This window comes from Pseudomonas soli (assembly GCF_900110655.1).
GTDB lineage: Bacteria > Pseudomonadota > Gammaproteobacteria > Pseudomonadales > Pseudomonadaceae > Aquipseudomonas > Aquipseudomonas soli.
In genome coordinates, this window is the sequence record NZ_FOEQ01000004.1 from 1 (window position 1) to 57671 (window position 57671).

General features: G+C 67.3%; 42 protein-coding genes (1 of these 42 running past the window's edge). 21 read left to right on the forward strand and 21 right to left on the reverse strand.

Annotated features, from left to right (window positions below; all coding sequences use genetic code 11):
- Nucleotides 1–579: 579 nt before the first annotated feature.
- Nucleotides 580–1449: a LysR substrate-binding domain-containing protein gene (locus tag BMY03_RS11090; RefSeq protein WP_094011063.1), complete on the reverse strand. Its 870-nt coding sequence runs from the start codon at nt 1447–1449 to the stop codon at nt 580–582.
- 246 nt (nt 1450–1695) lie between these two features.
- Between BMY03_RS11090 and BMY03_RS11095 the strand changes: the two genes are divergently transcribed.
- The 5 genes from BMY03_RS11095 to BMY03_RS11115 all read left to right on the forward strand — a co-directional run bounded on the left by BMY03_RS11095 (nt 1696) and on the right by BMY03_RS11115 (nt 7757).
- Nucleotides 1696–3012: an MFS transporter gene (locus BMY03_RS11095; RefSeq protein ID WP_094011064.1), complete on the forward strand. Its 1317-nt coding sequence runs from the start codon at nt 1696–1698 to the stop codon at nt 3010–3012.
- Nucleotides 3013–3026: 14 nt separating this feature from the next.
- Complete coding sequence (locus tag BMY03_RS11100) at nt 3027–4418, forward strand: FAD-dependent oxidoreductase (RefSeq protein WP_094011065.1); 1392 nt, start codon at nt 3027–3029, stop codon at nt 4416–4418.
- Nucleotides 4419–4523: 105 nt separating this feature from the next.
- Nucleotides 4524–5234 (forward strand): YebC/PmpR family DNA-binding transcriptional regulator, encoded by a 711-nt coding sequence (locus BMY03_RS11105; protein ID WP_023631852.1) that lies wholly within the window; start codon nt 4524–4526, stop codon nt 5232–5234.
- A gap of 86 nt (nt 5235–5320) precedes the next feature.
- Nucleotides 5321–6265, forward strand: coding sequence for a LysR family transcriptional regulator (locus BMY03_RS11110; RefSeq protein ID WP_094011066.1), 945 nt, complete (start codon nt 5321–5323; stop codon nt 6263–6265).
- Between the two features lie 79 nt (nt 6266–6344).
- Nucleotides 6345–7757, forward strand: a complete 1413-nt coding sequence (locus BMY03_RS11115) for a DOPA decarboxylase (protein WP_094011067.1) — start codon at nt 6345–6347, stop codon at nt 7755–7757.
- Between the two features lie 34 nt (nt 7758–7791).
- Here BMY03_RS11115 and BMY03_RS11120 read toward each other — a convergent pair whose 3' ends face one another.
- The 7 genes from BMY03_RS11120 to BMY03_RS11150 all read right to left on the reverse strand — a co-directional run bounded on the left by BMY03_RS11120 (nt 7792) and on the right by BMY03_RS11150 (nt 14737).
- Complete coding sequence (locus BMY03_RS11120) at nt 7792–8706, reverse strand: pyridoxal-phosphate dependent enzyme (protein ID WP_094011068.1); 915 nt, start codon at nt 8704–8706, stop codon at nt 7792–7794.
- A 14-nt stretch (nt 8707–8720) separates the two neighbouring features.
- Nucleotides 8721–9416, reverse strand: a complete 696-nt coding sequence (locus BMY03_RS11125) for a helix-turn-helix transcriptional regulator (protein WP_413697897.1) — start codon at nt 9414–9416, stop codon at nt 8721–8723.
- Nucleotides 9417–9554: 138 nt separating this feature from the next.
- Nucleotides 9555–11258, reverse strand: coding sequence for an amidase (locus tag BMY03_RS11130; RefSeq protein ID WP_094011247.1), 1704 nt, complete (start codon nt 11256–11258; stop codon nt 9555–9557).
- 208 nt (nt 11259–11466) lie between these two features.
- On the reverse strand, nt 11467–12051 hold the full coding sequence (locus BMY03_RS11135) for a hypothetical protein (RefSeq protein ID WP_038705879.1): 585 nt from the start codon (nt 12049–12051) through the stop codon (nt 11467–11469).
- 16 nt (nt 12052–12067) lie between these two features.
- The gene (locus BMY03_RS11140) at nt 12068–12631 is read right to left on the reverse strand and encodes a hypothetical protein (RefSeq protein WP_052062253.1); all 564 of its coding nucleotides are present in this window, start codon (nt 12629–12631) and stop codon (nt 12068–12070) included.
- A 165-nt stretch (nt 12632–12796) separates the two neighbouring features.
- Nucleotides 12797–13636 (reverse strand): glutathione-dependent disulfide-bond oxidoreductase, encoded by an 840-nt coding sequence (yghU, locus tag BMY03_RS11145; protein WP_094011069.1) that lies wholly within the window; start codon nt 13634–13636, stop codon nt 12797–12799.
- A gap of 135 nt (nt 13637–13771) precedes the next feature.
- Nucleotides 13772–14737 (reverse strand): DMT family transporter, encoded by a 966-nt coding sequence (locus BMY03_RS11150; RefSeq protein ID WP_094011070.1) that lies wholly within the window; start codon nt 14735–14737, stop codon nt 13772–13774.
- A gap of 104 nt (nt 14738–14841) precedes the next feature.
- On the opposite strand from BMY03_RS11150, the gene BMY03_RS11155 reads away from it, so the two are divergent.
- Nucleotides 14842–15726 (forward strand): LysR substrate-binding domain-containing protein, encoded by an 885-nt coding sequence (locus BMY03_RS11155; RefSeq protein WP_038705881.1) that lies wholly within the window; start codon nt 14842–14844, stop codon nt 15724–15726.
- A gap of 144 nt (nt 15727–15870) precedes the next feature.
- On the forward strand, nt 15871–17025 hold the full coding sequence (locus tag BMY03_RS11160; RefSeq protein WP_094011071.1) for a GGDEF domain-containing protein: 1155 nt from the start codon (nt 15871–15873) through the stop codon (nt 17023–17025).
- Nucleotide 17026: 1 nt separating this feature from the next.
- Here BMY03_RS11160 and BMY03_RS11165 read toward each other — a convergent pair whose 3' ends face one another.
- Complete coding sequence (locus tag BMY03_RS11165; protein WP_046856021.1) at nt 17027–17350, reverse strand: DUF2790 domain-containing protein; 324 nt, start codon at nt 17348–17350, stop codon at nt 17027–17029.
- 278 nt (nt 17351–17628) lie between these two features.
- On the opposite strand from BMY03_RS11165, the gene BMY03_RS11170 reads away from it, so the two are divergent.
- A complete protein-coding gene (locus BMY03_RS11170; protein WP_023631817.1) occupies nt 17629–18972 on the forward strand; it encodes an OprD family porin in 1344 nt (447 codons plus the stop codon).
- 98 nt (nt 18973–19070) lie between these two features.
- On the opposite strand, the gene BMY03_RS11175 is transcribed toward BMY03_RS11170, so the two are convergent.
- Nucleotides 19071–20444, reverse strand: a complete 1374-nt coding sequence (locus BMY03_RS11175) for an MFS transporter (RefSeq protein WP_094011072.1) — start codon at nt 20442–20444, stop codon at nt 19071–19073.
- 393 nt (nt 20445–20837) lie between these two features.
- On the opposite strand from BMY03_RS11175, the gene quiC reads away from it, so the two are divergent.
- On the forward strand, nt 20838–22745 hold the full coding sequence (quiC, locus tag BMY03_RS11180) for a 3-dehydroshikimate dehydratase QuiC (RefSeq protein ID WP_094011073.1): 1908 nt from the start codon (nt 20838–20840) through the stop codon (nt 22743–22745).
- Nucleotides 22746–22870: 125 nt separating this feature from the next.
- Nucleotides 22871–23533, forward strand: coding sequence for a TetR/AcrR family transcriptional regulator (locus BMY03_RS11185; RefSeq protein ID WP_038705885.1), 663 nt, complete (start codon nt 22871–22873; stop codon nt 23531–23533).
- 71 nt (nt 23534–23604) lie between these two features.
- On the opposite strand, the gene BMY03_RS11190 is transcribed toward BMY03_RS11185, so the two are convergent.
- Nucleotides 23605–24450, reverse strand: a complete 846-nt coding sequence (locus BMY03_RS11190) for a shikimate dehydrogenase (protein WP_046856017.1) — start codon at nt 24448–24450, stop codon at nt 23605–23607.
- Nucleotides 24447–24896, reverse strand: a complete 450-nt coding sequence (gene aroQ, locus BMY03_RS11195) for a type II 3-dehydroquinate dehydratase (protein WP_094011074.1) — start codon at nt 24894–24896, stop codon at nt 24447–24449. The genes BMY03_RS11190 and aroQ overlap by 4 nt, the downstream gene beginning before the upstream one ends.
- A 216-nt stretch (nt 24897–25112) precedes the next feature.
- Here aroQ and mqo point away from each other — a divergent pair, with 216 nt between their 5' ends.
- The 3 genes from mqo to BMY03_RS11210 all read left to right on the forward strand — a co-directional run bounded on the left by mqo (nt 25113) and on the right by BMY03_RS11210 (nt 40881).
- Nucleotides 25113–26687 (forward strand): malate dehydrogenase (quinone), encoded by a 1575-nt coding sequence (gene mqo / locus BMY03_RS11200; RefSeq protein ID WP_094011075.1) that lies wholly within the window; start codon nt 25113–25115, stop codon nt 26685–26687.
- Between the two features lie 349 nt (nt 26688–27036).
- Entirely contained in the window at nt 27037–28185 is a 1149-nt protein-coding gene (locus BMY03_RS11205; RefSeq protein ID WP_023632777.1) for a substrate-binding domain-containing protein, read from the forward strand.
- A 207-nt stretch (nt 28186–28392) separates the two neighbouring features.
- Nucleotides 28393–40881 (forward strand): filamentous hemagglutinin family protein, encoded by a 12489-nt coding sequence (locus tag BMY03_RS11210; RefSeq protein ID WP_094011076.1) that lies wholly within the window; start codon nt 28393–28395, stop codon nt 40879–40881.
- A gap of 27 nt (nt 40882–40908) precedes the next feature.
- On the opposite strand, the gene BMY03_RS11215 is transcribed toward BMY03_RS11210, so the two are convergent.
- The 5 genes from BMY03_RS11215 to ribBA all read right to left on the reverse strand — a co-directional run bounded on the left by BMY03_RS11215 (nt 40909) and on the right by ribBA (nt 46268).
- Nucleotides 40909–42057, reverse strand: coding sequence for an ABC transporter ATP-binding protein (locus tag BMY03_RS11215; protein WP_038705889.1), 1149 nt, complete (start codon nt 42055–42057; stop codon nt 40909–40911).
- Between the two features lie 19 nt (nt 42058–42076).
- Nucleotides 42077–42883 (reverse strand): ABC transporter permease, encoded by an 807-nt coding sequence (locus BMY03_RS11220; protein WP_038705890.1) that lies wholly within the window; start codon nt 42881–42883, stop codon nt 42077–42079.
- A 6-nt stretch (nt 42884–42889) separates the two neighbouring features.
- Nucleotides 42890–43807, reverse strand: coding sequence for an ABC transporter permease (locus BMY03_RS11225; protein ID WP_038705891.1), 918 nt, complete (start codon nt 43805–43807; stop codon nt 42890–42892).
- Nucleotides 43804–44829 (reverse strand): ABC transporter substrate-binding protein, encoded by a 1026-nt coding sequence (locus BMY03_RS11230; protein WP_094011077.1) that lies wholly within the window; start codon nt 44827–44829, stop codon nt 43804–43806. The genes BMY03_RS11225 and BMY03_RS11230 overlap by 4 nt, the downstream gene beginning before the upstream one ends.
- 326 nt (nt 44830–45155) lie before the next feature.
- The gene (ribBA, locus tag BMY03_RS11235; protein ID WP_094011078.1) at nt 45156–46268 is read right to left on the reverse strand and encodes a bifunctional 3,4-dihydroxy-2-butanone-4-phosphate synthase/GTP cyclohydrolase II; all 1113 of its coding nucleotides are present in this window, start codon (nt 46266–46268) and stop codon (nt 45156–45158) included.
- A 78-nt stretch (nt 46269–46346) separates the two neighbouring features.
- Between ribBA and BMY03_RS11240 the strand changes: the two genes are divergently transcribed.
- Entirely contained in the window at nt 46347–46640 is a 294-nt protein-coding gene (locus tag BMY03_RS11240) for a DUF1330 domain-containing protein (RefSeq protein ID WP_038705893.1), read from the forward strand.
- Here BMY03_RS11240 and BMY03_RS11245 read toward each other — a convergent pair whose 3' ends face one another.
- Nucleotides 46641–47729, reverse strand: a complete 1089-nt coding sequence (locus BMY03_RS11245; RefSeq protein WP_244891314.1) for a TerC family protein — start codon at nt 47727–47729, stop codon at nt 46641–46643.
- Nucleotides 47730–47885: 156 nt separating this feature from the next.
- Entirely contained in the window at nt 47886–48266 is a 381-nt protein-coding gene (gene gspI / locus BMY03_RS11250; protein WP_094011079.1) for a type II secretion system minor pseudopilin GspI, read from the reverse strand.
- Between the two features lie 147 nt (nt 48267–48413).
- Between gspI and gspG the strand changes: the two genes are divergently transcribed.
- From gspG to gspF, 7 genes are read left to right on the forward strand one after another with little or no spacing between them, the layout of a single operon-like run.
- Complete coding sequence (gspG, locus tag BMY03_RS11255) at nt 48414–48860, forward strand: type II secretion system major pseudopilin GspG (protein WP_094011080.1); 447 nt, start codon at nt 48414–48416, stop codon at nt 48858–48860.
- Nucleotides 48861–48866: 6 nt separating this feature from the next.
- Nucleotides 48867–49817 carry a type II secretion system minor pseudopilin GspK gene (gene gspK / locus BMY03_RS11260; RefSeq protein WP_038705896.1) on the forward strand — a complete coding sequence of 317 codons (951 nt, stop codon included), beginning with the start codon at nt 48867–48869 and terminating at the stop codon, nt 49815–49817.
- Nucleotides 49814–50734 (forward strand): type II secretion system protein GspL, encoded by a 921-nt coding sequence (gspL, locus tag BMY03_RS11265; protein ID WP_094011081.1) that lies wholly within the window; start codon nt 49814–49816, stop codon nt 50732–50734. Before gspK ends, gspL begins: the two co-directional genes overlap by 4 nt.
- Entirely contained in the window at nt 50724–51242 is a 519-nt protein-coding gene (gene gspM / locus BMY03_RS11270) for a type II secretion system protein GspM (RefSeq protein WP_094011082.1), read from the forward strand. Before gspL ends, gspM begins: the two co-directional genes overlap by 11 nt.
- Nucleotides 51239–53602, forward strand: coding sequence for a type II secretion system secretin GspD (gene gspD, locus BMY03_RS11275; RefSeq protein ID WP_094011083.1), 2364 nt, complete (start codon nt 51239–51241; stop codon nt 53600–53602). Before gspM ends, gspD begins: the two co-directional genes overlap by 4 nt.
- Nucleotides 53599–55020 carry a type II secretion system ATPase GspE gene (gspE, locus tag BMY03_RS11280; protein WP_038705899.1) on the forward strand — a complete coding sequence of 474 codons (1422 nt, stop codon included), beginning with the start codon at nt 53599–53601 and terminating at the stop codon, nt 55018–55020. The genes gspD and gspE overlap by 4 nt, the downstream gene beginning before the upstream one ends.
- Nucleotides 55020–56225, forward strand: coding sequence for a type II secretion system inner membrane protein GspF (gspF, locus tag BMY03_RS11285; protein WP_094011084.1), 1206 nt, complete (start codon nt 55020–55022; stop codon nt 56223–56225). Before gspE ends, gspF begins: the two co-directional genes overlap by 1 nt.
- A 155-nt stretch (nt 56226–56380) precedes the next feature.
- Here gspF and BMY03_RS11290 read toward each other — a convergent pair whose 3' ends face one another.
- Both BMY03_RS11290 and BMY03_RS11295 read right to left on the reverse strand, forming a co-directional pair.
- Nucleotides 56381–57433, reverse strand: coding sequence for a YncE family protein (locus BMY03_RS11290; protein ID WP_158659520.1), 1053 nt, complete (start codon nt 57431–57433; stop codon nt 56381–56383).
- A 126-nt stretch (nt 57434–57559) separates the two neighbouring features.
- Nucleotides 57560–57671 carry the final stretch of a LysR family transcriptional regulator gene (locus BMY03_RS11295; RefSeq protein WP_038705901.1) on the reverse strand. Its footprint extends 815 nt past the window's final position, so only the last 112 of its 927 coding nucleotides appear in the window; its start codon lies beyond the right edge, outside the window; it ends in the stop codon at nt 57560–57562.

Sequence of the window (57671 nt, forward strand, 5' to 3'; positions counted from 1 at the left end):
AACGCCCCATCCTGGGGCGCAGCGCTTGACGGGCATCCATGCCCGTCACCTCCCTCCGCAAGACCTCCGTTCGGCCTCCTGAAGTCGCGAAGTTAGGGGCGGCGCCTGAACTGGCGCTGCTGTCGCTAGTTGAGTAATTAGTTAATCTCTCGAACGCAGCCAGCCGCCGTATACCTGCGAAATAGCCGGCACAGTCAATGTATAACTAAACTTTAATTAAATAACTTTGCATTTCTTGCTCTTGCTCTTGCTCTTGCTCTTGCTTCTAAGTGCGCGATAGTTCAGGCGCCACTAATTGCGACTTCAGGAGGCCGAGCGGAGTTCTTGCGGAGGGAGGTGACGGCCATGGATGGCCGTCAAGCGCTGCGCCCCAGGATGGGGCGTTCAGCGCGGTACTCCCGGGAGCAAGAACGGAGCGAGGGAACCCCGGAGCGAAGCGTAGGGGCCGGATGAACGGAGCGGGGCGGCTTTGGTTACTTTGGCCAAGACCAAAGTAACCCGCCGTAAGGGCGGAAGGTGCCTAAATGTCGACATCACCTACGAATGCGCATACAAAAATGAAAACAATAACCAAAGAACCTAACCCTCCTCCAAGACCATCTCCAAAAACGTAGCCACCACCCGCCGCATCCGCTGTTCCTGCAAACACACCAACGTCTCCGTCAAATGCCGCTGACAATCCACAATCGGCAAAGCACAAACCCGAGCATCGGCCCCGAACTCCGCCGCGGACACCACCCCCACACCAATCCCCACCACCACCGCCTCCCGCGCCGCCTCCCGCCCTTCGACCTGGATCGCCGACCGAATCCGCAACCCCGCCCGCTGCATTTCCTCCTCCAGCGTCTGCCGCGTCACCGACCCCGGCTCGCGCAGCACCAGCGGCGTATCGTCCAGATCCGCCAGGCTGATCTGCCCACGGCTGGCCCAAGGATGCTGGTGCGAGACGAACGCCACCATCGGGTCACGCCGCATTGGCACGCAGAACAGCCGCTCGTCATCGACATCGCGCCCGAGCAGGGCCAGGTCGGCCTGGTAGCTGAACAGCCGCGCCAGCGACTCATCGGTGTTGCCGGTCTCGATCTTCACCTGGATCCCCGGATAGCGCTGGCAGAACCGGGCAATCTGCGGCAGCACATGCACTGGCGCGTCCACCGCCAGGGTCAGGCTGCCGGTGTGCAGGGCGCGTGAGTCCTGCAACAGCTCCAGGGCCTCGGCCTCGCAGGCGAACAGACGCTGGGTGACGCCCAGCAGCCGCTCGCCCAGGTCGGTCAACTGCACCGAACGCTTGTTGCGGTGAAACAGCAACACGCCGAAGCGCTCCTCGAGCTTGCGCACCTGGTCGGACACCGCCGGCTGGGTGAGAAACAGCTTCTGCGCCGCGCGGGTGAAGCTGCCCTGTTCGGCAACCGCGTGGAACGCCTTGAGTTGAGCATGGGAGACCGACATCGAACACTCCACTTAAAAGCTGGGCTTATGTGTGAAATACGATAAATCGATTTTATTTATCAGTCAGCAGCTGTTTCCATGTGTTTCAACCCGGCGCCTCTGCCACGAGCAGCGGCATGTCGGCCATGGCGGCACCACCGCCATCTGACCAAGTGACGTCCCTCCGTCACGCAGTGCGCAACACAACAACAAGACAGGCGTTTCTTCACATTCTGCCGGCACACTCAAACAAGAGGTCAGAGTCAAATGAACCAATCCCTGGGCGCCATCAAGCGCTGGCGCGTGCAGATCTTCGCAATCACCTGGCTGGCATACGCCGCCTTCTATTTCACCCGCAAAGCCTTCTCGGTGGCCAAGCTCGGCATCGGCGAAGACCCCTCGTTCATGCTCGACAAGGCCGCCATGGCCAACCTCGACGCCATCTACCTGGCCGCCTATGCCGTGGGCCAGTTCACCTGGGGCATGCTCGCCGACCGCTTCGGGCCGCGCGTGGTGGTGCTTGGTGGGCTGCTGATCTCGGCGGCGGCGGCGGTGGTAATGGGCAGTTACGCGACCTTCCCGATCTTCGCCACCTGCATGCTGGTCCAGGGGCTGGCGCAGTCCACCGGCTGGGCGGGGTTGTGCAAGAACATTGGCAGTTTCTTCCCGGCGTCCCAGCGCGGACGGGTGCTAGGGCTGTGGAGTTCCTGCTATGCCTTCGGCGGCCTGGTGGCCTCGCCGTTCGCCGGCTGGTGGGCCTACACCCTGGTCGGCACCTGGCACGCGGCATTCTTTTCCAGTGCCGTGGTGGTGGCCGCGGTGGCGGTGCTGTTCTTCATCTTCCAGCGCAACAAACCCGAGGACGTTGGCCTGCCGGCGGTGGAGCCCGAACCACAGAGCATGGCCCCGGGAGCGAACCTGTGCAGCGTCTGGGCACCGCTGCGCGAGATCCTGCGCAACCGCACGGTGCTGACCCTGGGCCTGGCCTACTTCATGCTCAAGCCGGCGCGCTACGCCATCCTGCTGTGGGGGCCGGTGATCGTCTTCGAGCAGATGCCCTCGGTGGGCAAGGTCGGCGCGGCGATCATCCCCACGGCCTTCGAGCTGGCCGGGTTGCTTGGCCCGATCCTCATCGGCCTGGCTTCGGACAAGCTGTTCGGCGCCCGGCGCATGCCGGCCTGTGTGATCAGCCTGGTGCTGCTGACCCTGACCCTGGCCGGCTTCATGGCGGCGATGCACACCGGCAGCGTGGTGCTGGTGGTGACCCTGCTGTTCGTCATGGGCCTGACCCTGTATGGCCCGGACTCGATGATCAGCGGCGCCGCAGCCATTGATTTCGGCACCGCCAAGGCCGGCGCCACCGCGGCCGGTTTCGTCAACGGCTGCGGCTCGGTGGGCGCGGTGCTTGGCGGCTTGCTGCCGGGCTACTTCGACAGCGTCACGGTATTCATCGTCTTCGCCGGCACCGCGCTGTTCTCCGCCCTGGTGCTGCTGCCGCACTGGAACAGCCGTCCGGCAACGGCACCCCAGGCCACCGACGTGGCCCCCAATACCGGCATGGCGATCAAGCCACTGCGTACCTAGAGGAAAGCGAGCAGATGAGACCCTTCTGGCTGCAACAGGCCCTGGACCAGGAAGACGAGGCTCTGTGCCCGCCGCTCGCTGGCGATGCGCGCTGCGACGTGTGCATCGTCGGCGGTGGCTACACCGGGTTGTGGACTGCCTTGATGATCAAGGAACAGGCGCCGCAGCTGGAGGTGCTGCTGATCGAGGCCGACATCTGTGGCGCCGGGGCCAGCGGGCGCAATGGAGGCTGTGCACTGTCCTGGTCGGCCAAGTACTTCACCCTCGAACGGTTGTTCGGGGTGGCCGAGGCGATACGCCTGGTGGAAGAGTCCGAACGCAGCATCGGCGCCATCGGCGAGTTCTGCGCGGCCAATGGCATCCGCTGCGATTTCCGCATGGACGGCACGCTCTACACCGCCACCAACCAGGCCCAGGTCGGCGGCACCGATGCGGTGATCGCCGCGCTGGAGCGCCGCGGCATCAACTCGTTCCAGCGCCTGGCGCTGGAGCAGGTGCAGCGCCTGGCCGGCTCCCAGCGGCACCTGGAGGGCTGGTACTCGCCGGCCGCGGCCACGGTGCAGCCGGGGCGGCTGGTGCGCGGCTTGCGCCGGGTGGCCTTGCAACGTGGCGTGCGCATCCACGAAGGCACGGCGATGACCGGCCTGGAACATGGCGCGCCGGCGCAGGTGCGCACCGCTACCGGCACCATCCGCGCCGACCGCGTCGTCCTCGGCCTCAATGCCTGGATGGCGCGGGCCTTCCCGCAGTTCGAGCGCAGCGTGGCGATCGTCTCCAGCGACATGGTGATCACCGAGCCATGCCCCGAACTGCTGCGCCAGATCGGCCTGGACAGCGGTGTCAGCGTGCTCGATTCGCGGATCTTCGTGCACTACTACCACAACACCTCCGATGGCCGGCTGATGCTCGGCAAGGGCGGCAATACCTTCGCCTACGGCGGGCGCATGCTGCCGGTGTTCGACCAGCCGTCGCCGTACCAGCCGTTGCTGCGCGACAGCCTGGCCGAGTTTTTCCCGGCGCTGGCCGAGGTGCCGCTGGCGGCGAGCTGGAACGGGCCGTCGGACCGCTCGGTGACCGGTCTGCCGTTCTTTGGCCGGCTCGATGGGCAGGGCAACGTGTTCTACGGCTTCGGCTATTCGGGCAGCGGGGTGGGGCCGTGCCATATGGGCGGGCAGATCCTCTCGTCGCTGGCCTTGGGGCTGGACAACCCCTGGACCCGCTCGCCGCTGGTCAAGGGCCCGCTGGGGCGTTTCCCGCCGGAGCCGGTGCGCTACCTGGGGTCGCTGTTGGTGCGCAACGCCATTCGCCGCAAGGAGCGCGCCGAAGACCGCGGCGTGCGTCCGCGCGGGCTGGATGTGCGCCTGGCGAAGTTCGCGGCGGCGGCGGGGAAGGCCGACAAGGGCTGAAGCTGATGCGATTTCTTGTCGAACCCGGTGCGCAGGGCGTATAAACTCTCCCCACTTTTTGGCCGGTCGCTTCCTGAACCGGCCGTTGAAACAAAGAGAGTCGATATGGGCGCACAGTGGAAAGCCAAGCATAGAGAAACGGCGGCCAACGCCAAGGGCAAGATCATGGGCAAGCTGGCCAAGGAGATCCAGATCGCCGCCAAGTCCGGCGCCGACCCGGACATGAACCCGCGCCTGCGCCTGGCCATCGTCCAGGCCAAGAAAGCCTCGATGACCCGTGAGACCCTGGAGCGCGCGATCAAGAAAGGCGCCGGCCTTGACGGCGAGGCCGTGCAATACCATGCGGTCAGCTACGAAGGCTTCGCCCCGCACCAGGTGCCGTTGATCGTCGAGTGCCTGACCGACAACGTCAACCGCACCGTGGCGCAGATCCGCGTGCTGTTCCGCAAGGGCCAGCTGGGTGCCAGCGGCTCGGTGGCCTGGGACTTCAACCACGTCGGCCTGATCGAGGCGACCCCGGAAGGCGACGCCGACCCGGAAATGGCAGCCATCGAAGCCGGTGCCCAGGACTTCGAGGACGGCGAGGAAGAAGGTTCGACCCTGTTCATCACCGACACCACCGACCTCGATGCCGTGCAGAAAGCCCTGCCGGAGCATGGTTTCACCGTGACTTCGGCGAAGATCGGCTATACCCCGAAGAACCCGGTGAGTGCTGCCAGCCTGAGCGCCGAAGCCCTGGCCGAGGTCGAGGCCTTCCTCGAGGCTATCGACGAGAACGAAGACGTGCAGAACGTCTATGTCGGCCTGACTGACTGAGCCGCGCGTAATCCTCGCGGGGCAAGCCCTCTCCCAGTGTGTCTGTGGGAGCGGGCTTGCCCCGCGATCATTTCCGGACCTGTGCCATGCACCCCACCTTCGCCTCCCTCAGCCTCGCCCACCTGCGCACCCTCGACTGCCTCCTGCAGCTGAAGAACCTCAGCCATGCCGCCGAGCGTCTGGGCTGCAGCCAATCGGCGCTGAGCCGCCAGCTGGCCAGCCTGCGCGAGGCCTTCGACGATGCGCTGCTGGTGCGCCAGGGGCGTGGCTATGTGCTCAGCGAACACGCCGAAACGCTGGTCGAGCCATTGCGCCAGGTACTGGACGAGCTCAACGCCCTGCGTCAGCCCGCAGCGTTCGACCCGGCACGCTGCGAGCGGCGCTTCTGCCTGGCGGCCTCGGACTACGTGGCCGAACATATGCTGCCGCAGTTGGTGAAAGCATTGGAGCAGGAGGCGCCGGGGGTGTCGCTGGAGTACCGCACCTGGCAGGCCGGGCAGTACGCCTGGCTCGCCAGCGGCGAGATCGACCTGGCCACCACGCTGTTCGACGAGTCGCCACCCAACCTGCATGGCCGGCTGCTGGGTGAGGACCGGGCGGTGTGCCTGATGCGCCATGACCATCCGCTGAGCGCTCGCGCCGAACTGAGCCAGGACGACTATCTGGCCTTCAAGCATGTGCGGGTGTCCGGTGGCGGCGACAAGGACAGCTTCATCGACCGCCATCTGCGCGCCCAGGGGCTGCAACGACGCGTCAGCCTGGAGGTGCCGTTCTTCAGCGCCATGGTCCAGGTGGTCGGCAACGGCCAGGCGCTGGCCACGGTGCCCGAGCATATCGCCCGGCAACTGGCGCGGTTGCATGGGTTGAGCTGGCGGCCCATGGGCTTTGTCGAGCACACCCAGCGTTACTGGGTGGTATGGCATCAGCGTCTGCAGGCCTCGGCCGAACATCGCTGGTTGCGCAACCGGGTGTTCGAGGTGTGGCGCCAGTCGCAGTTCGGCGTACAGGGTGGGCATGCGCCTTTGCCATAGCAGCTATGCGCGAAGCGGGGTTATTCGACGGGTGATGGAGGCCTAGACTGCGAGGCATTGTGCTGCCAGGAGACCACTCATGACCCCCGAACAATTCCGCCAATACGGCCACCAACTGATCGACCTGATCGCCGATTACCGCCAGACCGTCGGCGAACGCCCGGTCATGGCCCAGGTCGAACCCGGCTACCTCAAGGCCGCGCTGCCGCAGGGCGCACCGCAGCAAGGCGAGCCGTTCGAGGCCATCCTCGCCGACGTCGACAAGCTGGTGATGCCCGGCCTGTCCCACTGGCAGCACCCGGACTTCTACGGCTACTTCCCCTCCAACGGCACTCTGTCATCGGTGCTCGGCGACTTCCTCAGCACCGGCCTGGGCGTGCTCGGACTGTCGTGGCAGTCCAGCCCGGCCCTCAGCGAACTCGAGGAAACCACCCTCGACTGGCTGCGCCAGCTGCTCGGCCTTAGCGGGCAATGGAGCGGAGTGATCCAGGACACCGCCTCGACCAGCACCCTGGTGGCGCTGATCTGCGCCCGCGAGCGTGCCACCGACCATGCCCAGGTGCGCGGCGGCCTGCAGGCCCAGGGCAAGCCCCTGGTGGTCTACGTCAGCGCCCATGCCCACAGTTCGGTGGACAAGGCCGCGCTGCTGGCCGGGTTCGGCCGTGAAAACATTCGCCTGATCCCCACCGACGCACACTACGCCATGCGCCCGGAGGCGCTGCGCGAAGCCATCGCCCAGGACCTCGCCGCCGGCAACCAGCCCTGCGCCGTGGTCGCCACCACCGGCACAACCACCACCACCGCGCTGGACCCGTTGCGCCCGATCGGCGAGATCGCCCAGGCCAACCAGCTGTGGCTGCACGTAGACTCGGCCATGGCCGGTTCGGCGATGATCCTCCCGGAATGCCGCTGGATGTGGGACGGCATCGAGCTGGCCGACTCGGTGGTGGTCAATGCCCACAAGTGGCTGGGCGTGGCCTTCGACTGCTCGATCTACTATGTGCGCGACCCGCAGCACCTGATCCGGGTGATGAGCACCAACCCCAGCTACCTGCAGTCGGCGGTCGATGGCGAGGTGAAGAACCTGCGCGACTGGGGCATCCCCCTGGGGCGCCGGTTCCGCGCCTTGAAACTGTGGTTCATGCTGCGCAGCGAAGGTGTCGAGGCCCTGCAGCAACGCCTGCGCCGCGACCTGGAAAACGCGCAGTGGCTGGCCGCGCAGGTGGAGGCGGCTCCCACGTGGGAGGTATTGGCGCCGGTGCAGTTGCAGACCTTGTGCATCCGCCATCGCCCGACGGGTCTCGAGGGCGAGGCGCTGGATGCCCACACCCGCGCCTGGGCCGAGCGCCTCAACGCCTCGGGTGATGCCTACGTGACCCCGGCGACCCTGGACGGGCGCTGGATGGTGCGGGTCTCGGTGGGGGCGCTGCCCACTGAGCGCGAGCATGTCGAGCGGCTGTGGGCGCGGTTGCAGGCGGTGGTGGCCGAGTAGCCAAGAGGCCTGTCACTGCTTCAGGGGCCTGCAATCAGCAGGCTTCGCGCCAGGCGCGGATCTGCTCCAGCGTTGCGGTGGCGCCACCACAGACGATCACCAGGACATTGCCGAAGGCCGCCACTGCCTCGGGATGTTCGAGCAAGGCCAGCGCCGCGCCGCAGGCCGGCTCCACCAGCAGGCGGTGATCGCGCAGCAGGCGTTCGCAGGCGTCGAGCGCCTCGCGATCACTCACCAGGTGGCTGACCACCGGGTGCTGGCGGGTGCAGGCCAGCGCCTGTTCGGCCACCCGCTTGGCCCCCAGTGAAGTGGCTACCGAGGTGATCCCCGGCAGTTCCACGGTGCGCCCTGCGGCCATGGCCGCGTGCAGCGACGCGGCGCCTGCGGTTTCCACTGCCATTACCGGCACGTCCTGCCAGCCATTGCGCTGCAAGCCTTCGACCACGCCGCGCAGCAGGCCGCCGCCGCCGACCGACAGCACCACGGCATCCGGCTTGCAGCCGGCCTGGGCCACTTCATCGATCATGCTGGCGTGGCCGGTCCACAACAGCGGGTCGTCGAACGGGTGGATGAAGGCGTCGCCGGCCCCCAGCAGGGTCTGCGCGTGCTCGTTGGCTTCCTGCCAGGAGCTGCCACGCACCACCACGCTGGCGTCTTCCAGGCGCAGCAGTTCCTTGGCTCGTTCGGTGGTGGTCTCGGGCACCACCACGGTCACCGGCACGCCGAGCTTGCGGCCGGCGTAGGCCACCGCCAGCCCGGCATTGCCGCCGGACGAGGAGACGAAGTGACGGGCGCCGCGAGCATGGTGCGTCTCGCAAGCGTGGCCGACGCCGCGCAGCTTGAACGAGCCACAGGGTTGCAGGGCTTCGAGCTTGAGCCACACCGGGCGGCCGGCGCTCAGCGACAGCGGACGGGATTCGATCAGCGGGGTTGGGATATGCAAGGGCATGTGGGCTCCGTGGCTCAGTCGCGGGCAGCCGCGGCGGGCTCGCCGCGCAGCTGCTCCAGGTAGTTGTAGACGGTGTAGCGGGTCACGCCGAGGGCCTCGGCGGCTTTCTCGACGCCGCCCTTGACGATGAACAGGCCGCGCTCCTGCATCACGCGCACGGCCTCGACCTTGGCGTGTTTACTCATTCGCCCCTGGCCGCTGCGTTGCAGCGCGTCCTGGATGATCCCGGCCATCAATGCAGTCATGTCGGCGGGCTCGTCGCCGGATACCGTGGCTGGCGCGGCGCCCAGCGGCTGCAAGTGCCGCAGGAACGCCATGGCGGCGTCCAGGCCGGTGACGTCGGTGTTCACGCACAGGCTGGCGAAGGGCTGGCCGGTGCTGTCACGGAAGATCGCCGTGGCGCTGCGCAGGCTGCGGCCCTTGAGGGTGGTGGGGTAGTCGGGCAGCACCACAGGGTCGCAGCCCTGCTGGTCGGCGGCGGCCTGCATCAGCGCCTTGAACCCTTGGTCCTGTTCGGGAGCGGCCAGTATCGGGCTGCCGACCTGACGGCCGGAGAGCTCGCCATTGACGATCGCCATCACCGAGCGTTCCGGGTTTTCGAGGTCGTGCAGAAGGATTTCCACATTACGCGGGACGACGCTGCCCAAGGCCTGCAGGGCGGTCTTGAGCACGTTCAGGGTGAGCTGGCGTTCGTGGGCGAGGGTGAGCATGATCGGCACCAGATTCAATATTGTGTTGAATATTACACAAAAAGTTGAATTTGGCGAAGGTGTCGAACCCTCAAAAGCAATCACGGGCCCTCCCGCTCCTGCCCAAGGCAGGAACGGGAGGGCCCGCGATCAAGTGCGTCAGCCCAGTTTCGGCGTGCGTGGCGGGACGATACGGCGCGAGCCGGTGGACTCGAAGGCGGCGGCGAATTTCAACAGATTGTTGTCGCTGTACGCCTTGCCCGCGAAGGTCAGGCCCACTGGCATGCCGATGTCGGCCATCACGCCCATCGGCACGGTCACGGTCGGCACGCCCAGGTGACGGATCGCCAGGTTGCCGTTGGCCACCCAGATGCCGTTGCTCCAGGCGATGTCCGCCGATTCGGGGTTCACATCGGCGTCCGCCGGGCCGACATCGGCCACGGTGGGGAACAGCACCGCGTCCAGGCCCTGGGCGTCCATCCAGTCTTCCAGGTCGAGCTTGCGGGTGGCTTCCAGGCCGCGCAGGCCGTCGGGCACGGTGGCGATCTGGTCCCAGGTCTTCAGGCCGCGCTTGGCCATGTTGACGTACTCGTCCATGCCGGCGGCGAGGTCGTCTTCACGGTTGGGCAGGGTGCCGGGGTCGTGGGGGAAGATCTGCGGGCCATCGACATCGGCCAGGCGGTTGAGCTTGGGATCGTCGTTGGCGCGCAGGAAGTCGTCGAAGGCCCAGCCGGACAGTTCCCACAGTTCGTCGTGGAGGAACTCCTTGCTGACGATGCCGCGGGTGAACACGGTCGGCGCGCCGGGGCGGTCGCCTTCGCAGTTGGAGACCAGCGGGAAGTCGGTCTCGACCACTTCGGCGCCGGCCGCTTCCAGGGCCTGGCGGGCTTGCTGCCACAGTTCGATCACGCTGGCGCGGGTATTGATGCGCTGGCCGGTCGGGCCGCCGATGCCGGGTTTCTCGGCAGTGCCGGCTTCGGTGTCGGCATTGATGTACATGCGTGGCACGGCGAAGCGCTTGCCCTTGAGCGTCTCGGCGCCCACGGCCAGGTCCAGGTACGAGGCGGGGCGCACGCTCGAGGCGGCCGGGATTGGTACCCAGGGTTGCAGGCGCCACAGGTCGCCGCGCTTGTCGGCGTCGTCGGCCACCACCACGTCGAGGATCTCCAGCAGGTCGGCCATGGTCCGCGCATATGGCACGACCACGTCCATGGTCGGCGTCAGCGGCCAGTTGCCGCGCACCGAGATCACCCCGCGCGACGGGGTGTAGGCGCACAGGCCGTTGTTCGAGGCCGGGCCGCGGCCACTGGACCAGGTTTCCTCGGCCAGGCCGAAGGCGCTGAAGCTGGCGGCGGTGGCGGTGCCGGCACCGTTGGAGGAGCCGGAGGCGAAGGGCGCGGTCAGGTAGGCGGCGTTGTACGGGCTTTCGGCGCGGCCATACACGCCGCGCTGCATGCCGCCATTGGCCATCGGCGGCATGTTGGTCTTGCCCAGGCAGATCGCGCCGCCGGCGCGCAGGCGCTCGACGGTGAAGGCGTCGCGCTGGGCGACCAGATCCTTGAACGCCGGGCTGCCGGAGGCGGCGGTCAGGCCCTTGACCAGGTAGCTGTCCTTGGCGGTGTAGGGGATGCCATCCAGCGGACCGAGGGTTTCGCCACGGGCACGGCGGGCATCGGAGGCTTTGGCCTCTTTCAGGGCCTCGGGGTTGCGCACCACCACGGCATTGAGCCGCGTGGCGGTGTCGGCGCCGTCGTAGGCGTCGATGCGGGCCAGGTACGCCTTGACCAGCTCGACGGCCGTCGTGCGGCCGGACTCGAGCGCGTCGCGCAGCTCGGCAATGGAAACCTCGGTTACCTCGATCATGCTGTCACCACAGTTGTGCAGGTGGAAAATCATGGCGGCGAGTGTAGCAAGAAGGTCTTGGTGGGCGCAGGCATGCAGCGGGGAAATGGTTCGTTGCAGCGCGGCACGCTGAGCGCCGGATGGCGGGGCTGAAACGGCAGCGGGCTTGGCCCGCGACCGGTTGGCGCCGATCGCGGGCCAAGCCCGCCGATTCGAACGGTGGTGACGATCAGAGCAGCTTGCGCTGTACCGCCTCGTCCAGGGTGCTGCGGGCCAGCTCGCGCACCACGTCGCGGGTGTCGGCCTGGAATGGCAGGCCGACGATCAGCACCAGTTGCATCCAGGTACGGATCGACTCGCTCTTGCTGACACGGCCGATCTCCTTGCCGTCCTTGTCCTTGAACACGGTCTGCAGGGTGAAGGTGTTCTTGGCGGTAGAGGGGATGAGGAACAGGGTGAAGCCGGTGATGAACGCCGACGCGGTCACGAACTCCTCGTGGTTGGTCAGGGTCGATTCGGCGTACAGGTCCGCTTCGCCCTTCTGCGTGCTGACCTGGGTGAAGCGGCCGGATTGCTGGTAGGTCTCGCTGATGGTCTTCTCCCACATGTCGGCGTGGGCGCCGGCGGCGGCCACGGCCGCGCCGTCGTTGACCTGGTACAGCGCGGTGCTGCGCAGGTAGGCGTTGGGCTTGGCCGCGGCGGTGCTCGCCGCCGGCGGCCAGGTGCCGACCGGTGCCAGGTCGCCGGTGGAATACGAGACGCAGCCCCCAAGCAGCAGGGCGCCGAGCAGCAGGGCGTGTTTGCAGATGTTCATCGAAGTGTTCCTGTTATCAGCGTTTTGCCAGTTTCACGGTGGCGTCGTCGAGCAGTTCGCCGACCAGCTTGGTCAGTTGCTTGCCGCCCATCGAAGGCGCCCAGTACTCGCCGCCGTACAGGCCGACGTTGTGTTCGAAGCGCAGTTGTTCCTTGGCCCTGGCCAACTCGACGCCGTCGCGGTCGACGATCACCAGGTTGCCGGCCACGTCGAAGCTGTCGACGTAGATCGGGCCGTTGAACCAGATCCAGAACGTCAGGGTCAGCAGGGCGCCGGGGAAGTACGCCGGGTGCGGGGCGCGATGGCCCTTGAGCGAAGTCATGTCGAACTTGAGCAGCACGTCCTGTTCGTCCAGGCGCGTGGGGTATTCGGTGACGGCCTTGAAGTAGCCGGCGCGCTGCACGTACTGGCTGAGCTGCGGAGTCAGGGCGCGGCTGATGGCCTGGCCGGTGGCGTTGTCAATGCCGGGGGCGTTGACCTGCACATCGGCGACCTGGGCGCTGCGTGGGCTGGCGACGGTGGAGGCGTGGGGCGGCGTGCCCACCGGGCCGATGACGTTGTAGGAGACGCAGCCGCTCATCGTCAGCAAGGCAACGACGGCGCTGGCCTGGAACAGTTTCTTCAAGTGATGTCATCCTTGATCGGAGTTGAACCTGATCAAGGTTTACGGCCGAGGGGCCGGCAGCTTTAGGGCAAAATGCCACTATTTATGCCGGCCATGCTCGGCCGCGCGAACCTGAACCCCTCAGGCCAGGTCGCTGGCTGCGTGGCGCTCCGCCACCTGGCTGGCTTCCTCGCCCCAGGTGCGGTTGACCCGGGTGCCGCGCTGTACCGCCGGGCGCTGGGCGATGGCCTCTGCCCAGCGCTGCACATTGGCGTACTCGTGTACCGCCAGGAACTCGGCCGCGCCATACAGGTTGCCGCGCACCAGCTGGCCATACCAGGGCCATACGGCGATGTCGGCGATGCTGTACGTATCGCCGCCCAGGTAGGCGCTTTCGCCCAGGCGCCGGTCGAGCACGTCGAGCTGGCGCTTGGCTTCCATGGTGAAGCGGTTGATCGCGTATTCGAACTTTTCCGGCGCGTAGACATAGAAGTGGCCGAAACCACCGCCCAGGTAAGGTGCAGAGCCCATCTGCCAGAACAGCCAGTTGAGGGTCTCGGTGCGCGCGGCCAGGTCCCGGGGCAGGAAGGCGCCGAATTTTTCCGCCAGGTACAGCAGGATCGCGCCGGACTCGAATACCCGCACCGGCGGTTCGACGCTGCGGTCGAGCAGGGCGGGGATCTTCGAGTTGGGGTTGACCTGCACGAAGCCGCTGCCGAACTGGTCGCCTTCACCGATACGGATCAGCCATGCGTCGTACTCGGCGCCGCCATGACCGAGGGCCAGCAGCTCCTCGAGGAGGATGGTGACCTTGACTCCGTTGGGCGTGGCCAGCGAGTAGAGTTGCAGCGGATGCTTGCCGGTGGGCAGCGGCTTGTCGTGAGTGGGGCCGGCCACCGGGCGGTTGATGCTGGCGAACTGGCCGCCGGAAGGGGCCTCGAAGGTCCAGACCTTGGGCGGAACATAAGGGGGCTTGCTCATGGGAATCTCCTGGAGGGCGCGATGCGGCCGGGTAAGGACGTGGACAGCCTCTCTATGCCATGGGTTCGCCGTGCAGGGCAAATTCAATGCGTGCCCGCAGCGCATGCATGGCGCCTTGCAGGCGCACCGCTGTCGTTACAGGGGCCGCGCCGAGGCCGGGGTCGGCGCGGTTGGCGCCTCTGGCTTTTTCGCCGGTTTCAGCCGCGATACCCCGAACAGCACCAGGACCAACCCGGCTACCTGGTACACGCTGATCGCCTCGCTCAGGATCAGCCATGAGGCCAGCATCGTCAGCACCGGCCCCAGGTTACCCACCGCCGCCGTGTGCGTGGGCCCGAGGCGCTGGATCGCCAGCGCCACCCAGTAGATCGGCAGCACCGTGGAGAACAGCGCCATCAATGCCGCGTTGAGCCACACCGTGCCGGGCAGCTGCAACAGCGGCGCGACATCGGCCACCAGCAGGTAGTGGGCCAGCACCATCAGCGAGGAGGCGGTGCCGCACAATCCGGCCAGGCGCATCGAGTTCATGCGCTTGAGCATCATGCCGGTGCCCGAGTAGTACAGGGCATAGGTGACTGCGCTGGCGAACACCCACAGCGAACCGACCAATACCGCATTGCCGCCACCCGCGGCGCCGATGTCGTGGACGAAGGCGATGCCCAGCCCCAGGTAGCACAGGCCCATGGCCGCCAGGGTGCGCAGGGTCGGGCGTTCGCGCTGGACGATGGCCTGGATCACCAGCACCAGGGTCGGGTAGGTGAACAGGATCAGCCGCTCGAGCCCGGCACTGATGTATTGCAGGCCGTAGAAGTCGAACAGGCTGGCCAGGTAATAGCCGAACAGGCCGAGCAAGGCCACGCGCAGGCCGTCGCCGGCGCTCAGCGGCGCGCCACCCTGGCCACGGCTGGCCCATACCAGCCAGGCGAACAACGGCAGCGACAGGGCCATGCGCAGTGCCAGCAGGCTGATGGCGTCCACCGGGCCTGCGGCATAGGCGAGCTTGACGAAGATGGCCTTGAAACTGAAGCCCAGGGCGGCGAGTACGGCGTACAGGCTGCCGTTGGCAAGGGCGCGCTGGAGCGGGGCGGGCAGGCGGGTCATGGCGGGTCCGTGGCACAGAAGAAGTGCGGTTTATTCTGCGCAGAACGCAACCGCGCTAGAATCGCTTTTTCTCGAACATGGCGTTCTGATTTGGAGAAGCCTTGATGCACTTCGACCTGGCCGACCTGCGGCTGCTCGCCGCTATTGCCGCCACCGGCAGCCTGAGCAAGGCGGCGGCGACCTTCCCGGTGGCGGTATCGGCCGCCAGCACCCGCCTGCGCCTGTTCGAGGCGCGCAGCGGGTTGACCCTGTTCCTGCGCAAGGCCGACGGCATGCAACTGACCCCGGCCGGGCGCCTGGTGCTGGAGTCGGCGCGGGGCGTGCTGGGCGAGGCGCAGAAACTGCAGGACACGCTGCGCGAACTCGCCGGCCAGCGGCGCATCACCCTGCACCTGGCGGCGTCCACCGTGACCAATAGCACGCTGTTGCCGGCCGTGCTGGGGCCGTTCCTGGCCGACTACCCGGAGGTCGACCTGCAACTGGTCGAGCACAAGAGCATCGATGTACTGCGGGTGGTGCTGGCCGGGGAGTGCGAGATCGGCGTGTACGACGGCAACCTGGTCAACGAGGGCGTGGTGTCGCTGCCGTTTCGTACCGAGCGCCTGGTGCTGCTGGTGCCGCTCGATCACCCGTTGGCCGGGCGCGGCCAGCTGCGCCTGGCGGACGCACTGGGTTTTCCCTTCGTCTGCCTGCCCGCCGAGCGCGCCATGCAGCGCTTCGTCGAGGAACTGGCGATGAACCTGGCCATGCCGCTGAAGGTGCGGGTGCGGGCACCGAGCTTCGAAGCCATCGCCCAGCTGGTGGCCCAGCACGCGGGTATCGCCATGCTGCCGGAAACGGCGGCCGTGCGCGCCGAACAGGAACTGGCGGTGCGCCGGGTGGCGCTGGAGGAGCGTTGGGCGACCCTGGAGTTGCGTATCTGTTTTCGCAGTTGGGAAGCGCTCAGCTCGCATGGGCGACAGCTGGTGAGCTTCCTCTCCGGGCAATGACAGGTGACTGTCGTCTGGTAGGCGAATGAATGGGCTGCCCGTCCGAATGCCATCATTTGGATATCATTTATGCCTGTGCATTGACCCTTGAACGCATACAATCACCGTTCTGAACGGTAACCCAGATACAGGCCACTTCCACCCATGGCGTTCGACGCTTCCACCATGCTGACCCTCACCATCGCCCTGGCCGCGGCCGCCGCGCTTTATCTGGCCGTGGAGTGGCGCAGCGTGCGCGAGTCTTCGCTGCTGTGCTGGAGCGCCAGCTTCGCCACCATCAGTGTCGGTTCCTCGCTCGCCTTGCTGCGTGGCAGCGGCTACCTGTTCACCGGCATCTGGTTCGCCAACGGCATGCTGGTGGCCGCCCACTGGCTGTTCCTGCTGGGGGTGTCACGCTTTACCGAAACCCGTCTGTCACGGCTCTGCTACCTCGCCCCGCTGGCCTGGCTGAGCCTGTTGCTGCTGCCGCAGTGGCCCACCTGGTCGAAGACCTTCCTGGTGGCCAACTCGCTGCTGGTCGCCGCGTTCACCCTGTACGCCAGCGCGTTGCTGCGCCCGCACGGCAAGTCGTTCAGCGTCGGCGCGGTGCAGTTGCGCTGCATCCTGCTGCTGCACGGGCTGTTCTACCTGGCCAAGACGCTGCCGGCGCTGCTGCCGGGAACGCTGATCGACCTGAGCGCGTTTCGCGGGCAGATCATCCAGGTATCGCTGGTGGAGGGGGCCATGGCGATCATGCTGATCGCCCTGTCGATGACTGGCACCGTGCGCTACCGCCGCGAGGAGCGCATCGAGCGCCTGGCCGCGCGCGATCCGCTGACCGCGCTGTACAACCGCCGCGCCCTGGAAGTACGCGCGGCGAGCCTGTTCAACGAGGTTTCCCCGGCAAACCCCGGGGCTTTGCTGCTGATCGATATCGACCACTTCAAACTGGTCAACGACCTGCATGGGCATGCCGCTGGCGACCGTCTGCTGGTGGCCTTGAGCGAGATGATCCGGACCATGCTGCCGGAGCGGGCGATCGCCGCACGGCTGGGCGGCGACGAGTTCGTCATTCTCCTGGCCGGGGCGTCGCGCGAAGGTATACAGCGCCTGGCCGAGGCCCTGCGCCAGCAGTTCCAGGCCACCGCCGAACAGTCGTTCCGCACCCCCGAGGCGGTGACCCTGAGCATCGGCGCCAACCTGTTCGACCGCCCACCGGCCAGCCTGGCGGCGTTGATCGAGCAAGGCGACGTGCTGCTGTACGCCTCCAAGCGCAGCGGGCGCAACAGCCTGCAACTGGTCGACGGGCTGCGCGGCTGAACTACTTGTTGTTGATGCACTGCGACTGCACCGCGTAGCGCACGGTGCGCAAGGTGCCCTGGCTGTCTTCGAAGGTCATCAGCCGCGGCACCACCTCGCAGGTGCGCGGGTCGCCCGATTGGCGCACGAGGCGGGCAACGTCGAGCTTCATGCCGTAGCGGTAGTCGACGATCTCCGGCATGGGCTTCGCCCGTTTGGCCGCATAGGCCGCCACGGCCTGCTGGTGGTCCGCCAGCAGCTGTTCGCTGTCCAGCCTGGAAAAGCCGCTGGCCTGGGTCGAGAGGGAAAGCGCCAGCAGGGCGGCGGTCAGGGTCGGTCGTAGCATGGTCGTGCCTCCGAAAGGTTCGTTTCGCAGACCACGCTAGCGATGCCCGGCCAACAGGGGCATGACGGCCGGGTTACAGATATGAAAGCTGGGCGTGTACGCAGGTCCCCCGGCTGCGCATGACACGATTGTAATGCCCCCATCACCTTCCCGTTATCCGCCAGCGGCGAGCATCAGGCTCGGCCAATGGGGCTGGGTGCGTGCGCATCTGGCCAGACCAGGGATGCTCCAGCGCCAGGGCCTGACAACAAGAACAGCCGCAATCGAAGGAGCAGTGGATGAAGAGCAATCCAACACTTTCCCTGGCCGCCCTGGTGGCGCTGGCCGGCTTCGGCCCGGCGGCCTGGGCCGCAGAAGAGCAGAAGGAAGGTTTCATCGAGGGCAGCCGCCTGAGCGTGCTCAACCGCAATTACTATTTCAATCGCGACCATCGCGATGGCCCGGCCCCCACCTACAACAGCGGCAAGGACAGCGGCAACGGCTACTCCGAGGCCTGGGCCCATGCCGTGATCACCCGCTTCGAGTCCGGTTTCACCCAAGGCACGGTGGGCGTCGGGGTGGACGCCTTCGCCATGCTTGGGCTCAAGCTCGACACTGGTGGCGGGCGCAACGGTGGGCGCAGCTCGTTCGACGTGCTGCCGGTGGACCGCGATGGCCAGGCCCGCGACGAATACAGCAAGCTCGGCGGCGCGGCCAAGGTGCGCCTGTTCGACACCGTGCTGCGGGTGGGCGATGTGTTCCCGGTCAACCCGGTGGTGGCGGCCGGCGACTCGCGGCTGTTGCCGGAAAGCTTTCGCGGCGTGACCCTGGAGAACACCAGTGTGCAAGGCCTGACGTTGCAGGGCGGGCGCCTGCACGCCATGAGCCAGCCGGTGTCCAGCAACTTGCGCGACAACTTCGTGACGTTCTACGGTGGCCCGGTGGATTCGCCGTGGATCGCCTACGGCGGTGGCGACTACGCGATCAACGAAAACGTCAGCGTCAGCCTGTTCGGCAGTCGCTTGAAGGATGTGTGGAACCAGTACTACGCCGGCACCAGCGTGACCTGGCCGTTGTCCGACGAGCTGGCGCTGATCGGCGGGTTCAATTTCTACAACGCCAGGGACGAAGGACGTCAGCGCCTGGGCCAGTTCGACAACGACATCTGGAGCGCCAAGCTCGGCGTGCGCTACGGCGCCCATACCCTGGCCCTGACCCACCAGCGCAACAACGGCGACGACGACTTCGACTACCTGCGCCAGTCCGATTCGATCTTCCTCGACAACTCCATCCAGTACAGCGACTTCAACTCGCCGAAAGAGCGCTCATGGATGCTGCGCTATGACTTGAACATGGCCGCCTACGGTGTACCGGGGCTGTCGTTCATGACCCGCTATGGCCGTGGCAGCGATGCCGACTACAGCCATGCCAACGCCTACTACATGCGCCGGGATGGCAACGGCGACCCGCTCACCGACCAGAAGCGCTGGGAGCGCGACATCGAGGTCAAGTACGTGGTACAGACCGGCGCGGCCAAGGACCTGGCACTGCGCGTGCGCCAGGCCACCACCCGGGCGACGGCCTTCGAGTCGGACCTGGACGAGGTGCGGGTGATCGTCGAGTACCCGTTGTCGATTCTCTGAACCACCCGGATTCACCTTGAGAAGCCCCGTGCTCCTTTGGTTGCTGGTGAATGTCTTGACGCCTCTGACGAGGCGTCTTTTTTTCGGCACCGCCGATGTCAGTGGCCGAACGCTTTCAGGCTGCCCTTGCGGCTCGCTTCATAGGCTTCCCGCGCCATGGGTTGTGCCTGCGGGTTGCCCAGGTCTTCCATTGCCAGCCGGTGGGTTTCCGGTGCCAGGTAGGCGGCCAGCGCGCACACGCAGGTGATGAGAAACGCCAGCCCGCCGACCACCAGCGGGATATTGTCCGAACCCGGCGGCGCGACTGCGGCGAACAACGCCGGCAGCATGGCGGTGATCATGGTGCCGAGGTTCTGCGCGATGGCCATGGCCGAGACCCGGTAGCGGGTGTGGAACAGCTCTGGATAGAAGCTCGGGAACACCGCGTTGTAGCCCTGGTAGACCATGCCCCACATGACGATCGAGGCGGCGAAGGCCAGTGGCACGTTCTGGATGCTGATCGCATACAGATAGACGAACGCCAGCAGGCCCGAGCCCAGGCAACCGGCGATCATGGTCGGGCGCCGGCCGATCCTGTCGCTAAGGTTGCCGACGAAGGGGATCACCAGCACCGCGACGATGTTGCCCACCACCGGGATCCACAGGTACACGCTCTTGTCGAAGCCGATGCCGTAGGCCGGCTGCACCGCGTAGGCCGCGCCGAAGATGGTGGCGACCACCGGGATCACGTTCATCAGCGCCATGAACATAACCAGCACCATGTGCTTCCAGCTGTGGCGGAAGGCCTCGCTGATCGGCGACTTGGCCACCTTGTCCTGTTTCTCTTCCCTAACGAAGGCCGGGGTCTCGTGGACCTCCTTGCGAATGATGAAGCCAGCCACCAGCACCAGCGCGCTCATCAGGAACGGAATGCGCCAGCCCCAGTCGTTGAAGGCCTCGCTGGGCATGAAGTAGGCCAGCGGCAGGAACACCGCGGCGGCCATCACCTGGCCGGCCTGCACCCCTTGCAGGGTGTAGCTGGCGTAGTAGCCACGGCGGCCGAACGGCGCGTGCTCCATGATCATCGAGCTGGCGCCGGAGATCTCGCCGGCCACGGCGAAGCCCTGGACCAGGCGCAGCAGTACCAGCAGCGCCGGGGCCAGCAGGCCGACATCGTGGTAGGTCGGCAGCAGGCCCACGGCCATGGTCGACAGGCCCATGAGGAACATGCACAGCAGCAGCACGTTCTTGCGCCCGCGGGTGTCGCCCCAGTGGCCAAGCACGAAGGCGCCGACCGGGCGCGCCAGGTAACCCACGCCGTAGGTGGCCAGCGAGGCGATGATGGCCATCTTCGGGTCGGCGGACGGGAAGAAGATCTGCGGGAAGATCAGCGCCGCGGCCTGGGCGTAGATGAAGAAGTCGTAATATTCGAGGGCAGAGCCGATCCATCCGCTGGCGGTGGCTTTCTTGGCTTGGGAGCTTGAGCGGGCCATGTTGTCTCCGTTGTTCTTGTCAGGGGCCGGATTGGTCAGCGCTTGAGGCGCGGGCAGGGGCTGTGTGGAGAAGACGAACGAGGCGGCGCGGATCGCAGGGCGAGCAAGGTGTGCATAGTTCGGTACCCGTTTTCTTGAACTTATTATGTGGTGACGTTGGGTAATGCAGCGCAGGTTCCGCCGAACGACCGGCGTGGCGGCGAGAAGGGCTGGCGGGCCTGCGACTGGTGTTCATGGTTGTTCACGGGGGTGGGTGAAGCAATTCGCTGGAACGGGTTTTGTTCGGTAATCGAACAAAAACTAACTGTTCCGTACAAAGTTCGTTGCCGGGGCGACTTTACCTGCGAATAATCGATCGTGCCAGGCCTCACTCAATAACAAGGAACACCCGCCATGCACCGTTCGATTGCCACCGTTTCCTTGAGCGGCACCCTGCCGGAAAAACTCGAAGCCATCGCCGCCGCCGGTTTCGACGGCGTCGAGATCTTCGAGAACGACCTGCTGTACTACGCCGGCAGCCCCCGCGAGGTGCGCCAGTTGTGCGCCGACCTGGGGCTGGCCATCACCCTGTTCCAGCCGTTCCGCGATTTCGAGGGCTGCCGCCGCGACCGCCTGCGCAAGAATCTCGACCGCGCCGAGCGCAAGTTCGACCTGATGCAGGAACTGGGCACCGACCTGGTGCTGGTGTGCAGCAATGTCCAGCCCGACGCCCTGGGCGACGAACAGCTGCTGGTGGACGACCTGCGCCTGCTCGCCGAGCATGCCGGCGCGCGGGGCCTGCGCATCGGCTACGAGGCCCTGGCCTGGGGTCGCCATATCAATACCTGGCAACAGGTGTGGAACCTGGTGCGCCAGGCCGACCACCCGGCGCTGGGGGTGATCCTCGACAGCTTCCATACGCTGTCGCTCAACGGCGACCCCAGCGGCATCCGCGATATCCCCGGCGAGAAGATCTTCTTCGTGCAGATGGCTGATGCGCCGATCCTGGCCATGGACGTGCTGGAATGGAGCCGGCACTTCCGCTGCTTCCCCGGGCAGGGGGAAATGGACCTGGCGGGCTTCCTCGCGCCGGTCCTGGCCAGCGGCTATCGCGGCCCGCTGTCGCTGGAGATCTTCAATGACGGTTTCCGCGCAGCGCCACCCCGGCAGAACGCCGCCGATGGCCTGCGCTCGCTGCTGTACCTGGAGGAAAAGACCCGCCGCCATCTCGAGCGCGAGGCGCGGGCGGTCGAACCGGGCGTGCTGTTCGCGCCGCCGGCCGCCAGCCGCTACGACGGCGTGGAGTTCCTCGAGTTCGCCGTCGACGAGGCGGTCGGCGCACGCCTGGGCGCATGGCTCAAGCGCCTGGGCTTCGCCGAAGCGGGCGAGCACCGCAGCAAAGCCGTGCGTCTGCTGCGCCAGGGCGATATCAACATCGTCCTCAATGGCGAACCTTATTCGTTCGCCCACAACTTCTTCGAAGCCCATGGCCCGTCGTTGTGCGCCACGGCGTTGCGGGTCAACGCTTGCCAGGACGCCCTGCAGCGCGCCATGGCCTACCGTGGCCAGCCGTTCCGCGGCCTGGTCGGCCCCAACGAGCGCGAGATCCCGGCGGTGCGCGCGCCGGACGGCAGCCTGTTGTACCTGGTGCAGCCCGACGGCAACGGCCAGGCGCTCTACGACACCGATTTCCGCCTGGACCCGACAGCCCGCGCCAGCGGTGGCCTCAAACGTATCGACCACATGGCCCTGGCGTTGCCGGCCGAGGCCCTGGACAGTTGGGTGCTGTTCTACAAGAGCCTGTTCGACTTCACCGCCGACGACGAGGTGGTGTTGCCCGACCCCTATGGCCTGGTCAAGAGCCGTGCCCTGCGCAGCCACTGCGGCACCCTGCGGTTGCCACTGAACATCTCGGAGAACCGCAACACCGCCATCGCCCATGCCCTGGACAGCTATCGCGGCTCCGGCGTGCACCACGTCGCCTTCGACTGCGACGACATCTTCCGCGAGGTGGCCAGGGCCAAGGAGGCCGGCGTGCCGTTGCTGGAGATCCCGCTGAACTACTACGACGACCTGGCGGCGCGCTTCGATTTCGACGACGAGTTCCTCAGCGAGCTGGCGTACTACAACGTGCTGTACGACCGTGATGTCCAGGGCGGCGAGCTGTTCCATGTGTACACCGAGCCGTTCGAAGGGCGCTTCTTCTTCGAGGTCCTGCAGCGCAAGGGCGGCTATGCCGGCTATGGCGCGGCCAACGTGGCGGTGCGTCTGGCAGCGATGGCCAAGGCGCGCAGCGGGGCAGGGCGCAAGGTTGTGTTGTGAGCCAGGCCCTTGGCCGGCGACGGGGCTCTAGGCCAAACCTGACCAGCCGACCAACACTGCGCTTCCCAGCATCGCCCGGCTCACGGATAATTGCCCGGATTACTACAACGAGCCTGTGAGTCGGTATGAGTGATTCGGTCGTCAAGCCTGAAGTCGAAGGCCTGCGCAAGACGCGCAAGAACAATCCGGAAAAGACCCGTGAGAACATTCTCCAGGCCGCCATCACCGAGTTCGTCCAGCAAGGCCTGGCGGGTGCCCGGGTCGATGCCATCGCCGAGCGCACCGCCACCTCCAAGCGCATGATCTACTACTACTTCGGCAGCAAGGAGCAGTTGTACGTCGAGTGCCTGGTCAAGCTCTACGGCGACATCCGCAAGACCGAGCACAGCCTGGACCTCGACTCGCTGGCGCCCGAGCAGGCGATCCAGCGCCTGGTGGAGTTCACCTTCGACCACCACGCCAACAACGTCGATTTCGTGCGCATCGTCTGCACCGAGAACATCCACTACGGCGAGTACGTCAAGCAGTCGCCGGTGATCCGCGAGATGAGCAGCATGGTGCTCGACGCGCTGGGCAAGATCCTCGCCCGTGGCGTTGCCCAGGGCGTGTTCCGCCCCGGCATCGAAGTGATCGACCTGCATATGCTGATGAGCTCGTTCTGCTTCTACCGGGTGTCCAACCGCCATACCTTTGGCGACATCTTCCAGATCGACCTGTCCGACGAGCAGATCAAGCAACGCCACAAGCAGGTGATCTGCGAGGCGGTGATGCGTTACATCAAGGCCTGAATGCAGGCGCGGGGCATGCCCGCTCGCTCTTCCATGGGAGCGGGCATGCTCCGCGATGAGCTGCCTGGCGACTAGAACCTGGCGAAATGCGCCTGCATTCGCGCGGCATCCGCCGGGCGTCCACTGAACAGCTCGAACGCCTTGACCGCCTGGAACACCGCCATGGTGCCGCCATCGAGAGTGCGGCAGCCCAGGGCCCGGGCCTGGCGCAACAGCTCGGTCTCCAGCGGGAAATAGATGATCTCCGCCACCCATAGCCGTGCGTGCAGCAACGCCGGCGGCAAGGGAGTGCCCGGCAGCTTGGCCATGCCCACCGGCGTGGTGTTGACCAGACCATCGGCGCCGGCCAGGGTCTCGCCCAGATCGCTGCCGAGCATGGCACGGCCAGCGCCGAAGCGCTGCGTGAGATTGTCCACCAGTGCCTGGGCGCGGGCCGGGTCCACCTCGAACACGTGCAATTGTTCGACGCCTTCGGCCAACAGCGCATGAGCCACCGCCGCGCCTGCGCCTCCCGCGCCCAACTGCACTACGCGCCGTCTGGCCACGCCGGGCAGGCCCCGGCGCAGACCTTCGGCGAAGCCCAGGCAGTCGGTGTTGTGGCCGACCCGCCTGCCATCGCGCAGCACCACGGTGTTCACCGCGCCGATACCACGGGCCTCGTCCGACAGTTCGTCGAGCAACGGCAGGATCGCCTGCTTGAACGGGTAGGTGATGTTGAGCCCGCTGAATCCGGTGCGCTGGGCCGCGTCGAGCAACGCCGGCAGGGCGCTGTCGTCCAGGCCTAGTTGGTCGGCGTCGATCAGCCGGTACAGGTAGCGCAGCGCCTGGGCATCGCCTTCGTGTTCGTGCAGCGCCGGTGTGCGCGAAGCCTGGATGCCACGGCCGATGAGGCCGGCAAGGATACCTTGGGCGCTCATGCCGCGTGCTCGCGCAGCTGTTCGCTGAAATAGCCCAGGGCCATGCGGTAGCCCTGGCTGCCAAGGCCGCAGATCACCCCCACGGCGATGCTGGAGACGAACGACAGGTGGCGGAACGGCTCGCGCTTGTGCACGTTGGACAGGTGAACCTCGATCACCGGCAGCTCGCAGGCCACCAGGGCATCGCGGATGGCCACCGAGGTGTGGGTCCAGGCGGCGGGGTTGATCACGATGCCGTGGCAGCGGCCACGGGCGGCGTGAATCCAGTCGAGCAGCTCGCCTTCGTGGTTGGTCTGGCGGAACTCCAGTTCCAGGCCCAGCTCGCGAGCGCTGCCGGCGCACAGGCTGGCCAGGTCGGCGAGGGTTTCATGGCCGTACTGGGCGGGTTCGCGGGTGCCCAGCAGGTTGAGGTTGGGGCCGTTGAGCACGAGGATTCGGGGTGTCATGGCGGGTATCGCTTTGTTGTTTTTGAGTAGATCGATATTTGTACTATCTGGTTAGTTTCGTCAAATCCCGGAGCGTTGAAAACGGGCGATTATCGAACTCGCGCTGCTGGCCTTGTCGCGGGGCAAGGGACGAGAAAACACAGCGACCATGCCCGAGCAAAACACTCGGCTAAGCTTGTCCTCCAGGCGCACGGAATGACCAATACGGGAGAGCACATGAACATCCAGAAAACGCCCAGATGGGCCTTGGCGGCCCTCACCCTGGCCCTGGGGCTGCATGCCCAGGCCGCCGACAGCAAGCGCGTCGATGTGCTGCTGGTGGGCGGCGGCATCATGAGTTCCACCCTGGCGGTGTGGCTCAACGAGCTGGAGCCGGGTTGGTCGATGCAGATGGTCGAGCGCCTGGACAAGGTGGCGGAGGAGAGCTCCAACGGCTGGAACAACGCCGGCACTGGCCACTCGGCGCTGGCCGAGCTCAACTACACGCCGGAGAAGGACGGCAAGATCGACATCAGCAAGGCGGTGGAGATCAATGAGTCGTTCCAGGTAACCCGTCAGTTCCTCGCCTGGCAGGTCAAGCAGGGGGTGCTGAAGAACCCGCGTTCGTTCATCAATACCACCCCGCACATGAGTTTCGTCTGGGGCGACGACAACATCCGCTTCCTCAGGAAGCGCTACGAGGCGTTGCAGGCCAGCCCGCTGTTCAAGCCGATGCAGTATTCCGAGGACCACGCGCAGATCGCCAAGTGGGTGCCGCTGATGATGCAAGGGCGCGACCCCAACCAGAAGCTCGCCGTCACCTGGACGCCGATTGGCACCGATGTCAATTTCGGCGAGATCACCCGCCAGTACGTGGGCTACTTGCAGACCCGGCCGAACTTCGACCTCAAGCTGTCCAGCGAGGTGCAGGACATCAGTCGCAACGACGACGGCAGCTGGCACGTCGAGTACAAGAACCTCAAGGACGGCGGCACCGCGACCACCGACGCCAAGTTCCTGTTCATCGGTGCCGGCGGCGCCGCGTTGCACCTGCTGCAGAAGTCGGGCATCGACGAGGCCAAGGACTACGCCGGCTTCCCGGTGGGCGGCTCGTTCCTGGTCACCGACAACCCAGCCATCGCCCAGCGCCACATGGCCAAGGCCTACGGCATCGCCGCCACCGGCGCGCCGCCCATGTCGGTGCCGCACCTGGACACCCGGGTGCTCGACGGCAAGCGCATGATCCTGTTCGGGCCGTTCGCCACCTTCTCCACCAAGTTCCTCAAGGAAGGTTCGCTGCTTGACCTGTTCGCCAGCATGTCGCTGCACAACACCTGGCCGATGGTGCGGGTGGGGGTGCGCGAGTTCGACCTGGTGCAATACCTGATCGGCCAGTTGATGCAGTCCGATGATGACCGCTTCGCCGCCTTGCAGACCTACTTCCCCGAAGCGAAGAAGGAAGACTGGCGCCTGTGGCAGGCCGGGCAGCGGGTGCAGATCATCAAGAAAGACGACAACCTGGGCGGGGTGCTGAAGCTGGGCACCGAGGTGGTCACCGCCAAGGACGGCAGCATCGCCGGGTTGCTCGGCGCCTCGCCGGGCGCCTCGACCGCGCCGCCGATCATGCTCGATCTGCTGAACAAGGTGTTCAAGGACAAGGTGGCCACGCCTGAGTGGCAGGCGAAGATCAAGCAGATCATTCCGTCCTACGGCATCCGCCTGAACGAGCATCCGGACAAGGTCCAGGAAGAGTGGAGCTATACCAGCGAACTCCTGCAACTGGCATCGCCCAGCGAGGTGGTCGCGCCCTGAAGACCCGGACATGACCAACCGGCCACTGTGAAGTGGCCGGCACTGCCACACTGTTTTTTCTCCCCTTGGCCAAACTCCCGAGTGCCTGATCCACCATCCTCCGGACCGTCCCCTCCCGTACCGCCTGCACCGGCTCATGGCCAGCCCGCCACAAGCCCGAAAAGCGCCCTCAGACACCCGAGTCTTTCCCCGCCGAACTCCCGATGTTTTTTCCTTTGCCTGTCACCACAAGCTGCGAATGTTGGCCCCGTGGACAGGCCTCAGCCCCTCTGGATCAGGGTATACGGCCTGTGGCCACGGCAATGCGCGACCCACTCAACGTATGAACACGACGATAGGAGATTGCTTCATGTTTAAGCGTACTGTGATCGCCGCCTCCCTGGTGGCTGCTACCCTGGCTTCGGCCCAATCCATGGCTGCTGTTGTCGGTGGCGGCGCCACCCTGCCGGAAAACCTCTACAACGGCACCTCGAGCCTGCCGCGCCTGCTGCCGGCCGACTTCAGCTACACCGGTGTCGGCAGCGGTGGCGGCAAGACGGCGTTCCTGACCAACGCAGCGGCCTCGATCAACCAGCCAGCCGGCACCAACGTCGACTTCGCCGGCAGCGACTCGGTGCTGAGCGCTTCGGAACTGTCGACCTACAACAGCAGCAAGGCCGCCACCTGGGGCAAGCTGGTGCAGATCCCATCGGTGGGCACCTCCGTTGCCATCCCCTACAAGAAGTCGGGCGTGACCAACCTGCAACTGACCGGCGCTCAACTGTGCGGCGTGTTCTCCGGCACCACCACCACCTGGGGCCAACTGCTGGGCACCGCCGATACCACGCCGATCAAGGTCATCTACCGTTCCGGCAGCAGCGGCACCACCGAGCTGCTGTCGCGCTTCCTGGCTGACTCCTGCCCATCGTCCTTCGTGGTCAGCAGCACCTTCACCACCGCCAACGTGGGCAGCGAACCGGCCACCTGGCAAGCCGTCGCCGGCAGCGCCGACGTGGTCAACGCGGTCAACGCCACCGATGGCACCATCGGCTACGTCAGCCCTGACTATGTCGCCACCAGCAACAACGCCGTGGTCGCCCGCGTCAGCAAGAACGCCATGGCCGCCGGCACCGCGCCGCTGCCAACCGCCGCCAACGCCCGCACCGCCCTGGGTACCGCTGTCGCCCCGAGCACCGCCGCCGACCGCGCCGACCCAAGCAAGTGGGTGCCGATCTTCAACGCCGGTGGCGTGGTACCGACTTCGGGCTACCCGATCGTCGGCTACACCAACCTGCTGGTCGGCCAGTGCTACCAGACCGCCGCCGATGCCACCGCCATCCGCAGCTTCCTGACCGATCTGTACACCGGTGCCAAGGCCGCCACCATCGCCCAGCACTCCTTCGTCAGCCTGCCGGCCGCCTACGCCGCCGAGATCAAGAAGGTGTTCCTGGACAACGGCTACAACGAAGGCACCAACATCGCCAACGCTTCGGTCTGCAACGGTATCGGCCGTCTGTAAGCGTCACGCGAAGCGCCAGGCCCGCAACGGGCTGACAACCGACGGTGGCCGGCACGGCACCGTCGGTTTTCGCGTGTGCGCGTACCCCAGGCAGATGAACTTTGCATGACAAAGCTTCGGTCTGCGGCCAGGCCGACTGCCTTATGGCAAAGCGGCATCACCGCCGCACCGACCTGCCTTCCATGACCCTGCACAAGGAACCCTGCAATGTCGCGCGGCCAGCACCAGCCAGACCTACCAGCCACCGTCGCCCACCGGCGTCGCCAGCCTGCAGGCCACGCGCCGATGCTGCTCAAGCCCCTGGCCCAGGCCATCGCGCTGCTGTTGCTGTCAGGCACGGCCCAGGCCGCGCAGCCGTTCAGCTCGGCCTGGTTCGCGGCCAAGGGCGCGGCGCCCGCAGCCGGTGGTGGCGCTGCAGGTGGCCAAGTGCAGGTGCCCGGCGCGCCGCCACCGCTGGCCCAGCAGCAGCGCCTGCAGCAACGGTTCCAGCGCTCCCTGGGCAACCTCGACAACACCGTGGCCGCCATCGCCGCGCAGCAGGCGGCTCAGGCCGCCGGCCGCACCTTGGCGCAGGTGCAGCCGCAGACCGTGCCCAACGGCCTGGGCGAGGGCGGTCTGAAGGTCGACGAGAACCCGTTGACCAAGGGTTGGCAGAACGCCAAGGCGCCGCAGCAGAGCCAGGTGGGCGGCAAGACCCAGGTGCTGATCGAACAGACCGCCGACAAGGCGATTCTCAACTGGGAGACCTTCAACGTCGGCCGCGACACCACGGTCAAGTTCGACCAGCAGGCGCAGTGGGCGGTGCTCAACCGGGTCAACGACCCGAATGCCCGGCCGAGCCAGATCCACGGCCAGATCGAGGCCCAGGGCACGGTGATGCTGGTCAACCGCAATGGCGTGGTATTCGACGGCAGCAGCCAGGTCAACGTGCGCAACCTGGTGGCGGCGGCGGCGCAGGTCAGCGACGAGCAGTTCCGCGAACGCGGGCTGTATGTCGACAGCAACGGCAGCCAGGCCACCTTCACCCAGGCCGGCGGCAAGGTCGTGGTGCAACGTGGCGCGCAACTGCAGACCCGCGCGCCAGCCACCTCCACCGAGGGCGGCGGCTATGTGCTGCTGTTGGGCAGCGAGGTGAACAACGAAGGCCAGATCATCACACCCCAGGGCCAGGCAACGCTTGCCGCCGGTGACGACTTCTACATCCGCCGGGGCAGGGGCACCCAGGCCAACGCCTTCTCCACCACCCGTGGCAACGAGGTCGCCAGCAGCCTGAAGCCCGGCAGCAGCAGCGGCAGCGTGGTCAACAACGGACTGATCCAGGCGGCAGGCGGTGATATCACCCTGACTGGCCATGCCGTGCGCCAGGATGGCGTGGCCCTTGCCAGCACTGCGGTGGACAGGCGCGGCAGCATCCACCTGCTCAACCCGGCCAGCGACACCAGCGGCTCGGTCAGTTTCGGCAAGGGCAGCGTCACCGCCGTGCTGCTCGACGACAGCCAGGCCCTGGACAGCCAGCGCGAGGCCTCGCGGCAGGGTGTGGATGGGGTCAGCGGCAACAATGCCACGGGCCGCTTCGACAACCTGAGCAAGGTCATCGACCGCCCCGAGCAGTCGCGGGTGGAGGTGGTCAGCGGCGGCACCGTGCATTTCCAGGAGGGCGCCCTGACCCTGGCCACCGGCGGCCAGGTGGCCGTCAGTGCCGGGCTGCGCAGCCTGGTGGACGATGGCGCGCGCATCGACGTGGCCGGGGCCCTCGGGGTCAAGGTGGCGATGGAAAGCAATGTCATCAAGATCAATGTGCAGGGCAACGAACAGCGCGATGCGGCCGGTAACCGTGACAAGGGCGGCCTGATCAACCGCGATGTGTGGGTGGACGTGCGTGAGCTGGTGCATGTCGAGAAGGGCATCAACGGCTATGCCAGCGAGCGCTGGTACACCGCCGGTGGCCTGCTCGAGGTGGGCGGTTACCTGGGCACGCGCAACCACAGCGTCGGCGAGTGGATGGCCCAGGGCGGCACGGTGACCTTTACCGGCCAGGACCTGGTGACTCGCGCCGGTGCCGAGATCAACCTGTCCGGCGGCACCCTGGCGGTGCAGGACGGCTACATCCGCCAGAGCTGGCTGCGCGGTGAGGACGGCCGCCTTTACGAACTGTCGAAGGCCCCGGGCGACCTGCTCTACACCGGTCTCTACAACGGCTACGAGGCGCACAGCGCGCGCTGGGACCAGACCCGCACCTTCTACAACCCGCTGATTGCCCCCGGCCAGCGTTACGAGCAGGGTTATACCGTGGGCCGTGACGCCGGCAGCCTGGTGGTGGCGACCCAGAGCGCGCTGCTCGATGGCCAACTGATCGGCCAGACCTGGCAGGATGAGCGCCAGGTGCAGGCGCCGGTACGCGGGCGCGACGGCTATCGCCAGGTACACACTGCCCGGGCCCAGGGCGCGCAACTGGTGATCGGCCAACAGCTGCCCGGCTACCTCAGCGACGCCAAGGAGCTCGGCTTCAGCCTGACCCCGGTCATGCAGCAGGTGCTGATACGCCAGGGCGCCGGGGGGCAGAGCGCCGACGTCGGCCTGCAGGCACCGCTGGCTGAGCGGCGCCGTGGCCAGCTGGCACTCGACAGCGACTGGCTCAACGGATTGGAGCTAGGTGGTTTGAGTGTTGCCGCCCAGCGGCGCATCGAGGTCGATGATGCCGTGCGTCTGGCCGATGGCGGCAGCCTGACCCTCTATGCCCCGCAGGTCCAGGTCAATGCCGACCTGACCGCCAGGGGCGGGCAGATGGCCCTGGGCGATGTGTTCCGCCAGCGTGTTCTCGCCAGCCTGCAGGACCAGGCGCTGGCCACCCCGGCAGGGCTGCGCGCGCAGGTCGGCGTGGGCGCCGGGGTGCGCCTGGATGTCAGCGGTCTGCGCAGCGAGGGCACGGACTCAGGCGAGCGCGCCTGGCGCAACGGTGGCAGCCTGAGCCTGCGCAGCAGCGGCGATGTGCTGCTGGACAGCGGCAGCGTGATGGACGTGTCCGGCGGCGTGGTACGCGGCGAAGCCAACCGCCTGCTCGGTGGCAGTGGCGGCAGCCTGACCTTGCACAGCAGCGCGTTGAACAGCGCCGGGACCGGGCGGATGCGCCTCGACGGTGAGCTGCGCGGTTACGGCAGCAGCGGTGCGGGCACCCTGACCGTGGCCGCCGAGCGGGTGAGCGTGGGGGGGAGCGCGCAGGGCGAGACCGGCGTGCACCTGGCCGAGGACTTCTTCAACCGTGGTTTCGCGCATTACGCCATCACCGGCAACCATGGCCTGAGTGTGGCCGCCGGCAGCCGTATCGACGTCACCCGGCCGGTGGAGCAGCTCGACGCCAGCCGGCCGCTCGGCGATCCGGCGCTGATCGTGTTGGCGCCGCCGTTGGCGCAGAACGCGGTGGCCGGCAAGCTGGAGCCGCGCGCCGGCGCGAGCCTGGCCTTGGCGGCGGGTGATAGCCGCTTCGACCAGGCGAGCCGTGAAGCGGCGGTGCTCGAGGTCGGGCGCGGCGCGACGATCAGCGTCGACCCCTTGCAGTCCATCAGCCTGACCAGCACCGCGCAGTTGAGCCTGAACGGTACCCTCAATGCCTGGGGCGGCAGTGTCAGCCTGCTGCAGCAATGGTTGCCGACCATGGACTCCGGGGTGACGGAAGGGGCGCACCAACGCTCGATCCGCCTGGGTGACCAAGCCCTGATCGATGTGTCCGGGCGGGCGTTCAGCGCCCTGGATGCGCAAGGTCGCCGTTATGGGCGGGTCGACGCTGGCGGCAGCATCGTCATCGGCGGGCAGATCGACCATGACCAAGGTACCAGCAACGGCGCCTACCTGTTCCTGGACATGGCCGAGGGCGCTCGCCTGCGCGCCGATGGTGCCCAGGCCACGCTGGATATCCGTGGCCAGGGGCCGCTGGCCATGGCCAGCAACGGCGGGCGCATCAGCCTGGCGTCGAGCCACGGGCTGCGCCTGAACGGCAGCTTCAGCGCTGCTTCCGGTGGCCTTGGCGCCGCAGGCGGCAGCCTGGAGGTGGCGCTGGATAGTGGTCTCTACCTCAACGGTAGCCTGGTCGACGGAGTCAAGGCTCCCCGCGAGCTGGTCCTTGCCCAGGGCGCGGCCAACGTCGAGGACGGCCCGCTGCGCTATGGCCAGGGACGGCTCGACGTCGCCAGGATCAACGCAGGGGGCTTCGACAGCCTCTCGCTGCTCAGCGACGGCGTGGTGGCGTTCGACGGCGACCTCGACCTGCGCATGGCCCGCGGCCTGCAGCTGTACACCGGCTCGCTGGTGCTGGCCCAAGGGAGCGCCGGCGACGCCCGCGTCCACCTGCAGGCGCCCTATGTGCGGCTTGCCGGCAGTAACCATCGCAGCGCCGACCAGGCGACCCGGCCGACCCTCAAGGGTGGGCTGTCCACGCAAGGCAGCGCGGCGCTGTTGCAGGTCGACGCCCACCTGCTGGACCTGCGTGACGCCGTGACCCTAGGCGCCCATGGCAGCCTGGCGCTGGCCGCCGGTGGCGTATTGGACTTCGACCGCCGTGGTTTTGCCCTTGGCAGCCTGCGCAGCCAGGGCGACCTGCGGGTACTGGCCAAGGTCGGCGAAGGCACCGACAGGACCTTGCTGCGCAGCAATGCCGACCTGGAACTGCTCGCTGCGCAGATCTACCCGACCACCGGCGCCTTCGGCCAGATCGAGACGGGCAGCGACGCCACCTTGCGCATCGGCAGGGCCGGGCAAGGCACACCCGACCAGCCGTTCTCGGTGTTCGGCCGGCTGGCGCTGGTCGCCGGCAGGGTCGAGCAGGGCGGTGTGCTGCGCGCGCCCCTGGGCGGGTTGTCGCTGGGGCAGGAAACGGGGGGCACCAAGTCCGTCACCCTGCTGCCGGGCAGCATCACCTCGGTCAGCGCGGCAGGGCTGGTCATGCCCTACGGCGGGACGGTGGATGGCCTGAGCTACCTGTTCGCAGGCCAGGCGGTGAAGCTGCTGGGCGCGGCGGGTGACAGCCTGTATGGGGTATCGCTCAACGGCAAGTCCATCGACATCCGCCAGGACGCGCTGATCGACCTGTCCGGAGGCGGCACGTTGACCGGCGCCGGCTTCGTCTCCGGGCGTGGCGGCTCCACCGACGCCCGCTACCACCCGCTGATGCAACTCGATGGCGAGGGCCGCCTGGTCCTGCCCACGCTGGGCAGCAACCCGGTCTACGCCATTGTGCCGAGCTTCACCGGCCCTTATGCGCCGGTGACCGGCGAGGCCGGCGTGACGGCGCCGGGGATCGGCCAGCAGATCACCCTGGATGGCAGCGTTCCAGGCCTGGCGGCGGGCACCTACACCTTGCTGCCGGCCAGCTTTGCGCTGCTGCCGGGGGCGTTCAGGGTCGAGCTCAATGGCCTGGCCATGGCCGGGGGCAGCGCTGCCAGCCTGGCGATGCGCAACGGCTCCTGGACTACCACGGGCAGCCTGTCGGTGGCCAACACCGGTATCCGCCAGCCGCTGTCGAGCCAGGTGATCCTGACCTCGGGCGACGTGCTGCGGCGCTATTCGCAGTACAACGAAACCTCCTACGCTGCGTTCGCCCGTGCCGATGCCGTGGCCAAAGGCGTGCCGCGCGCGGCGATCGAGGCCGATGGCAAGTGGCTGAACCTGCGGGTGCAGGGCAACAACGAGGCCGGCAGTACCTTGCGCGTCGCTGGTCGGGTGAACTTCGCCGCCGCCGAAGGCGGTCATGCCGGCAGCGCGGCGGTGTTCGGCGCCCGTGGTCTTGAAGTGGTGGCCGATGGTGGCGCCGGCCGGGTCAGTGGCGAGAACATCGCGGTGTTGTCGGCCCGCGAGCTCAATGCCCTGCAGGCACCCCGGCTGACCTTGGGCGGCCGCGCCAATGTGCTCTACGGCCAGGGCGGCAACCAGATGACCTTCCTCGAAGGCACCAGTGATATCTGGTTGCGTTCGGGGGCGGTGCTGCAGGCCGGTGAAGTGTTCCTGACCAACAACGACCCGCGTGGTGGCATCGTCGTCGAGCAGGGGGCCGGGATCGTCACCCTTGGCCGAGGCGCGATGCCGTTCGATGCCAATGACGGCTACTTCATCAACAGCAACGGCCGTGCCTTGCTGGCGGTGTCCAATGGGCGGCTGGATGTGGTGTCGTCGCAGTTCACCAGCAGCTGGTCGCCGGGCTCCATCCTGATTGGCGGTTGCAGCGCCGGCGGTTGCCAGGGCACCACCCGGCTGTATTCGGACGGCTCGTTGTTCGCCGCCACCGACAAGACCTTCAGCCTCGATGACGGGGTGGCCTTCGGGACCCGGCACCTGGGCCTGGCGGTCGGGCGGATCAACGTCGGCAGTGCCGACGCGCTGGCTCGCGCCCTGGCGGACGGCGTGCTGGGCCAGGGCCTGACTCTCAACCAGCAGGTGCTCGACCGCCTGCTGCAGGGCAGCCCGGCCGAGGCTGTACCGGCACTGGAGACCCTGACCCTGGCGGCGTCCGACTCGCTGAACTTCTTCGGCACCACGGCGCTCGACACCTACGACCCGGTCACCGGCAAGAACCGCCTGCAGGCGCTGGTGCTCGGCGTGCCGGCCATCTATGGCCATGGCCAGGCCGGCGACCGGGCGACCATTCGCACCGAACGGCTGATCTGGAGCGGCACGCGCAACGCCGCGGGAGCGCCGATCGCGGGCGGGGCCGGCAGTGGCGATGGCCTGCTGGCAATCCGTGTCAAGGACCTGGAGTTCGGTTACGGCACCAACAGCCAGCCCGATGGCAGCGCCGACATGGCGCGCCAGACCCTGGGCTTCAGCCGCGTGGAACTGCACGCCAGCCATCAGGTGAGCGCCAACCACAAGGGCAGCCTGCTTGTCCACCACCGCCGTGGCGACTACCAGGCCAACGGCAGCTTCGCCTATAGCGGTGGTGACCTGCTGGTGGACACACCGCTGTGGACCGGCAGCGCCGGCTCGCTCAATCGTATCGAGGCCGGTGGCACCCTGCGCGTGCAGGGCGGCGGTGGCTTGCTTGCCAGCGGCCGTCAGGCCCTGGGTGCCGAGCTGAGCCTGAAGGCGCGGCAACTGCTGGTCGATGGCACCTTCAGCCTGCCCAGCGGCCGCCTGACCCTGCAGGCGCTGGACGACCTGCGCCTGGGCGACGCCGCGCGGCTGGACCTGGCCGGGCGTACCTTGACCCTCAATGACGTGACCCAGCACAGCTGGGGCGGCGAGCTGGTGCTGGGCAGCCAGTTCGGCAATATTCACCAGGCCGCTGGCGCGTTGATCGATCTCAGTGCCCGCGGCAACCGCGCCGGGCGCCTGACGGCCATCGCCCTGGGCGAGCAGGGCGGGCGCATCGAGCTGCTCGGCCAGATCCTCGGCGCGGCCAGTGGCCGTTACGACGCTGCTGGCACGCAGGTCCCGTACGCGGGCGGGGTGGTCGATATCCGCGCCCGGCAGCTGGACGACTTTGCCGGCCTCAACCAGCGCCTGAACCGCGACCAGGTGTTCGGTGCGCGCAGCTTCCAGATCAAGCACGGCGACCTGGTGATCGGCGATGAGCTCAAGGCCCAGCAGATCAACGTGTCGCTGGACAACGGGCAGCTCACGGTCAACGGCCACGTCGATGCCAGCGGCGAGCAGGTCGGCAGCATCCGCCTGGCCGCCAATCGAGGCCTGACCCTGGGCGCCGGAGCCTTGCTTGACGCCCATGGCAGTGTGCTGCGGGTCGACAGCTACGGCGCGATCATCGATGCGCCGAACCGTGCCGTGGTCGAGCTCAACAGCGGCCAGGGCCAGTTGACCCTGGCCAGCGGCGCACGCATCGACCTGCGCCACGGCATCGCCTCCGGGCAGGGCGATGGCCGCCAGCGCGGCACCCTGGAGCTGATCGCCCCACGCCTGGGCGGCGATACGGCGGGCGACATCGCCATCGACGTGCGTGGTCCGGTGGACATTCTCGGCGCGCGCTCCATCGCCGTGATCGGCAACCAGCGCTACACCGACGCGGCGCCGGGCGGCACCTCGGCCAGTGGCCGGCCGATCCAGGTCATCGACCAGGACTACTTGACCCGCAAGCACGACCTGAGTGTGCTGTTCATCGACAACCTGCTGCGCAACCGCGAGCTGCTCGACGTGCGCCTGGCCGGGCTGAACAATGCCCGCTACGCCCAGGCCCTGCACCTGCGCCCGGGTGTGGAGATCGCCACGGTCGATGCCGGCACCGACCTGGTGGTGCAGGGTGACCTGGACCTGTCCGGCCACCGCTACGCCAGCCTCAACCCGCTGACGCCGAAGACTGGCGTTTACGGTTCGGGCGAGGTAGGCAACCTGGTGCTGCGCGCCGGCGGCAACCTGGAGGTGTATGGCAGCATCAGTGACGGCTTCATGCCGCTGGACCTGGCCAGCGACGAAGCGCGCATGGACGGCAAGGGCTGGTTGCTGCTGCCCGGCAAGCAGCCGTTCGACAGCGACCTGGTGATCCCGCGCAGCGGCGTGGAGCTTGCCGAGGGCACGCAGTTCCCCGAAGGCAGCCTGCTCAACTTCGACCTGCCGTTCGCCGCCACCACCTTGCCGGCCAACCTGCGCCTGCCCAGCGCCATGAGCCTGTCGGCGCCGCTGACCCTGCCCGCGGGCACGGTACTCGAGGCCGCGGTACGTGACGCTGGCGGCAACTTGTTGTACGCCGCCGGCACGCTGCTGCGCGAGGCGGTCACCCTGGGTTCGGGCACGCACCTGGACGCCGGCAGCCGCCTGCCAGTCAGCGTGGCTGTGCAGGGTGGTATCTGGAGCAAGGGCATTGCCCTGCCCAGTGGTGGCCTCACCCAAGGCAGCGCGCTTACCCTGGCCGTGGGCTCGCGGCTGCCGGCGGGCACCGATGTCAAGCTCGCCGCAGGGGTCGACCTGATCGAGCTGCGCCCCGCAAGCAATGGCCAGCAGGGGCGTAACTGGGCGCTGGCGCAGATGTTGCCGGCAGGCTCGCAGTCGTGGTCGATGCGCCTGGTGGCCGGCGCCGACCTGGACGCCGCCGACAGCCGCATCACGCGTCCCGACATCGATGCCGGCGTGCTGCGCCTGGCCGACCTGCACTACATCGCGCAGCAGAAGCGCAGCGGGGGCGGGGCTGGCGGTACCGGCATGGTCTGGGGGCCGGACAACACCTACGGCATGGAACCCGGTACCCCGGTCGCCCCCGAGGACCTGGCGCTGTGCGACATCGCCGGTTGGTGCGAGCCGGCGGTGAAGAGCATCAAGGTGTGGGGCCCCGACAACACCTACGGCATGGAACCGGGCACGCCGGTGGCGCCCGAGGACCTGGTGTTGTGCGACATTGCCGGCTGGTGCGTGGACCAGGCGCTGGGGGGCAAGAAAATCTGGGTCTGGGGGCCGGACAACACCTATGGCATGGAGCCCGGCACCCCGGTGGCCGACGCCGACATGGAGCTGTGCTCGATCCCTGGCTGGTGCGTGGAGATCGACGCGCCGACCGAGCCCGAGCGTATCGAGGTCACGCCGCAGACCCTGATGTTCAGCGTGTTGCGCACGGGTACCGGCGACCTTGACCTGCTCAGCGCCGGTGACTGGCGCATGGACTCGCTGTTCGGCGTCTACACCGCCGGCACCCAGGCGCCGTCGCTGTGGCGCGACGGCGTCGATCCGCATCAGCTGGCCCGTGGCCGGCTGGCCGATGGCAGCTTGCTCGGCAGCGCCGGCGCGCCCTATGAGGCGTTGACCGAAAGCCTGTACCGCGCCTGGTATCCGGAGCAGGGCGGCAACCTGCGGATCACGGCCGGGGGTGATCTTACCGGCAACCTGGTGGCGAGCAAGACCGGCGGCGCCCTCTCCAGGCCGCAAGTAGCATCGGCCGCGGTGGGCAACTGGCTGTGGCGCCAGGGCCAGACCAGTGCCGATACCCCGGCGGCGTGGTGGGTCAACTTCGGTACCTTCGCCCAGCAGCCCCAGGCCTCGGTGGCCGAACCTTGGCTGGTGGGCTTCACCGGCATCGGCACCCTGGGTGGTGGCAACCTGGACGTCGGCGTGGGTGGCTCGGCCGGCCTGTTGCAGGCCAGCAACACCGCGGGCGTCGAGGCCGAGCGCAGCCAGGGCCTGAACCTGGTGGTCGGCGGCAGCGGCCGGATCGCCGAGGATGGTCGCCTGGTGCAGACCGGCGGCGGCGACCTGAACCTGCGGGTGGCCGGTGGCATCAACCCGGCGTCCGCGGCCCTGGAGATGGCGCGGGTCACCCCCGACCTGGGCGGCACGCTGGTCAACCTTCGCGGTGCCCTGAATGTCCAGGCGGGCAGCGTCGGGGTGGTCAGGCAGGTGTATGGCAGCAGCTTTGCCTTCAATGACAGCAGCGAGTCGCGCGCCTACGACCCGTATACCTCGACCAAGGCCGCGGCACTGGGTGGCCTGACGCTCATGCCCGGCGATGCCGCGGTGCGCCTGGACAGCCGCGGCGACCTGGTGGTGCAGGGTGTCGGTGACCCGGGCCGGGTGCCGCAGTTCAACATGACCGGCTTCCTCGGCGACAACGGTGTGCGCTACACCGGGCAGGGCAACAGCTGGTTCTCGTTGTGGCGCGAAACCACCGCCGTGGACATGCTCGCCCTGGGCGGCAATGTCACGCCGGTGAGCTTCGATGAGCTGCGTCCGGGCCGCAACCTGCCGCTCTACGGTGGCCGTCTGTTCTACCCGACGGCGCTGCGGGTGACGGCGGCCAACGGCAGCCTGTACTACGGCGGTTCGGCCAGCGAGCGCGGCATCGCCACCTCCGCCTATTCGCTGATGACCGCGCCCTCGGCGCGCAGCGACCTGCAACTGATCGCGGGTGAGTCGATCTATGCCGGCGGCTATGTGATCAGCCAGGCGGGCACCGACACCTCGGCCATCGCCACGCCGCAACGGCCGGCAATGCTTGGCCAGGACTTCTCGTACGTGTACCGGGCCAGCAACCTGAGCGCGGATATCGCCGCGAGCCTGGATGCGTCGCCGCTGTTCACCTATGGCCTGAACACCTACAAGGCCGGATCGCGGCCGCAGTCACCGGCGCGCTTCTATGCCCTGGCCGGGGATATCGTCGGCTTGAACAGCGGCGAGATCATCGAGTACCAGCAGACCGGGCTCAAGCTGTACCAGGGCGCGGGGCCGGTGCGGGTGATGGCGGGGCGCGACATCGTCAACGCCGGCAAGGCGCTGGGTGTCGAGCGCTTCGGCGCGCCAGGCATGGTGGCGGGGGACCAAGGCAACGTCTATTCCTCGGGCAACCTGGTCATCCATGGCGATGCTCTGGATGTCTCGCTGATCAGTGCCGGGCGCGACATTCGCCTGAGCACCTTCAATGTCGCCGGCCCTGGCCTGCTGGAAGTGGTCGCCGGGCGCAACCTGTTCCAGTCCGGCCAGGGCGTGGGCTCGGCTTATCAGGAGGCGGCGATCAACAGTGTCGGTCGGGTCGATGGCAGCGGTGGCGGTAACGACGGCGCGGCCATCGCCATCGTTGTCGGCGCCGGCAAGACCGGGCCGAACTATACCCGCCTGCTCGGGCGTTACCTGGGCACGGAGCAGACCCCGACGGACCAGCCGTTCAAGGTCTACGACCAGGAGCTGCAGGCCTGGCTGCGCGAACGCTTCGGCTTCATCGGCGACAACGCCGCAAGCCGTGCCTATTTCGCCGCCTTGCCCGCCGAGCAGCAGCGCATCTTTGCCCGGCAGGTCTACTTCAGCGAGCTGCGTGAAGGCGGGCGCGAGTACAACGACGTCAACGGCCCGCGTACCGGCAGCTACCTGCGCGGTCGCCAGGCGATCGCCGCGTTGTTCCCCGACAAGGACGTGGCTGGCAATTCGATCCGCTACGACGGCAGCGCCACCTTCTATGGCGGCGCGGGTATCCACACCGATTTCGGCGGTGGCATCCAGGTGCTGACCCCGGGTGGCCAGCAGGTGTTCGGCATCGAGGGCGAAGCGCCGCCGTCCACCGCCGGGGTGATCACCCAGGGCAGCGGCGATATCCAGCTGTACTCGCAGGGCAGTATCCTGCTCGGCCAGAGCCGGATCATGACCACCTTCGGCGGCTCGATCCTCGGCTGGTCGGCCCAGGGCGACATCAACGCCGGTCGCGGCTCGAAGACCACCGTGGTGTACACGCCGCCCAAGCGCACCTACGACCTTTGGGGCAACGTCGGCCTGGCGCCGAGCGTGCCGAGCACCGGTGCCGGTATCGCCACGCTCAACCCGATTGCCGAGGTGGCGCCGGGGGATATCGACCTGATCGCACCGTTGGGCACCATCGATGCCGGCGAGGCGGGGATCCGCGTGTCGGGCAACGTCAACATCGCCGCGCTGCAGGTGGTCAACGCTGCCAACATCCAGGTCCAGGGCGATGCCCAGGGCATGCCGGTGGTGGCCGCAGTGAATACCGGGGCGATCGCTTCGGCCAGCGCCGCGGCGTCGTCGGCGAGCCAGGCGGCCGAGGAGGCGGGCCGCCAGCAACAGGCCGCGTCGCGCCAGCGCCTGCCGTCGGTGATCACCGTGCAGGTGCTGGGCTTCGGTGGCGAGCGGCTGGTGCCGGGGCAGGACGGGGCGAGCCTCAACCCGCAGTACAACCGCCAGAGCCCGGTCCAGGTGCTGGGCGCGGGGGCGCTGGATGAGCGGGCCAAGGCGCAATTGACCGAGGAGGAGCGGGGCAACCTGTTGCTGTGAGGGGCCGCGCCACGGCCCCTGGTTGGCTCAATGCGCCCCGGCGCCCTTGCTCAGGTCGCTCTCGGCCCAGTCGGTGTAGATGCATGCATCCGCCACGGCCCAGCGCACCCTGACCTGGTCGCCCGGCTGCATGGGCATGCCCGCGGCGGACAGCGCCTTGACCGTCAGCGCCGTGCCGCCCTGGGTGACCACATGGCAGGTCTGGCTTTCGCCGAGGAACAGCAGCTCTGCGACCGTGGCGGTGACTTCGTTCCAACCTGCCGGCAAGGGTTCACGCGCCGCCTGTTCGACGGTCAGCGCCAGGGCTTTTTCCGGGCGCACCATGATCAGCGCTTCCTGGCCGTTGGCCAGGCCCGGGGTCAGGCGCACCGTTACCGGCTGGCCCTCGAAGTGCCCGGCGCCGTTGCCGCTGGCAGTGAAACGCAGGAAGTTGGAGTTGCCCAGAAACGAGGCGACGAAGGCATTCGGCGGGTTCTGGTAGAGGTCGTAGCCGGTGCCCAGGCCGACGATGCGGCCATGGCTGAAGATGGCGATGCGCTGGGACAGGCGCATTGCCTCCTCCTGGTCGTGGGTCACGTAGACGATGGTGATGCCCAGGCGCCGGTGCAGCTGGCGCAGTTCGTCCTGCAGGTCTTCGCGCAGCTTCTTGTCCAGTGCGCCGAGCGGTTCGTCCATCAGCAGGATGCGCGGCTCGTACACCAGCGCGCGGGCGATCGCCACGCGCTGCTGCTGGCCGCCGGACATCTGCGAGGGCTTGCGGTGGGCGAAGGGTTCCAGGCGTACCAGCTTGAGCATCGCCTCCACGCGCTTGCGGGTCTCGTCGGCGCCGAGCTTGCGGATGGCCAGGGGGAAACCGATGTTGTCGCGCACGTTCAGGTGCGGGAACAGCGAGTAGCGCTGGAACACCATGCCGATGTCGCGCTTGTGCGGCGGCACGCTGACCAGCGACTGGCCGTCGACGAGGATCTCGCCGCTGCTGGGCGTTTCGAAGCCGGCCAGCATCGACAGGGTAGTGGACTTGCCCGAGCCGCTGGAGCCGAGGAAGGTGAGGAACTCGCCGTCCTGGATCTCCAGGTCCAGGTTGTCCACGGCGGTGAAGTCGCCGTAGTGCTTGTTCAGGCCGCGCAGGCTGACCAGGGTCTGGTTGCGGGTATCGTCTTTGATCACTGCACTCATTGTCATTGTCTCCGGGCAGTCAGGCGTTTTCGGCGCGCCGGCGCAGGGCGGCGGCAATGAACATCACAAGCAGGGACAGGCCAATCAGCAGCGTCGAGGCCACCGCGATCACCGGGCTCAGGTCCTGGCGCAGGGTGGTCCACATCTTCACCGGCAGGGTCTGCAAGTCGGGGCTGGCCATCATCACGCTCAGCACCACCTCGTCCCACGACACCAGGAAGGCGAACAGGCCGCCGGCGATCATCCCCGGGCGAATTGCCGGGAAGGTCACCTTGAAGATCGCCTGCAGGCGCGAGGCGCCGCAGATCACCGCGGCGTCCTCGATGGACTGGTCGAACAGCTTGAGCGAGTTGATGATCGAGATGATGGTGAAGGGCAGGGCGACGATCACATGGCTCACCACGAAGGCGAACAAGGTGCCGGTGTAGCCCAGCTTGAGGAACAGCGCGTACACCGCCACGGCGATGATCACCAGGGGCACGATCATCGGCATGGTGAAAAGCCCGTACAGCAGCTCGCGGCCCGGGAACCGACCGCGCACCAGGGCAAAGGCGGTGGGCAGGCCGAGCGCCACGGCGGCGAAGGTGGTGAGCAGCGCCACCTTGAGGCTGGCCAGCGCCGCGTCCATCCACTCGGGGTTGGCGAAGAACTGCGCGTACCACTTGAAGGTCCAGCCCGGCGGCGGGAACACCAGCCACTGTGACGAGCCGAACGACAGCAGGATGATGAACACCACCGGCAGCAGCAGGAAGGCGGCGATCAGCCCGGTGGTCAGGTACAGCCCGGTGCGCAGCGGGCGACCCATGGCATTGGGGGAAAGCAGCATGGCGGTTTACCTCGCGTTGCCGACCGGAGACTCCGGCTGCAGCTTCAGGTACAGGTAGAAGAGCACCAGGGTGATCACCACCAGCAGCGCGGCGGCGGCGCTGGCCAGGCCCCAGTTGAGGAACGACTGCACCTGCTGGATGATGAACTCGGGCAGCATCATGTTCTGCGCGCCGCCGAGCAGGGCCGGGGTGACGTAGTAACCGAGCGACATGACGAACACCATCAGCGCGCCGGAGAACAGCCCCGAGCGGCACAGCGGCAGGAACACCTTCCAGAAGTTGGTCCAGGGGCTGGCGCCGCATATGGAACCGGCCTGCAGCACCATCGGGTCGATGGCGTGCATGGTCGCCTGCAACGGCAGGACGATGAACGGGATCATGATGTAGCTCATGCCGATCACCACGCCGGTGAGGTTGTGCACCATCTCCAGCGGGGCGTCGATGATGCCCATGGCCATCAACGCCTTGTTGATCACCCCCGAGCTCTGCAGCAACACCAGCCACGAGTAGGTGCGCGCCAGCAGGCTGGTCCACATCGACAGCAGCACGATGTTCAGCAGCCAGCGACCCCAGCCCTTGGGCACCAGGGTGATTGCCCAGGCCAGCGGGAAGCCCAGCAGCACGCTGATCAGGGTGACCAGGCCGGCCACCGAGAAGGTGTTGAACAGCACCCGGGCATAGGCCGAGTTGGCGAACAGCTGCGCATAGTTGCCAAGGCCCGGCTCGGGCTCCAGCACCCCGCGCAGCAGCAGGCCGACCAGCGGGGCGAAGAAGAACAGGCCGAGGAACAGCAGCGCCGGCAGCAGGTTGCGGCTGCCGCGCCAGCGTTGGCTGATGGGCGGGCGACGCTCGGCCGCCCCGGGAGCGCCGGTGCCGCTGGGGGCACCTTGCGCGTTGTGCAGGGCATTGATGGCGACTTTCATTTGACCAGCCACTCATTCCAGCGGGCGGCGATGGCCTGGCCGTTCTTCGCCCAGTAGGCGAAGTCCAGGGTCACCTGGTCCTGGGCGTAGGCGGTCGGCAGGTTCGGCGCAAGGTCTTTGTCGAGCTTGGCCACGCTGTCGACGTTGACCGGGGCATAGGCGGTCTTGTTGGCGAACTCGGCCTGGCCTTCGGCGCTGCTGGCGTTGGCCAGGAACTTCATGGCTGCGTCCTTGTTCTTCGCGCCTTTGGGGATGACCAGGAAATCGGCCATGACCAGGTTCTGCTTCCAGCTCACGCCGACCGGCGCGCCGTCCTGCTGCAAGGCATACACGCGGCCGTTCCAGAACTGCCCGAGCGAGGCTTCACCCGAGGCCAGCAGTTGCTGCGACTGGGCGCCGCCGCCCCACCAGACGATGTCTTTCTTGATGGTGTCGAGCTTCTTGAAGGCGCGGTCCAGGTCCAGCGGGTACAGCTTGTCGGGCGCCACGCCGTCGGCCAGCAGGGCCAGTTCGAGCACGCCGGGGCTGGGCCACTTGTACAAGGCGCGCTTGCCGGGGTAGGTCTTGGTGTCGAACAGGGCGGACCAGTCCACCGGCTTGTTGGCGCCGAGCTTGCCCTCGTTGTAGCCGAGCACGAAGGAGAAGAAGAACGAGCCGACGCCATGGTCGGAGACGAAGCGCGGGTCGATCTTGTCGCGCTGGATCTGTTTGAAATCGAGGGGTTCGAGCAGGCCTTCGCTGGCGGCGCGCAGGGCGAAGTCGGCTTCGACATCGACCACGTCCCACTGCACGTTGCCGCTCTCGACCATGGCCTTGAGCTTGCCGTAGTCGGTGGGACCGTCCTGCACCACCTTGATGCCGGACGCCTTGCTGAAGGGTTCGGCCCATGCGGCCTTCTGCGCATCCTGGGTGGTCCCGCCCCAGCTGACGAAGTTCAGGCTGTCGGCCGCCTGGGTGGCCTGGCAGGCCAGGGTCAGCAGGCTGGCGGACAGCACTGCGGTTACTCGTTTGCTCAACAGCATGGTTACGCCCTCGTTGCTTTTGTTATTCGAGGCGGGCTTCTGTCGCCCGCCAATCATGTTCGGGGAGCAGCGTCAAACGGGTGGAGCATGGCCGTCATGTCAGTGTAGGTGCGGCCGGCAGAATTCAAGGTCTACGGAATGTCATATTATGGTATTCCAAACTTTTCGCAAGAGGTCGGCGCTGACCGGCCATCACTCCGCGTGGCGACAGGACCGTTTTGCGGCCCATCGCCGGCAAGCCGGCTCCCACAGATACGGCGCGGGTCTCAGGAATTGCGAGGTCCCTGTGGGAGCCAGCTGACAGGCAGTGCTTGCAGCCCGTGAAATCAATTGCCCTCGAACGGAATGCTCTGCACCACCTCCAGCTCGTACCCGGCCAGCCCCGCGTACTTGAGTGGCGGCCCCAAGTGACGCAGCTTGCCCACGCCCAGGTCCTGGAGAATCTGCGCGCCGGTGCCGACCTCCGAGTAGACCTTCGACTGGCCGCGCTGGTAGGGCCGTACTGGCTGAGTCAATTGCGGCACGCGTTCGAGCAAGGCTTGGGAGGATTCATGGTTGGCCAGGATCACCACCACCCCGGCACCTTCTTCGGCGACCTTCTGCAGCGCCGCCCACAGCGTCCAGTTGGCTGGGCCTGCATACTCGGCGCCGACCAGATCGCGCAGCGGGTCGATCACATGCACGCGCACCAGGGTGGGCTGCTCGCGGTGGATCTCGCCCATGACCATGGCCATGTGCACGCCGCCTTCGATGCGGTCTTCGTAGGTCACCAGGCGGAACGTGCCGTGCACCGTGGGCAATGCACGTTCCCCGATGCGCTTGATGGTCTGCTCGGTACTCAGCCGGTAGTGGATCAGGTCGGCGATGGTGCCGATCTTGATGCCGTGGCGGGCAGCGAACACTTCCAGGTCCGGCCGGCGGGCCATGCTGCCGTCGTCATTGAGCACCTCGACGATCACCGAAGCCGGGCTGAAGCCTGCCAGGCGGGCCAGGTCGCAACCGGCCTCGGTGTGCCCGGCGCGGGTCAGCACGCCGCCTTCGCGGGCGCGCAGGGGGAAGATGTGGCCTGGTTGTACCAGGTCTTCGGGGCGGGCATCGGCGGCCATGGCCGCAGCGACGGTGCGCGCCCGGTCGGCGGCGGAAATACCGGTGGTCACGCCGCTGGCGGCCTCGATCGACACGGTGAAGGCGGTGCCGAACACGCTGGCGTTGCTTGGCACCATCTGTTCCAGGCCCAGGCGCTGGCAGTGTTCGTCGGTCAGCGTCAGGCAGATCAGGCCACGCGCCTCGCGGGCCATGAAGTTGATGGCCTGGGCGTCGCAGCGCTCGGCGGCGATCAGCAGGTCGCCTTCGTTTTCCCGGTCCTCGTCGTCCACAAGCAAGACCATCCGGCCCTGGCGATAGTCCTCGAGGAGTTCTTCGATGCTGTTGAAGGCCATGTTGCACGCTCATGCTGGTCAAGAAAGTTTTATGGTATACCATAATACGAAAATGACCGTGCAACAGGAGCGCGACGAATGAAGGCCTACTGGATCGCCCACGTGGACGTCACCGACCCCGAGCAATACCTGCAATACACCCAGCGCGCCCCGGCGGCATTCGTCGCCTTCGGCGGGCGCTTCCTGGCCCGGGGCGGGCGTAGCGAGGCGCTGGAGGGGCGGGCGACGCCGCAGCGCAGCGTGGTGATCGAGTTCGATTCCTATGAGCAGGCCGTGGCCTGCTATCGCTCGGACCTGTACCAGGAGGCCTGCCGCCATCGCCAAGGTGCGGCGATGGCGCAGGTGATCATCGTCGAGGGGCTCGCGCCCTGATCAGACCCGCAGGTGCGGGCCTTTCTTCTCGGGATTGCTGTCGCTGGGAGTGGTTGGCGGCTTGTCCACTGCGGCCAGTGGTTCGTCCTGCACGGGTTGTTGTTCGGCCGGTTGCTGCTGATTGCGCGTGCGCAGCAACGACAGCAGTACGCCGCCGAGCAACAGCCCGAACGTGACCCCCAGCGAAATCCCGGCCGGTACCTTGCCCACCAGCCCGTGCCAGAAGATCTTGCAGCCGATGAAGATCAGCACCAGCGCCAGCGCGTATTTGAGGTAGACGAAGCGGTGCATCAGCGCCGCCAGGGCGAAGTACAGCGAGCGCAGGCCAAGGATGGCGAAGATGTTCGAGGTGTAGACGATGAACGGGTCCTGGGTGATGGCGAAGATCGCCGGCACGCTGTCGACGGCGAACACCAGGTCGGCCAGCTCGATCAGCACCAGGGCCAGGAACAGCGGTGTGGCATAGCGGATGGCGCGGTCGGTTCCGGGCGGCGTGAGATGGACGAAGAAGTGCCGGCCATGCAGCTGGTCGGTTACCCGCATGTGCCGACGCACGAAGCGCAGCACCGGGTTGTTGGCCAGGTCCGGGTGGGCGTCATCCTTGGACAGGGCCATCTTCACCCCGGTGAACAGCAGGAAGGCGCCGAAGATATACAGCACCCAGGCAAAGTGCTGCACCAGTGCGGCGCCCACGCCGATCATGATCGCCCGCAGCACCACTACCCCGAGGATGCCCCAGAACAGCACGCGGTGTTGATAGCGGCGGGGGATGGCGAAGAAGCTGAAGATCATCGCCATGACGAACACGTTATCCATCGACAACGACTGCTCGACCAGGAAGCCCGTATAGAACTCCAGCGCCGGCTGTGCCCCGAGTTCATACCAGACCCATACGCCGAACAGCACGCCGACGCTGAAGTAGCCCGAATACAGCAACAGGCTTTCGCGCATCTCGATCTCGCGGTCCTGGCGGTGCAGCACACCGAGGTCGAGGACCAGCAAGGCGATGACGATGGTGATGAAGACCAGCCACAACCAGGCGCTGGTGCCGAGAAAAGGCGTGAAAAGGAATGTGTGCAGAGCCGTCATGAGCCCCTCCTTGATTGTCGACGTTGCATGGCAACAGTGATTCCGACATGGCGGCGCAAACCGTCAGAGGGGCCCGGCATCACATACGGTTGAGCCTAGACGCGGACGCCGGGCTTGCCGAATGGCAGGCTGTTACATTTTTTTGCATGAACCACACTAGGTAGCGGGCGCTGCTTCGGCGGCAACGAGCAGGGTCTGCAAACGCGCCAGCGCCGATCCTTCATGTTGATTGTCGAACACCTGCAGCGACACCTCCAGCAGCCCGTGGGGCGAGCGCGATACACGCTGCTCGCAGCGCAAGCGCAGGCGGCCCTGGTCGCATTCGAACTGCCTGACGCCCGGCCTGGCGCTGCCTTCCAGGCGCAGTTCGGACAGGCGTCCCTGGGCGGCGAGCAAGGCCAGCGCCTTGTCGCGCAACAGCCCGTTCCCTTGGGTCATCAAGCCGCTGGCGCGCACGGCGGCGGCCATGGCCACCGCCACGATGGTCAACGCCACCAGCACTTCGATCAGGGTGAAACCATCCTCGGTGGCACGCACAGGGCACCTTTCGCGCAGGGCAAAGCGGCACTGTAGAGCGGCCCGATGACGCTTTGACGACGCCGACTCCCGAGCTTTTTCAATATCCGTGACATACCGCCTTGCCACAATCGGCCCCCGATTCGAACTCACGCAAGGAATGCCGAGATGCAGATCGCCCGCCGCAACCTTCCCGCCTGCCGTTTGCGCCAGCAGGGCTTCACCCTGATCGAGATCATGGTGGTGGTGGTGATCCTCGGGATCCTCGCGGCGATGGTGGTGCCCAAGGTGCTCGACCGCCCCGACCAGGCCCGCGCCACGGCGGCGCGCCAGGACATCGGCGGGTTGATGCAGGCACTGAAGCTGTACCGCCTGGACAACGGCGCCTACCCGAACCAGAACCAGGGCCTGAAGGTGTTGGTGGAGAAGCCGGCGCAAGCCAAGGATGGCCAATGGCGTGCCTACCTCGACCGCCTGCCCAACGACCCCTGGGGCCGCCCTTACCAGTACCTGAACCCGGGCGCCAACGGCGAGATCGATGTGTTTTCCCTGGGCGCCGACGGCCAGGCCGGGGGCGATGGGGTGAACGCCGACCTCGGCTCCTGGCAGTTGTGACCGGCCATGGCGCGCCAGGACGGCATGGCCGTGATCAGTGCGCTGTTGATTGCCGCGGTGGTGGCGGTGATCGCCGCAGGCATGATCGAACGCCAGGGGCTGCAGACCCGGCAGGTGGAGAACCGCCAGATGGCGCTGCAGGGGCAATGGGCCCTGGAGGGCGGCCTGCAACTTAGCCGCAGGGTGTTGTTCGAACAACGCCTGCGCGATCCGCTGGTACGTGGCGGCCAACCCTGGACGCGACCGTTGCGCGATGTGCCGTCCGGCAGCGTGCGCTTCGATGGGCAACTGGAGGATGAGCAGGGCAAGTTCAACCTGCGCAACCTGGTGGTCGATGGCCAGGTGGACAGCGAGGCACTGGCGACCTTCCAGCGTCTGTGCGCGCTGATCGGCATCGGCGAGCGGCTGGCCACGGCCATCGCCGGGCAGGTGATCGACAGCTACCCACAGCGTCCGCCGGTATCCCCCGGCAGTGCCGGTCAGGGCCTGCAAGGCGGCCGTGCGACCTCGCCGGCCGTTGCCGCCGAGGCGTTGCCGGCCAGGCGCCCGATGCTGCGCAGCGTCGATGCCCTGGTCGGGCTCAAGGGCATGGACGCCGAGGCCCTGCAGCGCCTGCGCCGATTCGTCACGGTGCTGCCGGCGATGACCTGGATCAATGGCAACACCGCCAGTGCCGAAGTGCTCGCCGCGCAGGTGCCGGGCCTGCCGCTGCAGCAGGCCATGGCGCTGGTGGCCGAGCGCGACAGTGGGCGCTGGTTCATCAACCGGGGCGATTTCGTCAACCGTTTGCGCATGCCGCAGCTGGCCATGGCCAATGTGCGGGTGGGGATCAACAGCGACTGGTTCCGCCTGCGCGGCCAGGCGCGCCTGGGCAGCCGCGAACTACCCCTGCAGGCGCTGCTGCGCCAGCGCGAGGGGCAGTTGCCGGATGTCATCTGGAGCCGGGTGGGCGCATGAGTACGCTGGTTGATGTGCAGCTGCCGCCGTTGGCGGAGCTGGAGGATGCCTCGCTGTTGGACTACCGCCAGGCCGAGCGTGGCGGCCAGGCCACACGCGGGCAATTGCAGCGCGAGATCAAGGGTGGATCCTGGCGCCTGCACTTGCATGCGCACGACAGCCTGGCCCTGGTCCTGGCCTTGCCACCGCTGACGGGCAAGCGCTTGAGCGCGGCGGTGGGTTGCGCGGTCCAGGGGCTGGTGCTCGGCGATGCCGGGCAGGTCCACGTGGCGCACGGGCCGCGCCAGGCAGATGGGAACGTCGCCGTGGCCTGGCTGGGCCTTGCGCAGATGGCGCGCTTGCAGGCATGGCTGCAGGCCGATGGTATCCGCGTGGCCGGGCTGTTCGCCCGGCAGGAGGATACCGCGTCGTCAGTCGATTTGGCCGGCGGGCTTGCCGGGCCTGTGAAATCGCCAGCGTTGGGACGCACCTTGGCGATCTGGGGCGCGGCGGCAGTGATCTGGTGCCTGGGCTTGAACCTCTATGCCGCGCACCTGGCCGACGAGGGTGAGCAGTTGCGTGCGCACATGGTCGCCCAGGTGCGCATGGCCTTCCCGCAGTTGCCGGTAGTGCTCAACCCCCTGCAGCAGGCACGTCAGCAACTGCAGGCCGGGCAGGGTGGCGCTGGCTCGGGGCTGGCGGTCTTGCTCGACGGCGCCGGCCAGGTCATGCCGTTTTTGGCAGGCAATGTCGAGGCGCTGGATTATCAGGATGGCGTGCTGCGCCTCACTCCCCTGGACGATGGCGGCAAGGCCCCGGCGGACAGTGCCTGGCAGGCCGACCTCGCCGCACGCGGCATCGAAGGCCAGGCCAGTGGGCAAGGCTGGACCCTGCGTGCGGCCAACCCATCCGGCGAGGAGCTGGCCCATGTCGATTAAGACCCGCCTGGGCCTGCTGCGCGGTCAGGCCCGGCAACGCTGGCAAGCCCTGGCCGCGAGGGAGCGTCGTGCGGTCGCCCTGGCAGGCGGCTTGCTCGGCGCGCTGTTCTGCTGGCAGGTACTGGTGCAGCCAGCCCTGGCCCGGATCGACCACTGGCAGGCCGAAACACCCAAGTTGCGCAGCCAGGCGCAGGCGCTCGATGCCTTGCTCGGCGAGCGCCTGGCACAACGGCCTGCGGATACCGCCCAGGCTTTGCGCCAGAGCCTGGAGCAGGCTGGCCTGCTGGCGCAGTCACTGCTCGACGGCGAGGGCGATACCTGGCACCTGGGCTGGCAGCGGGCCCCCGCAGAGGCGGCCATGGCCTGGCTACAGTCTGTGCCGCTGCGCCTTGGGCTCGGTGTTGGCCAGCTGACATTGCGCCGGGACCCCGGCGAGCCCGGCAGCCCGGTGACCTTTTCCGGAACCCTTCGCATGACTCAGGCGCATGGCGCTAAGGACCCTTCATGACGTGCCTCCGTTCACCGCGACTGCCGTTCGCGCCCTTGCTCCTGGCCCTGGCACTCAGCGCCTGCGCCAGCGCGCCGAGCGTGCAACGTCCCCTGGCCAGCAGCGAGCTGGGCCGTCCGCTGGCCGAAGCCGGTGCCACGGCGGGCACCCTGGATCACCGCGAACCGCAGAGCCGCCCGCTGCAGCGCCAGTCGCCGCCCCGGGTCGGCCAGCGCCACAGCCGCGCCGTGGCCGCACCCGCGCCGGCCAATCCACTGGGCGACCAGCCGGTACAGCTGAACTTCGTCGATGCCGATATCCAGGCAGTGGTGCGCGGCCTGTCCCGCGCCACCGGTCGCCAGTTCCTGGTGGATCCACGGGTCAAGGGCCAGCTGACCCTGGTTTCCGAAGGCGAGGTGCCTGCCGCCAAGGCTTATTCCATGCTGCTGTCGGCCCTGCGCATGCAGGGCTTCAGCGTGGTCGATGTCGGCGGCGTGGCCCAGGTGGTGCCCCAGGCCGACGCCAAGCTGCTCGGCGGCGCGCTGGTGAGCGGCGACCGCGACGCCGGCAACGGCATGGTCACCCGGACCTTCCGTCTGCAGTACGAGAACGCCGTCAACCTCATCCCGGTGCTGCGCCCGATCGTCTCGCCGGACAACCCGATCAACGCCTACCCGGGTAACAACACCCTGGTCGTCACCGATTACGCCGAAAACCTCGAGCGGGTCGCGCAGATCCTTGACCGGGTCGACATCCCCAGCGCCATCGACACCGATGTGGTGGCGATCAACAACGGTATCGCCAGCGACATCGCCAGCATGGTCAACGAACTGCTCGACAGCCAGGGTAGCGACCCGACCCAGAAGATCAGCGTGCTGGGCGATCCGCGCTCGAACAGCGTGGTGATCCGCTCCGGCAGCCCCGAGCGTACCCAGCTGGCCCGTGACCTGGTCTACAAGCTCGACAATGCGCAGAACAGCGCCGGCAACCTGCACGTGGTGTACCTGCGCAATGCCCAGGCCGACAAGCTGGCGCAGAGCCTGCGGGGGCTGCTGACCGGCGAGAGCGACAGTGCCACTGCCGACGGCACGCGTGCGCTGCTCAGCGGTGGCGGCATGCTCACCGCCGGCAGTGGCAACGGCAACGGCGCCAGCACCGGCAACAACAGCGCCACGCAGAACAGCAGTACAACTGGCAGCCAGAACCGCGGCAACAGCCTGGGCGCCGGCAGCACGCCGAACGGCTACGGCGCCAGCGCGCAGCAGAACGACCAAGGCACCGCGTTCTCCGCCGGCGGCGCGACCATCCAGGCCGACAAGACCACCAACACCCTGCTGATTTCCGCCCCGGAGCCGCTGTATCGCAGCCTGCGCGAGGTCATCGACCAGCTTGATCAACGCCGCGCCCAGGTGGTGGTGGAAAGCCTGATCGTCGAGGTCGGCGAGGACGACGCCAATGAGTTCGGCATTCAGTGGCAGGCCGGCAACCTAGGCAAGAATGGCGTGTTCGGCGGTGCCAACCTCGGTGGCAGCGGGTTGGTCAAGGGGCCGAGCAGCATCGATGTGCTGCCCAAGGGGCTGTCGGTGGGCGTGGTCGATGGCACGGTGAAGATCCCCGGCATCGGCGAGGTGCTCGACCTCAAGGTGCTGGCCCGTGCGTTGACCAGCAAGGGGGGCAGCAACGTTTTGTCTACACCCAACCTGCTGACCCTGGACAACGAGGCGGCGAGCATCTTCGTCGGCCAGACCATCCCCTTCGTCAGCGGCCAGTACGTAACCGATGGCGGCGGCAACAGCAACAACCCGTTCCAGACCATCCAGCGCGAGGAAGTGGGCCTGCGCCTGAACGTGCGGCCGCAGATCTCCGAGGGCGGCACGGTCAAGCTCGACGTCTACCAAGAGGTCAGCAGCGTCGACCAGCGTGCCTCGAGTGCCGCCGGCACGGTGACCAACAAGCGCGCCATCGACACCAGCATCCTGCTCGACGATGGCCAGATCATGGTCCTCGGTGGGTTGTTGCAGGACGGCTACACCCAGAGCAACGAGGGCATCCCGTGGCTGTCCGGGCTGCCGGGGGTAGGCGCGCTGTTTCGCAGCGAGCGCCGGGCCAGCACCAAGACCAACCTGATGGTGTTCCTGCGCCCGTACATCGTGCGCGATGCCGCGGCCGGGCGCAGCATCACCCTGAACCGCTACGACTTCATCCGTCGTACCCAGGGCAACCTCAAGCCCGAGCACTCCTGGGCACTGCCGGACATAGACATGCCGCTGCTGCCGCCGGTGGAGCAGGGCGTGCCCGACCAGGGCCGCGCGCGGCCGGTGTCATCGCAGGCGCCACGGGCCTCGATCCGTGCCGTGCCGGTGGACGAGGTGGCCCGTTGAGCCGCCTGCCGTATGCCTGGGCCAAGGCCCAGCGGGTGGTGCTGCAGGCCGATGACGAGGCGAGGGCGGTACTCTCGTGTTGCCCTTCGAGCCCGGGCTGGGCGGTGGCAGAGGTGCGTCGGCGCTTTGGCGCGGTGGCTGTCGAAGCGGTTACCGACGCGAACATGGACGCGTTGCTGGTCAGCGCCTACGCCGATACCGGCAGCGCCGCGGCGGTGGTGGGCGCGGCGGAGAACGAGGTGGACCTCGACCGCCTGCTGCAGGACATCCCGGAAGTCACCGACCTGCTCGAGGCCCAGGACGACGCGCCGGTGATCCGCATGATCAACGCCTTGCTCACCCAGGCGGCCCGCGACCAGGCCAGCGACATTCATATCGAGCCGTTCGAGAGCCACTGCCTGGTGCGCTACCGGGTCGACGGCACCCTGCGCGACGTGGTCTCGCCGCGCAAGGCGTTGCACGGAGCGCTGGTGTCGCGGATCAAGATCATGGCGCAGCTGGACATCGCCGAGAAGCGCCTGCCCCAGGACGGCCGCATCGCCCTGCGCGTGGCCGGGCGGCCCATCGATATCCGCGTGTCCACCGTGCCCACCGGCCATGGCGAGCGCGTGGTCATGCGCCTGCTGGACAAACAGGCCGGGCGCCTGCGCCTGGAGGCGCTGGGCATGGACGCCGCGGTGCTGGCACGGCTGGACCAGTTGATCCGCCAGCCGCATGGCATCGTGCTGGTCACCGGCCCCACCGGCTCGGGCAAGACCACCAGCCTATACGCGGCGTTGGCGCGGCTGGATGCCAGTGTCAGCAACATCCTCACCGTCGAGGATCCGGTGGAATACGACCTGCCGGGGATCAGCCAGATCCAGGTCAACGCGCGTATCGACATGAGCTTCGCCGTGGCCCTGCGCGCCATCCTGCGCCAGGACCCGGACGTGATCATGATCGGCGAGATCCGCGACCTGGAGACCGCGCAGATCGCCGTGCAGGCCTCGCTGACCGGGCACCTGGTGCTGGCCACGCTGCACACCAACGATGCGGTGTCGGCGGTCAACCGCCTGGTCGACATGGGCGTCGAGCCGTTCCTGCTGGCCTCGGCGCTGCTCGGCGTGCTGGCCCAGCGCCTGGTGCGGCGTCTGTGCCCGCACTGCCGCGAGCCCGATCCGGCCACGCCCGGGCAGTACCGGGCGGTGGGCTGCGCGCATTGCAATCACTCAGGCTACAGCGGGCGCACCGGCATCCACGAGCTGTTCTGCGTGGACGACGCAGTGCGCGCCCTGGTGCACCAGGGCGCCGATGAACAGGCCCTGCGCGCCGCCGCCCGGGGTAACGGCATGCGCAGCATGCGCGAGGACGGCCAGCGCTGGGTCGACAGCGGCAGCACCTGCCTGGAAGAAATCCTGCGCGTGACACGGGATACCTGATGAACCGTTACCGCTATGAAGCCGCCGACGCCCAGGGGCATATCATCAAAGGGCTGCTCGAAGCCGACAGTCCGGGCGCCGCGATGGCGCAATTGCGCGGCCTGGGGCTGACCGCGCTGGAGGTCGAGGCCCAGGCCGCTGCCGTGCAGGGCGCGGGCCTGTTCAGCGCCCGGCTGAGTGATGGCGACCTGGCATGGGCCACGCGTCAGCTGGCCAGCCTGCTGGCCGCCGGCCTGCCGCTGGAGGCGGCGCTGGGCGCGACCCTGGAACAGGCCGAGCGCAAGCCTGTGGCGCAGTTGCTGGCGGCAGTGCGCGGCGATGTGCGCAGTGGCATGCGCCTGGCCGACGCACTGGCCGAACGGCCGCGGGACTTCCCCGAAATCTACCGGGCGCTGGTGGCGGCGGGCGAGGAGTCCGGCGACCTGGCCCAGGTAATGGAGCGCCTGGCCGACTACATCGAGGAGCGCAACACCTTGCGCGGCAAGATACTCACCGCTTTCATCTATCCCGGCGTGGTCGGGCTGGTGTCGGTGGGCATCGTCATCTTCCTGCTCAGCTATGTGGTGCCGCAGGTGGTCAGCGCCTTCACCCAGGCACGTCAGGACCTGCCCGGGCTGACCCTGGCGATGCTGGCGGCCAGTGACTTCGTGCGTGAATGGGGCGTGCTGTGCTTCGCCCTGATGGCTGGGGCGGTCTGGGCCTGGCGGGTCTACTTGCGCGCCCCGGCGGCGCGCCTGGCCTGGCACGCCCGGATCCTGCGGCTGCCGTTGCTCGGCCGTTTCGTGTTGGGCCTGAACACGGCGCGCTTTGCTTCCACGCTTGCGATCCTCGGCAGCGCCGGGGTACCGCTGCTGCGTGCGCTGGAGGCGGCGCGCCAGACCTTGGGCAACGATCGCCTCGACCAGTGTGTCAGCGAGGCCACCGCACGGGTGCGCGAGGGCGCCGGGCTGGCCTCGGCGCTGGCGGTGGAAAAGGTCTTCCCGCCGCTGCTCATCCACCTGATCGCCAGCGGCGAGAAGACCGGCAACCTGCCGCCGATGCTCGACCGCGCCGCCGACAGCCTGGCCAAGGACATCGAGCGCCGCGCCATGGGCATGACCGCGCTGCTCGAGCCGCTGATGATCGTGATCATGGGGGCGGTGGTGCTGCTGATCGTCATGGCGGTGCTGATGCCGATCATCGAGATCAACCAGCTGGTGCAGTGACCTGCTGCACCACTTCCCACACCTTGTTGGCGGAACCAGTATCAAGAAGGAGGGTTGAGCTGTGAACGCAAGAGGGGGCGGATCTTGGCCGGGTTCTTCCATTCAGCCAAGGCCAGTGGTGTAAAGGCGCCTCCCGCGAGGCGCCTTTGCGGTGCTCAGCTCTCTTCCTTCGGCTGCACCACGATCGCCAGGGCGTCCGGCTCGGGGCCGGCTTTCCAGCGGGCCTTCTCGGTCCAGTTGGCTGTGCTGATCACCGCGACCTCATCGCCGCCGCTGATCGCCACATAGACCCGCTTGCCATCCGGCGAGACCACCGCGCCAATCGGCAGCGCCTCTTCGCCGAGCATCGTGCGGCGGTATTCGGCGCCTTCGCGCGCCAGGCCGATGCGCTTGATCTCTTTCTTGGCCACCACATCGATCACCGCCAGTTCCGCCGACTTGGCGCAGGTGACAAGCGCATACTTGCCATCCGGGGTCATCGCGACGCGGATCGGGAACAGGCCGGTGCGGATACGGTCGGTGACTTCCAGGCGCTTGCTATCGACGATGACCACTTCGTTGCCGTCGCGGTTGCTGACCCATACCTGGGTGCCGCTGGGGGTCACCGCCACGCCTTCGCTGCCGGCGCCCGTGGGGATCTCGGCGATTTTCTTCTTGTGCAGCAGGTCGACCACCGACAGCGTGCCGCTCTCGACATGGCTGACGTAGGCGCGGTCGGCACCGGGTGACAGCGCGACCATGTGCGGTTTGCCGCCACCGACGTCGATGCGGTCGAGCACTTTACCTTGGGCCAGGTCGACCACCAGCAGACGTTCGCTGGCTTCGGTGGTGACCACCACACGCTGGCTGTCGGGCAGGAAACGAATGCCATGGGGGCGGGTGTCTTCGCCCAGGTCGATGGTGCGCACGACCGTCCGGGTCGGCCAATCGATCACGCTCAGGCTGTTGTTCGCCGTGCCTTGCGCGCCGTAGTTGCCGACCACGGCGAGCAGGCCATTGCCACTGACCACCACCTCGTGGGGGCCGGTGCCTACCGGCAGGCGGATCATTTCCTGGCCACTGCCAGTGTCCAGGGCCGACACGCTGGCGTCGGCCTTGTTGCCGACCAGCAGCACGTCGTCGGCATTGGCCAAGGTGGCGCAGGCCAGCAGGGCACCGGCCAGGGCCAGCAGGCGGAAGGGGGGTGTGAATGTCATGGGGTAGGGCATGTCCAGTCTCCTTGAAGGTGTGATCCTTGTTGCATGCACTGGCTGTGACCCGTCGGGCCGTCCGAGAGTTTCAGTGGACATGTGCACGCCGACGGTGGCTGGCGGTGCTGATGCTGATCATCGAGATCAACCAGCTGGTGCAGTGACCTGCTGCGCCACCTCCCACACCTGTTGGCGGAACCAGCGACGCAAGGGGTCGGCGTGGGTGCGCGCGTGCCAGATCTGCATCACTTCGACC

Bases quoted from the DNA above. Each gene is read 5' to 3' on its own strand.
- BMY03_RS11155 (WP_038705881.1), top strand. From the start codon at position 14,842: ATGCACTTCGACCTGGCCGACCTGCGGCTGCTCGCCGCTATTGCCGCC.
- yghU (WP_094011069.1), bottom strand. From the start codon at position 13,636: ATGAGCAAGCCCCCTTATGTTCCGCCCAAGGTCTGGACCTTCGAGGCC.
- BMY03_RS11160 (WP_094011071.1), top strand. From the start codon at position 15,871: ATGGCGTTCGACGCTTCCACCATGCTGACCCTCACCATCGCCCTGGCC.
- BMY03_RS11150 (WP_094011070.1), bottom strand. From the start codon at position 14,737: ATGACCCGCCTGCCCGCCCCGCTCCAGCGCGCCCTTGCCAACGGCAGC.
- BMY03_RS11290 (WP_158659520.1), bottom strand. From the start codon at position 57,433: ATGCCCTACCCCATGACATTCACACCCCCCTTCCGCCTGCTGGCCCTG.
- BMY03_RS11215 (WP_038705889.1), bottom strand. From the start codon at position 42,057: ATGAGTGCAGTGATCAAAGACGATACCCGCAACCAGACCCTGGTCAGC.
- BMY03_RS11135 (WP_038705879.1), bottom strand. From the start codon at position 12,051: ATGAACATCTGCAAACACGCCCTGCTGCTCGGCGCCCTGCTGCTTGGG.
- quiC (WP_094011073.1), top strand. From the start codon at position 20,838: ATGCACCGTTCGATTGCCACCGTTTCCTTGAGCGGCACCCTGCCGGAA.
- BMY03_RS11110 (WP_094011066.1), top strand. From the start codon at position 5,321: ATGCACCCCACCTTCGCCTCCCTCAGCCTCGCCCACCTGCGCACCCTC.
- gspM (WP_094011082.1), top strand. From the start codon at position 50,724: ATGTCGATTAAGACCCGCCTGGGCCTGCTGCGCGGTCAGGCCCGGCAA.
- BMY03_RS11245 (WP_244891314.1), bottom strand. From the start codon at position 47,729: ATGACGGCTCTGCACACATTCCTTTTCACGCCTTTTCTCGGCACCAGC.
- BMY03_RS11125 (WP_413697897.1), bottom strand. From the start codon at position 9,416: ATGCTCACCCTCGCCCACGAACGCCAGCTCACCCTGAACGTGCTCAAG.
- BMY03_RS11095 (WP_094011064.1), top strand. From the start codon at position 1,696: ATGAACCAATCCCTGGGCGCCATCAAGCGCTGGCGCGTGCAGATCTTC.
- BMY03_RS11230 (WP_094011077.1), bottom strand. From the start codon at position 44,829: ATGCTGTTGAGCAAACGAGTAACCGCAGTGCTGTCCGCCAGCCTGCTG.
- ribBA (WP_094011078.1), bottom strand. From the start codon at position 46,268: ATGGCCTTCAACAGCATCGAAGAACTCCTCGAGGACTATCGCCAGGGC.
- BMY03_RS11105 (WP_023631852.1), top strand. From the start codon at position 4,524: ATGGGCGCACAGTGGAAAGCCAAGCATAGAGAAACGGCGGCCAACGCC.
- BMY03_RS11190 (WP_046856017.1), bottom strand. From the start codon at position 24,450: ATGAGCGCCCAAGGTATCCTTGCCGGCCTCATCGGCCGTGGCATCCAG.
- gspL (WP_094011081.1), top strand. From the start codon at position 49,814: ATGAGTACGCTGGTTGATGTGCAGCTGCCGCCGTTGGCGGAGCTGGAG.
- BMY03_RS11225 (WP_038705891.1), bottom strand. From the start codon at position 43,807: ATGAAAGTCGCCATCAATGCCCTGCACAACGCGCAAGGTGCCCCCAGC.
- BMY03_RS11240 (WP_038705893.1), top strand. From the start codon at position 46,347: ATGAAGGCCTACTGGATCGCCCACGTGGACGTCACCGACCCCGAGCAA.
- aroQ (WP_094011074.1), bottom strand. From the start codon at position 24,896: ATGACACCCCGAATCCTCGTGCTCAACGGCCCCAACCTCAACCTGCTG.
- BMY03_RS11100 (WP_094011065.1), top strand. From the start codon at position 3,027: ATGAGACCCTTCTGGCTGCAACAGGCCCTGGACCAGGAAGACGAGGCT.
- BMY03_RS11185 (WP_038705885.1), top strand. From the start codon at position 22,871: ATGAGTGATTCGGTCGTCAAGCCTGAAGTCGAAGGCCTGCGCAAGACG.
- BMY03_RS11220 (WP_038705890.1), bottom strand. From the start codon at position 42,883: ATGCTGCTTTCCCCCAATGCCATGGGTCGCCCGCTGCGCACCGGGCTG.
- BMY03_RS11130 (WP_094011247.1), bottom strand. From the start codon at position 11,258: ATGATCGAGGTAACCGAGGTTTCCATTGCCGAGCTGCGCGACGCGCTC.
- gspD (WP_094011083.1), top strand. From the start codon at position 51,239: ATGACGTGCCTCCGTTCACCGCGACTGCCGTTCGCGCCCTTGCTCCTG.
- BMY03_RS11210 (WP_094011076.1), top strand. From the start codon at position 28,393: ATGTCGCGCGGCCAGCACCAGCCAGACCTACCAGCCACCGTCGCCCAC.
- BMY03_RS11115 (WP_094011067.1), top strand. From the start codon at position 6,345: ATGACCCCCGAACAATTCCGCCAATACGGCCACCAACTGATCGACCTG.
- mqo (WP_094011075.1), top strand. From the start codon at position 25,113: ATGAACATCCAGAAAACGCCCAGATGGGCCTTGGCGGCCCTCACCCTG.
- BMY03_RS11175 (WP_094011072.1), bottom strand. From the start codon at position 20,444: ATGGCCCGCTCAAGCTCCCAAGCCAAGAAAGCCACCGCCAGCGGATGG.
- BMY03_RS11170 (WP_023631817.1), top strand. From the start codon at position 17,629: ATGAAGAGCAATCCAACACTTTCCCTGGCCGCCCTGGTGGCGCTGGCC.
- BMY03_RS11090 (WP_094011063.1), bottom strand. From the start codon at position 1,449: ATGTCGGTCTCCCATGCTCAACTCAAGGCGTTCCACGCGGTTGCCGAA.
- gspG (WP_094011080.1), top strand. From the start codon at position 48,414: ATGCAGATCGCCCGCCGCAACCTTCCCGCCTGCCGTTTGCGCCAGCAG.
- BMY03_RS11140 (WP_052062253.1), bottom strand. From the start codon at position 12,631: ATGAGCGGCTGCGTCTCCTACAACGTCATCGGCCCGGTGGGCACGCCG.
- BMY03_RS11120 (WP_094011068.1), bottom strand. From the start codon at position 8,706: ATGCCCTTGCATATCCCAACCCCGCTGATCGAATCCCGTCCGCTGTCG.
- gspF (WP_094011084.1), top strand. From the start codon at position 55,020: ATGAACCGTTACCGCTATGAAGCCGCCGACGCCCAGGGGCATATCATC.
- gspK (WP_038705896.1), top strand. From the start codon at position 48,867: ATGGCGCGCCAGGACGGCATGGCCGTGATCAGTGCGCTGTTGATTGCC.
- BMY03_RS11205 (WP_023632777.1), top strand. From the start codon at position 27,037: ATGTTTAAGCGTACTGTGATCGCCGCCTCCCTGGTGGCTGCTACCCTG.
- BMY03_RS11165 (WP_046856021.1), bottom strand. From the start codon at position 17,350: ATGCTACGACCGACCCTGACCGCCGCCCTGCTGGCGCTTTCCCTCTCG.